Source organism: Brucella anthropi, from assembly GCF_046630315.1.
Classification (GTDB): domain Bacteria; phylum Pseudomonadota; class Alphaproteobacteria; order Rhizobiales; family Rhizobiaceae; genus Brucella; species Brucella anthropi_A.
Window position 1 is genome coordinate 230,687 of the sequence record NZ_LQBD01000013.1, and the last position, 49,327, is coordinate 280,013.

Sequence of the window (49,327 nt, forward strand, 5' to 3'; positions counted from 1 at the left end):
GATCCCGAAGATTGGGAACCGATTTTCGGTAAGGTCATGCTCCGGCAAAGATACAGAGCAGGTAATTCGATATGGCCAAGGCTACGACGATCAAGATCAAGCTTTTGTCGACCGCTGACACCGGCTTCTTCTACGTAACGAAGAAGAACAGCCGCACGATGACGGAAAAGATGACAAAGACCAAGTACGACCCGATTGCGCGCAAGCACGTCGAGTTCAAGGAAACGAAGATCAAGTAATTCGTTTCCGGTCGTCATCGACAAGACGATCGAAATCAAAGCCGTCTCGAAAGAGACGGCTTTTTGCTTTCTATGCATCATCCCTGCGGTCAGGCGGCAGATGAGACGATGCGGTTGCGGCCAGCTTTCTTGGCCTGATGCAGTGCGCTATCCATTCTCGCGAAAAGAGCATCGGCGCTGTCTCCGGCGAGCCGCAGCCCGGCGATCCCCATGCTCATGGTCAGAGCGACCTTGTGCCTGCCGTTGGCGATCGAAAAAGGGACATCCGACACGGCAGCCCGGATGCGCTCGGCAACAGCCCGCGCAACGTCCAGATCGCTGTCCGGAAGGACGACGACGAATTCCCCTCCCCCATGACGGCAGATGAGGTCCATCCCGCGAATGTTCCGGCGCAGGCGTGTCGCAAATTCGCGCAGCACCTCGTCACCTGCATCGTGCCCGTATTGATCGTTGATCCGCTTGAAGTGGTCGAAATCGAGCATGATGACGGACAAAGGCCGTCCACGCCCCACGGCCCGTTCCAGAAGCACGGCTATGTGGGTATCGAGATAGCGGCGGTTATGCAGTCCCGTGAGACTGTCCGTCACGGTCATGGTGATTGTGCGGTTCAGGCTCTGCCGCAGCAGATCATTATAGCACTTCCGCTTGATCTGGGTGCGCAGACGCGCAAAAAGCTCCAGCTTCTCAAGCGGGCGCATCAGATAATCATTCACGCCAAGCTCAAGCGCGCGCACCACCAGCCCCCCCTCATCCTCTCGCACGACGAGGATGATCGGCACCAGCCGCGTGCGTTCGATCGTACGCAGCTGCGAACAAAGACGAAGCGGATCATAATAGGTAAAATTGGCTGATACGACGATGCTGTCATAATCCGTCTCAATCGCCCGGATCAAGGCCGTATTGGCGTCACTGGCCACATCGACGCGATAGGTCTCTCCCAGAACAAGGCGCAGGCGTGCTGCCGCCAGTTCATCCTCATCGACAATCAGAATGCGGGCGACCTCATCCTCATTGGCATAAGTCCCGCCCATCTTGCTCGCCAGCAGCGTTTCCACCTCCGTATCGGCAACGGTGCCGGTTCGCTGAAAAAGCTCGTCAGACACCAGTTTCAGCCGTGCGAGGCTCTTCACACGCGACATAAGCTGAAGATCACTGACGGGCTTCGACAGGAAATCGTCGGCCCCGGCTTCCAGGCCGCAAATCTTGTCCTGCGGAGCATCAAGCGAAGTAACCATCACAACCGGAATATTGGACGTCCGTGGGTCATCCTTCAACCGGCGGCACACTTCAAAACCGTCCATGTCCGGCATCAATATATCGAGGAGCACGACGTCAATCTGCCCCCCCAGACATATCTCTATCGCGTCGCGGCCATTATAGGCCGTAACGACCTCATAATATTCCGAGAGCAGCCTTGCCTCGAGGAGCTTTACATTGGAATCCACATCGTCAACGACGAGAATTCGTGCAGTCATGATGCTCCTCGTTCCAATTTCCGCTTAAGCGTCGCCCAGATAGGATTTGATTGTCTCTATGAAACGCGGCACCGATATCGGCTTGGAAATATAGGCTTCACAGCCCCCCTGCCGAATACGTTCCTCGTCACCCTTCATGGCAAATGCCGTCACGGCGATTACCGGAATGTGCCTTAACCCATCGTCGTCCTTCAGCCATTTCGTGACTTCCAGCCCCGACACTTCGGGCAGCTGAATGTCCATCAGAATGAGGTCGGGCCGATGTTCACGCGCAAGGTCCAGCGCCTCAAGCCCATTTCTCGTCCGGATGGTCTCATATCCGCTGGCTTCGATAAGATCGCGAAACAGCTTCATATTGAGCTCGTTGTCTTCGACGATCATCACGCTTTTCGGCATCGAAAATTCCTTGCTCTTCCCACCCGCAGCAACCCGGCATTCACGCAATTTTTCTGTTCGCCAGAAAGTCCCCATTTTTTAGACTGCGCGCAGTTTAACCTCATTTCATTGATGAAAGGCAAATAATTCCGTTGTTCCCCGGCAGGGCGACAGTTACACATTCGGTGAAGCAATGAAAAGGCGGAGAAACCACATGAAAACGCTGATGAGCCAGGCGGATGCGGAAGCGATCGCTATCGAGGCGTTGGGGTGGCTGGCGCAGGATAAGGATCTTTTGCCTCGCTTTCTCGCTTTGACGGGCATAGAGGCTGCGTCGATCCGACAGGCCGCGCGTGAACCCGGCTTTCTCGCCGGCGTCCTGCAATTTTTCCTGGCCCATGAACCGACATTGCTGCGCTACTGCGAGGATGCGGGCCGTGATCCGTTCACAATCGAGAAAGCTCTGGCGTATCTGCCGGGCGGGCTGAACCAGCACCTTTAATTCGATATCTGGACCGATGATGGTAAAAAGCCCGGCGTGCCGGGCTTTCTGTTGACTATTCAGCAGCTGGACTTGCCGTTGCGGCCGCCGCTTCATTTGAAACGGACAACACGTTCAGCTCATGCTGCTTGCCGTCGCGCGCCGTCCAGGACATCGACTGGCCGGGCGCAAGGCCGATCAGCGCCGTACCGATAGGCGTCAGAATTGAAATCTTGCCCAGCGCAATATCCGCCTCGCCCGGATATACAAGCGTCACCCGTCGCTCCTGCCCGTCATTGGAGCGAAACTCCACGGTCGAGCCCATGTGAATGACGTTCTGCGGCAAGCGCTTTGCAGGAACGACTTTTGCGCGGTCGAGTTCAACCATCAATTCCTCGGCGATCTCTTCGAGACGTTCCGAAACATTGGTGGCCAGTCCCATCAGGCGTTCATAGTCGATTTCGCTGACAACGATATTGGGCTTCTTGCGATTCTTTCCGCTCATGGCGTGTGCTCACTGCTGTTAAAAGAAATAAGTCTCCGTGCGGTCTGGCACGAAGCTGCTCAGATTGATTTTGGTGAAAGCGCTTGTTTGAAATCCGCTGTTGGACAAGCGGCGTACCGTCCCCCGGAGTTCCCCTGCGCCAGGCAGAACTCGAGGGTAGCTATCCCGTGATCGGATGGACCCGATGAAGTATGGACGCGAAACGGTTGTTCATAATGCTAAACTTGGTGATATTCCCGGTAATGTCAAGTGTAAGACCAACCAGCATTCCATATCCCGGTGGCGCTTCATCCTTTCAATGCTATAAAAGGATGTTCCTTTTATGTTCATCAGACGGTTCGTCCTCATGGCTGACACCACTGCGCCCTACAGTCCTGAAAAAGGTGTATGCCGCGACTGCCTTTCGCCGCAGAAATCCGACACTGTCAGGCGCTGCCATGCGTGCGGCAGTCCTCGCCTTCTTCGCCACAAAGAGCTTTACAGGCTGTCGCTCGCCCATATCGATTGCGATGCTTTTTACGCTTCCGTAGAAAAACGCGACAATCCCGAACTGCGGGACAAGCCGCTCATCATCGGCGGCGGAAAGCGCGGCGTTGTATCGACCGCCTGCTATCTTGCGCGCATTCACGGCGTGCGGTCTGCAATGCCCATGTTCAAAGCGCTTGAAGCCTGTCCTGACGCTGTCGTCATCAAGCCGAATATGGAAAAATATGTTCGCGTCGGTCGGGAAATACGGCAGATGATGCGCGATCTGACGCCGCTCGTCGAGCCGCTGTCCATCGATGAAGCTTTTCTGGATCTAAGCGGCACAGACCGCCTGCACAAGGCGCCTCCTGCCATCGTCCTCGCCCGCTTCGCCAAGCGCGTCGAGGATGAAATCGGCATCTCGGCTTCCATAGGGCTCTCCTATTGCAAATTTCTAGCCAAAGTTGCATCGGATATCGAAAAACCGCGCGGGTTTTCCGTCATTGGCGAAGCGGAGGCACTGACCTTTCTGCGAAACCGCCCCGTAAGCACGATCTGGGGGGTGGGAAAAGCCTTTGCAGCCAGGCTGGAGAGCGACGGCATTCGTTCTATCGGCCAGTTGCAGACGATGGACGAATCCGCGCTGATGAAGGCCTATGGCACGATGGGGCAGCGTCTCTACCGCCTGTCCCGAGGACAGGACAGCCGCAAGGTCGAGCCGGACCACGACATGAAAAGCGTCTCGGCAGAGACAACCTTCAATCATGACCTGTCGGAGGCGGATGATCTCATTCCGATTCTTCGCGCGCTGGCTGAAAAGGTCTCGCGACGACTGAAAGCGGGAGAAATCGCCGGACGCACAGTCGTCCTGAAGCTTAAAACACATGATTTCAAATCGCGAACGCGCAATCGTCAGCTTTCGGACCCGACCCAGCTTGCCGACAGAATCTTTCGCCACGGCTTGCAGCTGCTTGAAAAGGAACTGGATGGAACCCGGTTTCGGTTGCTTGGAATTGGAGTTAGCGAACTTTCTTCAGGTGATCGGGCTGATCAGCCCGACCTCGTGGATACGCAAGCGACAAAACGCGCCGTCGCCGAAAATGCCATCGACCGGCTCCGAAACAAGTTTGGATCAAGCGTGGTCGAAACGGGCTATACTTTCTCCAAAGGCCACCTCGCACGCCCTCAAATGCCGCCGGACCGGGATGACCAGCCTTGAATCTGGAAGATATGAATAAACCTCTGTAGAAATTTTCTACATTTGCCTCTAACAGCTTGACGAGTCCGGTCTGTATCAATATTGGAACGACCCAAGGCGCTGCCAACTGATTTGGCAAGGGCTTTACGGAAGGCCTCGTGGCGGAGTGGTTACGCAGAGGACTGCAAATCCTTGCACCCCGGTTCGATTCCGGGCGAGGCCTCCAAATTTTCCTCCCTGATAACAATAGCTTGCAGACCCTCGCGATAGGTTACACGTGGCGTTTCCTGATACGTCTCGCTGCAAACTGATTTCAATCATTTGCAACTGGTCGCAGCAACGTCGGACGCCCGCTTTTCTCCAGAACTGGCATAGCTTGCAACGAAACAGTTCCACATTGTTATCGGTACAAACAAGCGCAACAACCTATCAGATCATTTGAATAAGTACGTGTACGCCGGCGGCCAGCACAAAGGCTGCTGCGAATCCGGATTCGAGACGAAAATACCAAGGCATTGCTCAGTCTCCGCTTATGGTTAACAGATAGCTAACCAACGCGTGACGAACGATTTGGTTCGAAATCTATCAGCCGGAATCGAATCCGTCTGGAGCACTTGCAATGGCGTGACAAACATATGGGCCGCCGCTCCATCGCTTCACTTTTGAAGCTCAGCCACAATATTGGGCAGGAAGGCGTTCAAATCACCGACACCGACCATCACTTTACACAGAGCTATGCTCCGTGGACATCGGACACAAACTATATTGGAAGAAAGCAAACTTCAGAAAATGAAGTGGCTCCCCGGGCCGGATTCGAACCAGCGACCAACCGGTTAACAGCCGGTTGCTCTACCGCTGAGCTACCGGGGAACAGGTGCTCGCTGCGTCAGCGAGGTGGCGTATAGCAAAAGGATTTCCCGTTTGCAAAGGGCTAAATCCATTTTTTTTCATCTTTTTGCATTATGCCCTCGAAACCCTATATTCTCTGGGAGGTTTTCCTCCTGTGAAATGTAACATATCAGCCTGAGAGTTGCCCCTTTGAGCGATCAATATACCGAAACACCCCGAAAAAAAGGCATCCTGATTCTCGGTCGGCGAATCCCGATGCCGCAATCGGTCATGATGCGTCGCATGTTGGGCGGCGGCCTGGTTGTCGGTGGCTCGCTGGGCTTTCTTCCGATTCTCGGTTTCTGGATGCTTCCACTCGGTTTCATTGTTCTGTCTCACGATTCGCATCGCGTTCGCCGCTGGCGTCGCAGGAGCGAAATTCACATCTGGCGGAAATGGCTTAAGCGTGGTTCGACATCAGACAGTGACTGAAAGCCGCGTGATTATGATGGGCGCCCACTGCGGCGGCGAATCTCTTTCGGTGTAAGGCCCCGATATTTTCTAAATGCCGTTGTAAGATGGCTCTGGCTTGAAAAGCCCAACCGGGCAGCAATTTCCCCGATTGGTATCTGCGTATCGCGCAGGCACGCTTCCGCCTCATCCAAACGGAGTTTGATGACATATTGATGCGGGGTCAGCCCAAAGCTCGCTTTAAAGCAGGTCGTGAAATGTCCCGATGAAATGCCGAGCAAGGCAGCCATGTCCGGCACGGATATCTGCCCCTGGAAATTCTCTTTCAGGTAAGCTTCAATTTGTCGACTGGCCTGGCTGCTTAGTCCTTCTTCGGCGTTTGCCCGCGCGCGCAGATCATCGCCGCCGCGTGCAAGTCGAAGCACAAGGGCCTGATAAAGCGCAGCCAGATAAACATCGTCGGCATGCGCCTCTTCCCGAAATTCGCTCCAGATCAACTGGCCGATTTGCAGACAATGCCTGCAAACGAAACTTGCCAAATTCGCAGATGGGCCAGCATTTCCCGTCAACACGCTATAGAAATCATGTCGATCAAGGTCGTGTTCTCCCATATGAACAATCAAAATATCGACCGGCTCCGGCCAGTTTATGGATAAATCCGTCAGTTTCGACGCGAGAAATACTGTGCCAGCCGGGCAGTCATAGCCCGCAATATCGTCCGAAAAGGATGACCGCCCTAGATTGTATACCTTCTTCAAAAGTATGATCGCGACATAATCCTTGGACGCGTAACCTGTCCACCCGATCTCAGTTATCCCTCCTCCCTGTTGCAGCCCGGAGCGGGCGGCCAAACTGAAACTATTGGTCGGGCTCAATCGATAACGGCCTGCGAAACTTATATCATTCAATAGAATTGCGCTCATTTTCACTCCGTCCATCACAGCTGGCGATCGCGTCAGAAAAGGGTGCGAAAAGGTAGCGCCCCACACCCAAATTCCCCTTATGGTTGTATATATGAACGTGAATCAACCGAACGCAAGATTGCATAGCTTTTATACAATTGCAATTTTTACGTGTATATATACACACCAACAAACTGCGTGGCCGGCGACATTTGCAAATGACTTGCAATAGCGCTTGTACTGCTCCCGCTTTTCAACTATGCAATTGCGAATTATTAGCAACAAGGAGTTGGGTATGCTGCTGCGTCATCTTCTGCATGTCACGAATGCGGGCCTGCTGTGTGGTTCGCTTTTATGGGCAATGACGGGAACCGCCCTCGCGGAGAAGTTCAAGGCCGTCACGACATTCACCGTTATCGCCGATATTGCGCAGAATGTTGCAGGCGATGCGGCGACCGTTGAGTCGATCACGAAACCGGGTGCCGAAATTCATAATTATCAGCCAACGCCAGGAGACCTGATCAAGGCGCAGGATGCGAAACTGGTTCTCTGGAATGGTCTTGGACTGGAACTCTGGTTTGAAAAATTCTTTTCGCGCCTCAAGAATGTCCCGAGTGCTGTGGTTTCCAACGGCGTTGAACCGATCGATATCAGCGAGGGCCCCTATAGCGGCAAGCCCAATCCACATGCCTGGATGTCCCCAGACGCGGCGCTGATCTATGTCGATAATATTCGCGATGCCTTTGTCAAAAACGACCCGGAAAATGCCGAGATCTACAAGGCCAATGCCGAGGCATACAAGGCCAGGATCGAGGCGGCGATCGAACCTATTCGAACCGCGTTGGCGGCGATTCCGGAAGACCGACGCTGGCTCGTTTCAAGTGAAGGCGCGTTTTCATATCTCGCACGCGACTTCGGTTTGCGGGAACTTTATCTCTGGCCGATCAATGCGGACCAGCAGGGCACCCCTCAACAGGTGCGTAAAGTGATTGATGCCGTGCGTAAGAACGGTATTACGGCCGTTTTCTCCGAAAGCACGATCTCCCCTGCCCCAGCCCAGCAGGTAGCCCGAGAAACCGGCGCAAAATATGGCGGGGTTCTCTACGTCGATTCGCTTTCCGAACCCGATGGTCCGGTGCCGACATATATCGATCTCCTCAAAGTCACCTCCGGCACGATCGCTGAAGGGCTCAAGCAATGAATGCCCCCGTGGACTTTCACGACAACATACATCTTACACCGGACAAGAGGGCGAGCGAAGGTATCCGCGTCGAGAACGCAACCGTTACCTATCGAAACGGCCACACGGCTTTGCATCATGCAAATTTTGCCCTCCCGACCGGAACGATCACGGCACTTGTCGGCGTCAACGGGTCCGGCAAGTCGACGCTGTTCAAGGCAATTATGGGATTCGTGAAACTCGCCAAGGGCGAAATATCCATCCTTGGTATGCCGGTCGAAACCGCATTGAAGAACAATCTCGTAGCTTATGTGCCGCAAAGCGAGGATGTGGATTGGAATTTCCCCGTTCTCGTCGAAGATGTTGTCATGATGGGCCGCTACGGCCACATGGGCATGATGCGTATTCCGCGCCGCGCCGACAAGGACGCCGTAGACAAAGCGCTTGCCCGTGTGAATATGCTCGAGTTTCGCCACCGTCAGATCGGTGAACTTTCGGGAGGGCAGAAGAAACGGGTATTTCTCGCCCGAGCGCTCGCACAGGATGGCCGCGTCATTCTTCTTGACGAGCCCTTCACCGGCGTAGATGTAAAAACCGAGGAAGCAATCATCATTCTCCTTCGAAGCTTGCGCGATGAGGGGCGCGTCATGCTGGTTTCCACACACAATCTCGGCAGCGTCCCGGAGTTTTGCGACCGAACGGTGCTGTTGAAACGAACGGTGCTGGGATATGGGCTGACCGCCGAAGTCTTCACCCAGGCAAATCTTGAAAGAACTTTTGGCGGCGCGCTGCGTCATCTTGCGCTTGGCGAGGCTGACGGTTCGGGACGGGCTGCGGTCAGCGTCATAACGGACGACGAACGGCCATTCGTCGTTTATGAGAACGGCAACTCCCCGGCCAGAAAAGGGAGCCAACGACAATGACGGTACTGCTTGAGCCGTTCAGCTATAATTACATGCTGAATGCGATGTGGGTTTCGGCATTGGTCGGCGGTGTCTGCGCCTTCCTGTCGGCATATCTCATGCTGAAAGGCTGGTCGCTCATCGGCGACGCGCTTTCCCATTCCATCGTACCGGGCGTGGCGGGTGCTTATATGCTAGGCCTGCCCTTTTCCATCGGTGCATTCTTTTCAGGCGGGCTCGCGGCCGCAGCGATGCTCTTTTTCAACCAGCGCACGAAATTGAAGGAAGATGCGATCATAGGCCTGATCTTCTCGTCGTTCTTCGGACTTGGCCTGTTTATGATCTCGCTCAGGCCGACGGCGGTGAGCATTCAAACCATTGTTCTGGGAAATATTCTCGCCATCACGCCGGGAGATACCTTACAGCTGTTGATTATTGGCGTCGTATCCCTGTCACTGCTTCTCTTGAAGTGGAAAGACCTGATGGTCGTGTTTTTCGATGAAAACCACGCGCGTTCGATCGGTCTCAAGCCCAACCGGCTGAAGATCATGTTCTTCACGCTCTTGTCGGCATCGACTGTCGCCGCCATGCAAACCGTCGGGGCATTTCTGGTCATCTGTATGGTGGTGACGCCCGGCGCAACCGCCTATCTGCTAACCGACCGCTTTGCGCGGCTGCTCTGGATTGCCGTGGCCATCGGCTCCATCACAAGCTTCACCGGCGCCTATATAAGCTATTTTCTTGACGGCGCGACCGGAGGCATCATCGTCGTGCTCCAGACACTGGTTTTCCTGGGTGTATTTTTGCTTGCTCCAAAACATGGCATGCTGGCCGCACGCCGCAAAGCGGCTTTAGCTCTCACGGAGACGCCGCAATGAGTCTTTTTGAAATGCTGGCGTCGCCCTTTCAATTCGAATTCATGCGATATGCACTGGCCATTTCCGTGCTTATCGCGGTTCCGACGGCATTGCTATCGTGTTTTCTGGTGCTCAAAGGCTGGTCACTGATGGGCGATGCGATCAGCCATGCCGTTCTTCCCGGCGTGGTTGTCGCTTATATCATAGGGATACCTTTCGGCATCGGAGCCTTCGTTGCAGGCATGGCCTGCGCTCTTGCGACCGGCTATCTCACCGAAAACAGCCGCATCAAGCAGGATACGGTGATGGGCATCGTCTTTTCCGGCATGTTCGGGCTCGGCCTCGTTCTCTATGTCGCCATCCGCTCCACAGTGCATCTCGATCATATCCTGTTCGGAGACATGCTCGGCATAACAGTATCTGATCTGATCGAGACGGCCATTATCGCTGCGTTGACCGCCGGTATTCTGATCGTCAAGTGGCGCGACTTCATGCTGCACGCTTTCGACCCTGCACAGGCGAGAGCGGTCGGCCTGCCGGTTCGTCTGCTGCACTATGGCCTGCTTTGTCTGATATCGCTCACAATCGTGGGGGTCTTGAAAGCCGTCGGCATCATTCTGGCCATAGCCATGCTGATCGCGCCGGGCGTTATTGCTTTTTTGCTTACGCGCAAGTTCGGCACCATGATGCTGCTTGCGGTGGCAATCGCCGTGACGGCATCCTTCTTGGGCGTTTATCTGTCATTCTTCATCGATAGCGCCCCTGCGCCAACCATCGTTCTGTTGATGACAGTGATGTTCCTCATCGCCTTTATCAACGCCTCGCGGTGCAACGCACGGTTGGAAGAACCTTTGGAGGACGTCTGACCTCACCCAATGACACGCCACGCTTCCATGCTCCCCTCTGGAGCCGCCCGTGTTGCCGTGGACAGCTTTGCGAAGCTGTCCACGTTACCCAATCGATTGGAAAACCCAATTAATTCATAAAATTATTAGAGAGGGCGCGGATACTGCCGATAGACCTTCTCAATATCAGCCAGAACATCGTCCGTAAGCTTGACCTGATGCGCCGCAATATCGACCTTCAATTGATCCACGGATGTCGCGCCGATGATAGCCGAAGTCATGAACGGACGTGTCAACGCAAAGGCAATCGCCATCTGGGCAATGTCCAGACCGTGCTTCTTCGCGACATCGATATAGGCGCGAATTGCGGGCTCCGCGTGAACATTGTTGCGCCAGATGCCGCCTTCCGAAATCGCCGCCCGAGACCCCGCGGGCAGCTTTCCGTCCAGATATTTCCCCGTCAGCACACCGGCTGCGAGCGTCGAATAGGCAAGCAGTCCAACATCTTCGCAGAGCGCCAGTTCCGCCATGTCGAAATCGAACTGGCGTTGCAGAAGACCATATTCGTTCTGGATCGAGGCGACCCGCGGCAGGCCATGCTGCTCGGCCAGACGAAGCCATTGCATGGTTCCCCAGGCCGTTTCATTCGAAAGCCCGATATGTCTGATCTTGCCGTCCCGAACCATATCCCCCAACCCCAGCAGAACGTCATGCATCTGTCGGGTTTCCGCCGGTCCTTCTGTCTTTGAGGGATCGAAACTCCAGCTTTGGCCGAAATGGTAATGGGCGCGCATCGGCCAATGGACCTGATAGAGATCGATATAGTCCGTCTGAAGCCGTTTCAGGCTATTTTCCACCGCCTCGCGAACGCTGGCACGGCTTGGTCTGGCGCCATCCCTGATCCACTTCTGTCTGCCGCCGCCGGCGATCTTGCTTGCCAGGATGATCTTGTCGCGTTTCCCGGACCTTCTGAGCCAGCTTCCGATGTAAGTCTCTGTCTTGCCGTAGCTTTCCGGGCTCATTGGAATGGCGTAGCCCTCAGCCGTATCGACGAAGTTGATACCTGCATCCAACGCGATGTCGAGCTGTTCGTGCGCGTCGGACTCGGTATTCTGCACGCCCCAGGTCATGGTGCCGAGGCAGATTTCAGTGACAGTAAGGCCGGTACGGCCTAGAGGCTTCATTTTCACGAGGATTTTCCGGATCAATTGTTCGCGATAGCGCGATAGGAGAATGGGGCCAATTGATAACCCTGCTTCCCTACGGCTGACAAGTCTGTCACGATTTTTTAGAACAACCGAGAGCATTTCCAGCAAAAGCGTGAAACGGTTTTGCGTAGAATAATGTGATAAAATAAATAGTTAGATTGATTCCGGCGATTCCATTTAAACCGGAACCGCTCTAAAGAAATCGTTCTGCCGAATAGGGCTTCGGATCGACAAAGGGCTCATCTCCGACGAGCATCTCGGCAAGCAGGCGCCCCGTCGCAGGCCCAAGCGTCAAGCCATGATGAGCATGGCCGAAATTGAACCATAGGCCTTTATGTTTCGGCGCAGCGCCAATGACCGGGCGCATATCCGGCAGGCAGGGACGCAGCCCAAGCCAGGGCGTCGTTTCAATCGCTTTTCCCAATTGAGGCACCAGCTTGCGCGCGATTTTCTCGTCTTTCGTGAGCTGAATACGATTGGCGGGTGCATCTGGCGAAGCGAATTCTATGCCCGTCGACAGCCGTACCCCCTGCACCATGGGGGCAAGAACATAACCGGCCTCTTCATCCACCACCGTATGACCGAGCCGTGAGCCGTCCTTCATCTCGAAATGAAGGTGATGGCCGCGCTTGATGCCAAGCGGGATTGGGTATCCGAATTTCCTGAAAACAAGGCCGGATTGCGGACCTAGCGCCACGACGATATCGCGCGCATGGACAATCCCCTCCTCCGTCGTCACCTGCCAGCCGCTTTCATTCGGAGTGAGGCTTGCAGCATCGCCGTGAACGAAGATGCCGCCGTTCCTGATAAACAAATCAGCGTAGGCTTTGACCAGCCCACCGGGATTCACAACGGTCTTGGGGTCGAGCCAGTGAATGCCGCCTGCCACATCGCCAAGCGACGTCTCACGCTGGCGCAAGGCTGCGGCATCCAGAATGTCATAGGACAATTGGAAACGCTGTAGATCTGGCAAGCGGCGAACCGCGGCATCGAATGCCGAAGATGACCGGAAGACTTCGATCCACCCTTGCGAGCGGATCAATCGTTCACTGCCGGATTGGACGACGAACGCATCATGCTCGCGGACGCTCGCTTCGATCAAAGGCAACATCGCATTCGTGGCAATTTTCAATCGTTCCGGCGATGATTCCCGCCAATATTGAAACAGCCATCGCGCCATTTTAGGGATATAAAACGGGCTATAGCGAACGTCTGAACGACGATTCATGCCGTAGCGCAAGAGCGTCCACAGTCCTTGCGGGAAGGAATAGGGAATGACGCTTGATCGCTCGATCAGACCAGCATTGCCGAAACTGGTGCCATTGCCGGGCTCATTCCTGTCCATGAGGCAGACCGAGCGGCCGCGCGCCTGGAGATGCAGTGCGGTCGATACACCGACAATACCCGCACCCAGAACGATGACATCTTGTTGCTGAACCGGCATTTCGGGCATCCACAAAAGCAGAGAAATAAACGCGCCGATTGCAGCCAGCGCGTTATGGCTTACAGCAAAGAGCCGTATCTTTTACAAGCAATCAATAGATGTCGAAGTCGAAATATTTCTTCACGATCGTGGCATAGGTCCCGTCGTCGCGAATTTTCTTGATTGCCGCGTTGAATTGTTCGCGCAGATCGTCATCACCCTGACGCAGCGCAATCCCCGTATCGGTCCGGGTGCCGGGAATATCACCGATAAGCTTGCAGCAATCCGCGCCGTCGCCCTTGATCCAGTCAGAGATCGGGAATTTGTCGGAAACGACAGCGTCAAGCCGCCCATTTTTCAGGTCTGCATTGGCTTCATCGGCGGTCGGATAGAGCTTAACATCAGCACCCGCCTTGCCATAGACATCCTCCGCATAATTACCCTGCGTCGTTGATCCTTGAGCGCCAACCGATTTTCCCTTGAAAGCTTCGGCATCGAGGGATGTGATCGGACTGTCTTTCGGCACGGCAACGGAAAGCGGCGTGGAATAATATTTGTCGGTGAAGGCAACTTCCTTCTTGCGCTCTTCCGTGATGCTCATGGATGCGATCACTGCATCGAACTTGTTCGACTTGAGGCCCGGAATCATTCCGTCCCAATCGTTGGCGACGATCGTGCATTTGGCTTCCATCGCCTTGCAGAGGGCATTGGCGATATCGACATCAAGCCCCTGCAACGAGCCATCCGCCGCCACGAAATTGAAAGGCGGATAAGCACCTTCGGTTGCGATGCGGATTTCCTTCCATTCCCTGGCCTGCGCCGGCATGGCCGCGATTACGGATGCAAGGCTGGCAAATAGGATCGCTTTCAACATGGTTATTCCCCTTATTGCTTTGTTATCGTTGTCATTGGCAGGAAATTTCCCTGCGCATGGCAGCACCTCATCTTTATGCGCCTGCCATGACTGAAGCACCGGGCGCCCTTCACTGCAAGCAGGTTTTGCAGGCGCCCGGAGCATACTGCGCCACATCAATAGATGTCGAAATCGAAGTACTTCTTGCGGATCGTTTCGTAAGTGCCGTTGTCACGGATTTTCTTGATGGCAGCGTTGAACTGTTCACGCAGATCGTCGTCACCCTTGCGCAGGGCTACTGCGATCTTGGTTTCAGAGCCGGGAATATCGCCAAGGAACTTGCAGCACTCAGCGCCCTGCTTCTTCAGCCAGTCGGCGGCGAGAAACTTGTCGGCAGCAATCGCGTCCAGACGTCCGCTCTCAAGATCGGCATTGGCTTCATCGGCGGTCGGATAGAGCTTCACCTCGGCACCGGCCTTGCCGTAGACATCATCGGCATAGTTGCCCTGCGTGGTGCCGGCCTGCGCGCCGACCGTCTTGCCATCGAAGGCCGACGGATCGAGCGAGGTGATATCCGTGTCCTTCGGTACGACGACCGCAAGCGGGGTCGTGTAATAGCGATCGGTGAAAGCGACCTGCTTTTCGCGCTCCTCGGTGATCGCCATCGATGCAATGACCGCATCGAACTTGTTGGCCTGAAGGCCTGGAATCATACCGTCCCAATCATTGGCGACAATCGTGCACTTGGCTTCCATGGCTTCGCAAAGCGCGTTTGCAATATCGAGATCAAAACCTTCGAGCTTGCCGTCGGGAGACATATAGTTGAATGGAGGATAGGCGCCTTCGCTGGCGATGCGAATTTCCTTCCATTCCTTGGCCTGGACAGGCAAGGCGAGGAAGACAGAGGCCAGACCGGCCAGCAAAACGGATTTCAACATGACATTCCTACTTCTTCAAAGCGCATCCTGAAAATGTGAAGCGATTTTTCGGACGCGCGGATAGAGACATATCGAGCGGACGGATATCCACCCGCCAGTTTGGATCGGCAATGCGCTTAAATCCGATCCTGTTCAATTGCAACTTTGGTCGGACTGACTTGCCGGAAACCAAAATGCAGAAAAGGGCCTGTTGCGCGCAAACGCAACAGGCCCCACAGTCATGCGGCAGGCACTATCAAGCAACCATACGTGCGCAATGGTCTTCCTGTGCGTAGGCCTTGCCAAAGCGGTTCGCGAGGAACGCTTCCAGCGTGATGTCTTCCTGACGGATGAAGCCCTGCTGCGGCAGATCGCCCTTGGCAAGCATGTCGAGCACAGCGCAGATCGCGGAAGCCGTCGTGATCTGAATGCCCGAGCGAACGATCTTGCCAACTTGAGCGGCATAAACCTTGTTCGCATAGGTTTCCTGCACCAGACGGCCGTTCTTCGTGCCGGAAACGGTGACGAAGATCACAACCACGTCCTGAAGCGTTGTCGGAAGCGCGTTTTCGAAAATGTCTTTCAGCACTTCGCGGCGATGACGCAGGCCAAGATCGTTGAGGAGGGCCTTCATCAGCGCGACATGACCCGGATAGCGGATGGTGCGGTAGTTGAGCGTGCGTACCTTGCCTTCCAGCGTTTCGCAAAGCGTGCCGAGACCGCCGGAGGTGTTAAAGGCTTCGTAGGTCACGCCATCGAGCGAAAACTCTTCACGTTCCTCAAGTGCCGGAACCTCGGTCAGTTCGCCATTCACGATGGCTTCGCACGGCTCGATATACTCGTTGATGACGCCGTCGGTGCTCCAGGTCAGATTGTAGTTCAAGGCATTCGAGGGGTACTGCGGCAAGGCGCCCACGCGCATACGCACGCTGTCCAGCTTGTCGAAACGCTTCGCCAGATCATAGGCAACGATGGAGATGAAGCCCGGAGCAAGGCCGCACTGCGGAATGAAAGCCGTTTTGGCTTCCTTTGCCAGTTCCTTGACGCGGCGAGTGCTGGCGACGTCTTCGGTCAGGTCGAGATAGTGAACGCCTGCCTTGGCGGCAGCTTCGGCAATGCGGGTCGTCAGATGGAACGGAGCGGCGCTCAACACGGCAAACTTACCCGCAAGCGCGGCTTCCAGCGCCTTCGCATCTTCAATATCGAGTGCCTGTGTCTTGACCTCGGCACCCGATTCCAGCGCATCGAGCTGCGCCTGGGAGCGATCGACAACGGTGACGGCATATTCGCCCGTCGAAGCGAGAAGATCGGCAATGGTGGCGCCAATTTTGCCTGCGCCGACAACAACGATCTCTTTCATGTAATTTCCCCTTGGAATGCAATTCGGATATGCAAGAATCGCATAGTTCCATGCAAAAAGAAGCATACAAACCGACGATATGACGTTGTTTGTTTATGCATATTGACGTATTCAATATGCATTATGACGACAGAAGCCGATCTCACACTCATCGCCCTCCTTCGCGAAAATGCCCGCGCCTCGACCGCCGACCTTGCAAGGCGTCTCGGGGTGTCCCGAACGACTGTCCAAAGCCGCATTGAAAAGCTTGAAAAGCGCGGGGTTATCGAGGGTTACACAGTGCGAATCGCACCGGAATTCGAGCGCGATCTCGTTCGCGCCCATGTGTTGGTGACTGCCCTGCCCAAACTGGCCCCGAAGGTCGAAACGGCGCTGCGCGGCATGATGGCGGTTCGTTCACTTCATTCCGTCAGCGGGCATTTCGACATGATCGTCGTTGTGGAAGCGCCCTCCATACAGGAACTTGACGCTATTTTGGACCGCATCGGCGCGCTGGAAGGTGTTGAGCGCACAATGTCATCCATCATCCTATCGACACGGATCGATCGTTGATATGACCTTCACAACAGGAAGAGTGCAAGGCGATAAACGATAAAGGATGAAATATAGGCCAGCGCCAGCATATAGAAGAAGGTGAGCCACATCCATCGCGCGCCACCGGCTTCGCGTTTTATGACCGCGAGCGTCGACATGCACTGCGGCGCAAACACGTACCAGGCCAGAAACGACAGTGCCGTCGGAAGCGTCCAGTTGTGCGCCAAAGCCTGCCCGACCTGCAAGGCGGCATCGCCTCCTCCCTGAATGGAGTAAACCGTGCCCAGCGCCGCGACGACCACTTCGCGCGCCGCCATGCCAGGCACCAGCGCGACACTCATTTGCCAGCTGAAGCCGATGGGTGCCAGTAGCGGCTCCAGCAGCCGTCCCAAGGCGGCAGCGGAACTGTAGAAAATGGCCGGTTCGGTCGCATTTACGGGTGCTTCAGGAAAAGACGCCAGAAACCAGATCAAGATTGCCATGAAGAAGATCGTCGTACCGGCGCGATGGAGAAACATCTTGGCGCGCGTCATCAATTCGATCAGCACGCTGCGCAGCCTTGGCAATTTGTAGTCGGGCAATTCGAGCATGAAAGGCGGAGCAGCTTCGTGCCGCCAGAAGAATATCTTCGCGAGAAACGAAACAAGAAGCGCGCTGAGAATTCCGGTCGCATAAAGGCCGAACATGACCAGCCCTTGCAGGCTGAACAGACCCGCCACCCTCTTCGCCGGAATGAAAGCCGCGATAATAAGCGTATAGACGGGAATCCTCGCCGAGCACGTCATCAGCGGCGCAACCAGAATAGTCGTGAGGCGATCCCGCCTGTTATCGATGACGCGCGCGGCCATGATGCCGGGGATGGCGCAGGCAAAACTGGAAAGCAGCGGAATGAAGGCCCGCCCGTGAAGCCCCACGCCGCCCATCAGCCGGTCCATCAGAAACGCCGCCCGCGCCATATAGCCCAGATCCTCCAGCAGGAGAATGAAAAGGAACATGATCAATATCTGCGGCAGGAAAACGATCACGCTGCCGACACCGGCAATGACGCCGTCGACAAGAAAACTTTCGAGCAGCCCCGGCGGCAGATTGTGCTGGATAAGACCAGCCAGCGCATCGAAGCCGCTCGATATCAGATCCATGACAGGCTGGGCCCAGCTGAAGACGGCCTGAAACATGAAAAAGAGCAACAGGAGAAGAGCGGCAATTCCTGCGACCGGATGCAGTAAAACAGCGTCAATTCGATTGGTCATCGTGGACGGTCTGGCGGGGAAACGCACGGCCTGCGCTATCAATCCATCCGCTTGTCGTTGCATGGCGCGCAAATCCGAGGCTGAAGGTTCCCGCCACTTATTGTCACGCGCAGCAAGCCCCCCGTTTTCGGAAAGCTCATCAAGCATTGTCCATAAATCATGCATCTGCGAGCGCCGGACGGCACTGGTACAGACAACAGCTATACCGCCCAGCAAATCCGATAATTTGCCTGCATCGATTTCGATACCACGATGGCGCGCGATATCGATCATATTCAATATCAACGCCAGCGGTTGCCCGGTCTGCTGCAATTCGATGACGAGACGAAGCGCTGCGCGCAGATTGGTGGCATCCGCAATGACCAGAAACATGTCGCAGCGCGCATTCTCCCCCTTGCGGCCGAGGATAACATCGCGCGTGATTTCTTCATCGGGACTGCGGGCCCTGAGAGAATAGGTCCCGGGCAGATCCATAATTTCCAGCGAATGTCCGGCAGGTGTATGCGCAACGCCCGTCTTTCGTTCGACAGTCACCCCCGCATAGTTGCCGACTTTCTGGCGGCTACCCGTCAGTGCGTTGAACAGAGCTGTCTTGCCACAATTCGGCGCGCCAACCAGAGCGAGCCGTCGTATCTTCGGACGACTGGTATTGAGCATCATCGCGACTTTCGTGAACTAAAATGGCCATGGCCTCTTTTCGACGCAGCGCCACGGTCGCCCCGTTTATGCGCACCGCTATCGGGTCGCGGCGGATGGGTCCCTCGTGAAGGATGAAAACGTCCGCCCCCTCGATGAAACCCAACTCAAGCAAACGCCGTTCGATTTCCTCTGGCGGCAGACCAGACGAACCGGCATCGGACTCAATGTGGTGAATAAAGCCTCTGTAGCCGCGTGGAGCAGCACCCAACCGCACAAGCTTCGCTTCATCGACAGGCAAAATATTCCAACTCACGGAAAAAGAATCATTTCATATAGAGGCGCTATTAACTTAACTCAAACAATCAGCATTTAAAATGGCAACAATGCGGGAAGGCCTTGATGCCAGCCTTGTTCAGAAAATCGTTATAAAAATGCATTTTGCGTCTGCCCGTTAGCAATGGCGCAGCCGCCCAGCGATCCAAAACCAGTGCCTGCCTTTTCAGACAGGAACCGATCCGGGCGAAAATGCCCGGATCTGGCCTTCGTTTATTTCAAGCACGTTCCAACGCGATGGCAACCCCCTGCCCGACACCGATACACATCGTGGCAAGCGCATATTTGCCGCCATTGAGTGAAAGTTCGAGCGCGGCCGAGCCTGCAATGCGCGCACCCGACATGCCAAGCGGATGCCCGAGCGCAATCGCGCCGCCGTTCGGATTGACGCGCCTGTCATCGTCGGCAATTCCAAGATCGCGCAGCACCGCAAGCCCCTGCGATGCGAATGCTTCGTTCAGTTCGATCACATCGAAAGCATCCGTTGCGATGCCGGTGCGTGCAGAAAGTTTTTTGGTTGCAGGCGCCGGGCCAAAACCCATGATGCGTGGAGGAACGCCAGCCGTGGCACCGGCAACGATGCGGGCGATTGGCGAAAGACCGTATTTCTTGACGGCTGCTTCGGACGCAATGATAAGCGCTGCCGCACCGTCATTGACGCCGGACGCATTGCCCGCCGTCACGGTGCCGCCCGCGCGGAAGGGCGTAGCCAGCTTCGCCAGCGCTTCCAGGCTGGTAGCGCGCGGATGTTCATCCCTGTCCACGACGACCGGATCACCCTTGCGCTGTGGGATCACAACGGGGACAATTTCCTTTGCCAGACGTCCGTTCGCCTGCGCCGCGGCCGCCTTTTCCTGGCTTCGCAGAGCAAAAGCATCCTGATCCTGCCGCGAGATGTTGAAATCCTCGGCGACATTTTCCCCTGTCTCCGGCATGGAATCCACGCCATATTGCTTTTTCATGAGGGGATTGATGAAACGCCAGCCGATCGTCGTATCGAAGATTTCCGCCTTGCGGGAAAATGCGCTGTCAGCCTTCGGCATGACGAAGGGAGCGCGGCTCATGCTTTCCACACCGCCCGCTATGACGAGGTCCGCCTCACCCGCCTTGATGGCGCGAGCAGCGGTTATGACTGCATCCATACCCGAACCGCAGAGACGGTTGATCGTCGTTCCCGACACTCCAACCGGCAAACCGGCCAGGAGCAGCGACATGCGCGCAACGTTGCGGTTGTCCTCGCCAGCCTGATTGGCCGAACCGAAGATAACGTCGTCAACGGCTTCCCAGTCGACGGAACCGTTACGCTCCATGAGTGCTTTCAGCGGAACGGCGCCGAGATCATCCGCACGAACGGATGAAAGCGCGCCGCCATAGCGACCGATGGGGGTGCGGATGTAATCGCAGATATAGGCTTCATTCATGGCAGGGTCTCACAATTCAGGGACAATAAGATCAGCAACCGGGCCGTCAATGTGGAGCTTCGCGCCGGTCATGGCCTGAAGGTCTTCCAGCGTCATCGCGGCCAATTTTTCGCGCAAGACGAAGCGCCCCTTGTCGACGTCGATGACGGCATGGCTGGTGTAGATGCGGGTGATGCAGGCGACGCCGGTTAGCGGGAAAGTGCACTTTTCAACCAGTTTTGGCTCACCCTTCTTGGTCATGTGCTCCGTGATGACGACAACCTGCTTGGCGCCATGCACGAGGTCCATCGCGCCGCCGACCGCCGGCACGCCCTTGGCCCCCACCCGCCAGTTTGCGAGATCGCCATTCTGGGCGACCTGATAGGCGCCGAGGATCGCGACATCGAGATGCCCGCCACGGACCATTGCGAAGCTGTCGGCATGGTGGAAAAAGGCAGCGCCCGGCTTCAGCGTGACGGCCTTCTTGCCGGCATTGATCAGATCCCAGTCTTCCTCACCTTCGGGCGGCGCCTCGCCGAAATCCAGAATGCCATTCTCCGTATGGAAGATCGCTTCACGACCTTGCGGCTGGTAGCGAGCCACCATTTCGGGAAAGCCGATACCGAGATTAACATAGGCGCCGTCCTGAATATCCTGTGCGGCGCGCCATGCGATCTGGGCGTTGGACAGTTTGATGTCCTCATGAGTGTCGATCATCATGCGTAGGTCACTCCCGCCCGAATGAGCTCTTCTTCCTGCTGTGGATTTGCGACTTCAACGACACTGTCCACGAAGATGCCCGGTGTGATGACGTTTTCCGGCTCGATGCTGCCGAGCGGAACGATTTCAGATACCTGCACGATTGTTCTGGTCGCGGCCATGCACATGAGAGGATTGAAATTGCGCGCAGCCATGCGGTAGGTCAGATTGCCGTGGGCATCGCCAAGATGCGCCTTGATAAGCGCAAAATCCGCTTTGAGCCAGCGCTCCTGCACATAAGGCCGCCCATCGAACTCGGCTATGACCTTGCCTTCCGCAAGCTCGGTCCCGTAAGCCGTCGGTGTGTAGAAGGCCGGAATGCCTGCCCCCCCTGCCCGGATACGTTCAGCCAGCGTTCCCTGCGGCACGAGCTCAAGATCGATTTCACCGGCGAGATATTTGTCCGTAAAGGCGCGCGGATCGGAAGATCGCGGAAACGAGCAAATCATCTTGCGGACCATCCCGGCATCGATCATGGCCGCAATACCGATGCGCCCATTGCCTGCATTGTTGTTGATGACCGTCAGGTTCTTGGGCCCCTTGTCAATCAGGGCATGGATGAGTTCGATTGGCGCTCCAGAGCCGCCAAATCCACCGATCATAACGGTTGCACCATCCCCGATCCCGGCAACGGCCTCCGCCAGACTTGTAATTGTCTTGTCCATTTCACCTCCATACCGGAACGGGCAAGCATCTCGCTCCACGTTTCCGGTCTCAATCGCGCTGGAGTTAGCCATCACATCGGAAACGGGTCAAACAATTTGTGCGTTATTTGACATTTGTTCATATATCGCACAAACTGCCAGCTAGTATTGAGGGAACGGCATGCGTGAAACAGATTTCGTTGGAGGCTTTGCCAAGGGCCTCAAGGTCATCGAGACGTTCGGGGAAGACCAGCCGCGTCTTTCAATAGCCGATGTTTCAAAGATTACCGGCCTGGATCGCGCAACGGCGCGGCGCTGCCTGCTGACACTCGCAGAACTCGGATTCGCGGAATATGACGGCAAGTTTTTCATGCTTCTGCCGAAGATTCTTCGTCTCGGACATGCCTATCTCTCATCAACGCCACTGCCGACGATTATCCAGCCCCATCTGGATCGTCTGTCCAACACGGTTGGAGAAAGTGCGTCCGCATCGGTGCTCGACGGGACGGAGATTGTTTATATCGCTCGCGCCTCGCAGATGCGTGTGATGTCCATCAATCTGATGGCGGGAAGCAGGCTTCCAGCCTATTGCGCTTCAATGGGCCGGGTCCTTCTGGCGTCACTTCACGAATCCGAGGCACAAACCCTGCTCGGGCGCACCGAAAGGAAAAGCCTCACGCCATTCACGAAGACGGAAATCGGATCGCTGATGACCGAACTCGCCCTTATTCGCGATCAAGGCTATGCAATCAACGATCAGGAACTGGAGCTTGGATTACGCTCCATCGCTGTTCCTGTTTTCAATCACCGGGGCATTGTGGTGGCGGCCCTCAATATCGGAGCGCCGGTCGCCCATGTGGATGCCAGCAATCTGGTTGAACGTTTTCTGCCTGCGATGCTGAAGGTCCAGTCGGAATTGCGCAATCTGCTTCGATAGGCTGTCGTGGATGAATAGTCCAATTCAGCCTTGTGACGATGAAGCGTGATCCGCCAGATTTTCACGCTCCCTGAGACGAAACGCCCGTGGCGTTTCCCCCGTCTTCCGCAGGAAGAAACGTGAAAAATATGCAGGATCTGAAAACCCCAGCCTGTAGGCGATATGCTGCACCGACGATGGCATGGCAATCAGGTCGCGCCGGGCCGCTTCAATTACCCTGTTTGCAATCATATCCTGTGTCGTTCCCCCGGTCAGCTGCCTGACCGTCCGGTTAAGATGCGTCGGCGAAATCCCCAGCATCGCCGCATAAAACGAAACAGGCTTATGTTCCCGATAGTAGCGGTCAATCAGTTCCAACAATCGTTCAAGACGGGGATGACCGTATAGGGACCTCTCTTCCTGGATTGACGGTTCTGAAGACAATGCATGGCGTAAAACATGAATCAGCACGGTTTTAACCAGACAATCCAACAAGCTGTTTTTATATGGTTTTCTGGCCTGAAACTCGTCCTGTACCTGTCTTAGAAGAACAGCAAGCAGCGCCAGGTTGTCATCGCCCGCCCCCTTCATCGATATGAGCTGCGGCTGTCTCAACCACTGCGACATGACGCCCCCGACGCCATCTGCGATGAATGGAATATGAGGATTCAAGATCGTTACAATATGTCCGACTATGTCTCGGGAAAACGCAAACCCATGATTGAAGCCAGGCGGCACCAGTACTGCGCATGGCGTCTGGAAAGGGCGAATGGCGCCGTCGAAATTGACATGTCCCGCACCGCCTTCAATGTAAAGGAGTTGAAAGAAGCTTTCATGGCGATGCAGCGCAATCTCGAAATTATGCAGGCTTGAGCGCGCAAAAAGCGTCTCGCAATGCAACCAGAAATCCGGCTTTTGCTCTGTTTCTTCTCCGTACAACTCATAGGTTGGAATAAAATTTTCAGCCACATCCCCTCCATTCGTGTTCGATTTGTACAATAAATTGCCGGAATTATCCATTGTCAGTTGGGAGGTTCCCTCAAGAATAAAAGCCGATTTGCATGGGAGGAATATATGCGTACTCAGGTCGCAATCATCGGATCGGGCCCTTCCGGCCTGCTTCTCGGCCAGCTTCTGACGAAAGCCGGCATTGACAATATCGTCCTGGATCGCGTGAGCGCGGATTATATTCTGGGACGTGTGCGGGCTGGCGTCCTGGAAGAAGGCACGGTCAATCTGATGGACGAAGCTGGCGCGTCCGCGCGCCTTCATGCGGAAGGACAGCCGCATGACGGGTTCTCACTGGCTTTTGACGGGCGCGATCACCGCATCGATCTGCACCGAATGACCGGCAAACGTGTCACGGTCTATGGTCAAACCGAACTCACCCATGATCTTATGGATGAACGGCTGAAGTCGAACGCAGGCAGCATTTACGAGGCTGCCAACGTAACCCCACATGATTTTGATACAGCCTCGCCCTATGTCACCTACGAAAAAGACGGCAAACCCCATCGCATTGACTGCGACTTCATCGCCGGGTGCGACGGTTATCATGGCGTAAGCCGAAAATCCGTGCCCGAACGGGCGATCAATATTTTTGAAAAGACCTATCCCTTCGGCTGGCTTGGCGTACTGGCAGACATTCCACCGGTTGCTCATGAACTGATCTATGCAAATCACCAACGCGGTTTTGCATTGTGTTCCATGCGCTCTCCCACTCGCAGCCGCTATTATATTCAATGCTCGCTTGACGAGAAGATTGAAGATTGGAGCGATCAGCGATTTTACGATGAATTGCGCCGGCGCCTTCCGGCCCATCATGCGCAAGCCATGGTGATCGGGCCGTCTTTCGAGAAATCCATCGCCCCTCTCCGCTCCTTCGTGGCCGAACCGATGCGCTTCGGGCGGCTGTTTCTCGTTGGAGATGCGGCCCATATCGTTCCGCCGACAGGCGCAAAAGGGCTCAATCTCGCCGCCAGCGACGTGCATTATCTTTACCAGGGGTTGAGAGAGTTTTACCTGGAAAAGTCTGACGCCGGCATCGACGCCTATTCCGCCAATGCACTTGCCCGCATCTGGAAGGCCGAGCGCTTTTCATGGTCCATGACCAAGATGCTGCACCGATTTCCGGATATGGAACCGTTCGATCAAAAAGTACAGGAAGCCGAACTCGACTATTTCTGCACATCCAAAGCAGCCTCAACCGCACTGGCTGAAAATTATGTCGGGTTGCCATTCTAGCATGTCATCAATCGTAATTCAGACATACCTAATGTATAGTCACTATATGACGGACAATATTTTTTACCAATTATAACAAAAATGATGCTTTATTTTAGGAATAATGTATCATCATAATAACGAATGGCACCCCCGGGCGAGAAGTTTCGGCCAAACTTCTCGCTTCAAGCACGGTCAGCCATTCTTGTTGAATGGCTGACCGTGTTTATTCCCGGTACACTGAGATCATGACTTCAAACCTGCTGCCTCGCGTACTGTCTGCACCAGTATTTGCAAGGGCCCGGTCTGCACCATATCGGTGCGCATCGTCAGCCCCACCGGGCCTGTGGTTTCGCTCGTATCGATGGGAAGGGCGACAAGTTTGCCTTCGGCGACATCACGCGCCGCCACCCCTTCGGAGATGATCCACACCGCATCGCTGTCGCGCACGAAAGCCCGCCCGAATGCATCCGACACGGTTTCGATCTGCGTTGGAAGGGAGCCGACACCGTTGGTAATCAGCAGACGCTCCACGAAAGGGCGGATGATTGAATTGCGGGTGGGCATGAGCACCGGATAACGGGCCAGATGATCGAATATAGCATCATCCCCCAGAAGGGGATGCCCTGCCCGCACCAGAAACCGCACCTGCTCCGAATAGAGGTGCTCAAAGGAAAAGCCTGTCATCTTTTCCGGCGCGGCCAATCTGCCGACCACCAGATCGAGATCGCCGACGCGCAACTGCTCCAGCAATACAGCGTTTTCTCCGGTTACGATTTTCACCTTGCTGCCGGTCTTCTCCGCCAGAAACAGGCTCATGGCCTTCGGCATGATACGTGTGGAAACCGTCGGCAATGCGCCGATACGGATCGGCGGACCGGAGCCGTCCAACTCCTGCGATACGGAATCGAGCCCCTGCCGCAAGGCCGTCAGCGCCGTCCCGGCGTGGCGCAGAAATACTTCGCCATAGCGGGTGATGCGAATGCCGCGCCCATCGCGCTCCAGCACCGGCACGCCCAAAATCTCTTCCAGCTCCCGCATTGTCTTGGTGACGGCGGGCTGACTGATGTTCAGAATCTCGGAGGCTTTCACCACGCTTTTCTGGCGAGCCACTTCAACAAATGTATGCAGATGGCGAAACTTGATCCGGTTTCCGATCACTTTTCTATAACCTGTAAGTTATGGTTCCCGTCCTGAATATCATTTTACTTAACCGGATTAAAGCGCAACACTGAACTTCAAGAGGAGAAAATCGTGCAATTTGCCAAGGTCAACGATATCGTCGTTCACTATGATTTACAGTGGAACGGCAACGACAAGCCGGTTCTGGTTTTCATCAATTCGCTCGGAACCGACTTTCGGATATGGGACGAGGTGCGCGCGCGGCTCGGCAATGATGTCTCCACTCTCGTGTACGACAAGCGCGGCCACGGCCTTTCCGGTATCGGCACGACACCTTACACGATCGCGCTGCTGGCGCAGGACCTGATCGCGCTTCTCGACACTCTTTCGATCCACAAAACGGTCATCTGTGGTCTTTCGGTGGGCGGACTGATCGCGCAGGGCGTCTGCGCCGCGCGTCCCGATCTGGTGGCAGGTCTTGTCCTTTCCAACACGGCGCACAAGATCGGCACGGCCGAAATGTGGAATGCCCGCATCGATGCAATCGCGCAGAACGGGCTTGCCGGCATTCTGGATGCAACCATGCCCCGCTGGTTTACAGCCGCCTATCGCACACCGGACAATGCCGCCTACCAGGCCTATTGCAACATGTTCACCCGCCAGCCGCTGGAAGGCTATGCCGCCACCTGTGCGGCCCTTCGCGGTGCGGACTTCACGGCTGCGGCTTGCGAAATTTCCGTGCCGGTCCGGTGCGTCGTCGGGGATCAGGACGGTTCGACACCACCCGCTCTCGTAAAAGAGTTGGCGAGCCTCATCCCCGGCGCAACCTTTTCCCAAATCGCCAATAGCGGCCACATCCCCTGCGTCGAGCAGCCGGATGCCTATACTGCTCTGCTGCGGGATTTTCTGTCACACAATCTATTGCATGGAGAATGAATGATGGCTGAAAATGCCACCAAGACCGTGCCGTCCGAGCGTTACAAGCTTGGCATGAGCGTGCGCCGCTCCGTTCTGGGCGATACGCATGTGGATCGCGCATCGAATGGAGCGACCGATCTTGATGCGCCGTTTCAGGCGCTTATAACCGAAGCGGCATGGGGCACGGTTTGGGCGCGTCCCGGCTGGAGCAAGCGCGAGCGGTCTATCGTCACCATCGCACTGCTCGCGGCATTGGGGCAGGACGACGAAGTTGCCATGCATATTCGCGCCACGCGAAACACGGGCGCGACAAAGGAGGACATCTGCGAAGCGTTGATGCATGTCGCGATCTATGCGGGGGTTCCGGCGTCGAACCACGCTTTCAAGATCGCCAAGCAGACCTACGCGCAGATGGAAGCGGAGGAAGCTGAAAAATGAAGAACAGTCTGCCGGAAACGAGCCCGTTTTTCGCTCGTGATCTTTCCATGCATCCCCCGGCCTATACGCCGTGGTACAAGACCTCCGTTCTGCGTTCGCCCACCCGCGCGCTCATTTCGCTGGAAGGCACCAAAAGCGAGATCACCGGCCCGGTTTTCGGCCATAACATGCTGAACGAACTGGATAATGACCTGATCCTGAATTATGCGCGCCCCGGCGAAATGCCGGTCGGCCCGCGCATTCTGGTGCATGGCCGTGTGCTCGATGAAGGCAACCGGCCGGTTCCAGGCGCATTGCTGGAATTCTGGCAGGCCAATGCCGGTGGCCGCTATCGTCACAAGAAGGAAACCTATCTCGCCGCAATCGATCCCAATTTCGGCGGGGTGGGACGCACCATCACCGATGAAAACGGCTATTACTGGTTCAAGACCATCCAGCCAGGCGCCTATCCGTGGCCGAATGGCGTCAACGACTGGAGACCGGCGCATATCCATTTTTCCGTCTTCGGCCACGGCTTTGCGCAGCGCCTCATCACGCAGATGTATTTCGAGGGCGATCCGCTCATCTGGCGCTGCCCCATTGTGAAGACCATACCCGACAAATTGGCCATTGAGCGCCTTATCGCGCCGCTCGACATGAACGCCACCCTGCCCATGGACATGCGCGCCTTCAAGTTCGACATCGTGTTGCGCGGACGCCGCTCGACCTTCTTTGAAAACCGCGCGGAGGGCAACTGACATGGTACAGCCGCTCGGTTATCTCAAGGAAACCGTTTCCCAGACCGCGGGACCTTATGTCCATATCGGCCTCACGCCCAATTTCGTCGGCATTCATGGGGTTTTCGCGGAAGATCTGGGTGCTGGCCCGCTTTATAACGACAAGGCATCCGGCGAACGCATCACCATCAAGGGTCGCGTCATCGATGGCATGGGCGCGCCATTGCGCGATGCGCTGGTGGAAATCTGGCAGGCCGATGCCGGCGGGCTCTATAACAGTCCGACCGAAACCCGCGGCAAGGCCGACCCGAATTTTCGGGGATGGGGCCGCTGCCCCAGCAATATGGAAACGGGCGAATTCATCTTCGAGACGATCAAGCCCGGCCGCGTTCCCTTCCGGGACGGGCGGCTCATGGCGCCGCATGTTACCTTGTGGATCGTGGCGCGCGGCATTAACCTCGGGCTGCAAACGCGGATGTATTTTTCCGATGAGGAAGCCGCCAACGCGGAAGATCCGGTATTGGCGCGCATTGAGCATCGCATGCGCGTGCCAACCTTGATCGGCCAGCGCGAGGGCGACGTCTATCATTTCGATATCCACCTTCAGGGCGAAAAAGAAACGGTTTTTTTCGATATTTAAAAGATGAGCATATCGGTTTTCGAGCACTCATTCCTGACCGGCCTCTTTGGCGATGACGAGGACATTTCCAGCCTTTTCGCCGCCTGTGCCGATATTGCCGCCATGCTGAAATTCGAGGCGGCACTGGCGGACGCGGAAGCTGATCTCGGCATCATTCCTGCCGCTGCTGCGGAACGGATCGTGAGCGCCACGGAAACGATGGAGCCCGATCTGGCGCGACTGGAGCGCGGCACGGCGCGCGATGGCGTGGTGGTTCCAGCCCTTGTGCACGATCTGCGAAAAGCCGTCGGCGAGGATTTCGCGCGCCATGTGCATTTTGGCGCAACCAGCCAAGATGTGATCGACACCAGCCTCATGCTGCGGCTTGGCCGCGTGCGCGATATTTTGGCGCTTCGTATCGAACAGCTTTCGCAAAAGTTCAACTGGCTGGAAAACACCTTCGGCCAGAACGAGCTGACCGCCTATACGCGCATGCAGGCAGCTATCCCCGTAACCGTCGCGGACCGGGTTGAAAGCTGGCGCGCCCCCTTCACCGATTATGCTCAGCGCCTCACCGCACTGCGATTTCCGCTCCAGTTCGGCGGCGCAGCCGGAACGCTTGAAAAATTCGGCGATAAAGCTGCAATCCTGCGGGCGGAACTGGCAAGGCGGCTTGATCTCGAAGACAGGCCCCAATGGCATAGCCAGCGCGCTTTTATTGCCGATTTCGGCCATCTTCTTTTGCTTATCACCGGCTCACTCGGCAAGTTCGGGCAGGATATCGCATTGATGGCGGAACTGCGGGACGAGCTTTCGCTGTCAGGCGGCGGTGGATCGTCAGCCATGCCGCACAAGCAGAACCCCGTGCGGGCCGAGCTTCTGGTGAGCCTTGCCCGCTTCAATGCTGTTCAGGTTTCGGGGCTGCATCAGGCCATGGTGCACGAACAGGAGCGGTCGGGAGCAGCCTGGATGCTGGAATGGATGATTTTGCCGCAGATCGTTGCCGCCACCGGCGCAGCGCTGAAAGCGGCATTGGCATTGAGCGACAATATCGTTCGTATCGGCAAGGATTGATCATCGCAAACATAACTGTTCGGATATCGATTACGAGGATTTTTTCATTTTACATGACCAATCAGATAGGCATTGTAAAAATGGGCTTAGGTCGTTCCGAATTGCGCTGAGACGGTCACGCGCAGGAATGATGGAACCGGGAGGAGAACATGAAGAAAATCGCGCTCACCGCGCTTGCGGTCTTTTCGCTTGCGGCTTCGGCAGCCTATGCCGATGTCGTGAAAGTTGGCGTCATCGGTCCGTTTTCGGGACCTTTCGCCCTGCAAGGCAAGAACTTTAAGGCTGGCATTGATGCCTATATGGCCGAGCACGGCAACAAGGTAGGCGACGACACGGTCGAGATCGTCTATCGCGACGTGCCGCAGGCCGACCCCGCGCAGTCCAAGGCTCTGGCGCAGGAGTTGGTGGTGAAGGAAGGCGTGCAATATCTCGCCGGTTTTTATTTCACCCCTGATGCCATGGCCGTGACGCCCATCCTGAAGCAGGGCAATGTGCCGATGGTGGTGATGAATGCGGCGACCTCGTCGATCGTGACGAAGAGCCCCTATGTGGTGCGCACGTCCTTCACCACCTGGCAGACCTCCACCCCCATCGCCAAGGTCGCGCTCGACAAAGGCGTGAAAAAGGTCATTTCGGTCGTAAGCGATTACGGTCCCGGCGTGGACGCCGAAAACGCTTTCAAGGCAGCTTTCACGGAAGCAGGCGGCGAGGTGGTGGAAGCCATTCGTATGCCGCTTGCGACCAATGATTTCAGCCCCATCATGCAGCGCATCAAGGATTCCGGTGCGCAGGGCGTATTCGCCTTCCTGCCTTCCGGCCCGACCACGCTCGGCTTCATGAAGGCCTATGTCGATAACGGCCTGAAAAGCTCCGGCATCCAGCTTTTCGCACCGGGTGATCTGACGCAGGAATCCGACCTGCCCGCCCTTGGCGAAAATGCGCTCGGCGTGCTGACCACGTTCCACTATGCGGTTTCGCACGATTCACCTGAAAACAAGAAATTCGTCGAGGATGCCCGGAAAGCCATTGGCAATCCGGCTGAACTTTCCTTCCCATCGGTCGGCGCCTATGACGGTATGCATGTCATCTACAAGATGATCGCAGCAACCGGCGGCGAGAAAAACGCCGAAAAGGCTGTCGAAGCAGTCAAGGGCCTGGAATGGATGAGCCCGCGCGGTCCGGTGTCTATCGACCCCGAAAGCCGCCACATGACGCAGAATATCTATCTGCGCGAAGTGGCCAAGGCGGGTGACGGCACCTACTACAACAAGGAAATCCAGACCTTCGAGAAGCAGGGCGATCCGGGCCTGAAGGCGCAGTAAAAAAACGGCTCTCGATAACCAGCCCGCGCAGCCCCTTCTTGGGGTTTGAAGCGCCAGAACAGATGCTTGGAGCGGTTCAGGTAACGAACCGGAAGCGCTCCGACACTTCCGGTTCTTGGCCGGAGCAGCGTTTCCCGCAATGCATCTGCCGCGGGAACTTATGAACAGGACCATTCAATGCAGACCGTGCTCAGCATTGCTGTCGATGCCCTTGCCTATGGCATGGTGCTTTTCGTCATTTCCATCGGCCTTTCCGTTACCATGGGCCTGATGCGCGTTGTCAATCTGGCCCATGGCGCATTTGCAATGATCGGCGGCTATTTCGCATCCTATGCCGCGCAACAGCTTGGCCTCAATTACGGCTTTGCGATCATCATTGCGGTTATCGGCACGATGATTATCGCCGTGCCGGTGGAAAGGCTGCTCTATCGCCGCATCTATGGCGCGCCGGAATTGACACAGGTGTTGATGACCATCGGCATCACCTTCTGCATCATCGGCATCACCAACTATATTTTCGGCCCGACGCTGAAAACCATTCCCTTGCCGGAAATGCTGCGCGGCTCGATCGATCTCGGTTTTCGCGCTATTGCGAAGCACCGCATTTTCGCCATTGGCTGTGGTCTCGCCGTGGCAATCGGTCTCTGGTACGTCATTGAACGCACCGCTTTCGGCGTGAAGCTGCGCGCTGCCGTCGATAATGCCAATATGGCCGCAGCCCTCGGCGTTCGCACCGAGATCGTCTATGCAGTGAGCTTCGCGCTCGCCATCGGGCTTGCGGCCTTTGGCGGTGTGGTCGGCGCGGAGCTTCTGCCCGTCGAACCCTATTATGCGCTACGCTACATGGTGACATTTCTCGTGGTGGTTTCGGTCGGCGGTGCGGGCTCTATCCCCGGCGCATTGGCCGCCTGCCTGCTGCTCGGCGCAATCGACACGACCGGGCGCTATCTTGCCCCTGAATATGGCGAATTCTTCTTTTATCTGGCGGTGATCGTGATCGTTACCCTTTTCCCGCGCGGCCTTGCAGGAAGGCTGGCCCGCAAATGAGCGAATTGACGCAATCCCTCCCCCAAAGCCGTCACTCCTATGCCGGGCTGATCGGCATTGTGGCGATCATCGCAGCAAGCGTCATCGGATGGTTTCTCTTCCCGGACAATCTGGCGCTGCTCACCCGCATCATCGCCATCGCGCTCTTGGTGCTGTCGCTTGACCTCGTGACCGGCTATTGCGGCATAGCAACGCTTGGCCATGCCGCCCTTTTCGGCGCAGGCGCTTATGGCGCGGGCATTGCGGCTGCGCATTTCGGCGTGACAGACCCAATCCTCATGACTGTAATCGGGCTTCTTGCCGGTGCCGTCACCGGGCTGGTTTCTGGCGCGGTGATCCTGCGCGCGCATGGGTTGGCCCAGCTTGTTCTGTCGATTGCGGTCGTGCATCTCTTTCACGAAGCCGCCAACAAGGCTTCGAACTGGACTGGCGGCAGCGATGGCCTGAGCGGCATTTCACCCGACCCGATCTTCGGTATTTTCGAGTTCGATCTCTATGGGCACACCGTCTATATCTATGCGGTCATCCTGCTCCTCATCTCCTTCATCTTCCTGCGCTATGTCGTGCGCTCGCCCTTCGGCATGTTGTGCCGGGGCGTGAAGGAGGACCCGATCCGCATCCATGCCATGGGCGCTTCGGTGCAGGGTGCGCAGCTTCGCATGTATGTGATTTCCGGCGCGATTGCCGGTGTCGGCGGCGCACTCAATGCAATTTCCACCCAGGTCGTGGGCCTCGACAGCCTCAGCTTCACCATGTCGGCGGAAGCCCTTGTCATGCTGGTTCTGGGCGGCACGGGATCACTTTTCGGCGGGCTGATCGGCACGGTCGTCTTCATGTGGTTCGAAGATCTGGTGTCCGCGGCCAATCCATTCCATTGGCTCACCATGGTCGGCGCGCTTCTGATCGCCGTGGTCCTGTTCGCCCCGCGCGGCCTCTATGGAACCGTCGCCCATTACTTTGAAAAAAAGGCGCGCAGCAAATGAGCACCATGTTTGAAGTATCGAAGCTGCGCAAGAATTTCGGCGGACTTGCCGTTACCAACGATGTCTCGCTCAGCATGGCCAGGGGTGACCGCGTTGCCCTGATCGGTCCCAATGGCGCGGGCAAGACCACTTTCGTCAATCTGGTGACTGGCAATCTCGCCGCCACCTCCGGCACGGTGACGCTCGGCGGCGAAAACATCTCAAAACTCAATGCCATGCAGCGCGTGCGCCGTGGCCTTGTGCGCTCGTTTCAGGTCACGCGCCTCTTTTTCGACATGACGCCGGAAGAGCATGTGGCGCTTGCCATCCTCCAGCGCGAGGGGAAAACGGGCCGCATTCTGGGCAATTATCGCAAGATGCCGGATGTTCTGGACGAGACGCGTGATATTCTCGGCACGCTGGGCCTGCTGCCGCTTGCACAATTGCGCGTGAGCGAGATCGCCTATGGGCAACAGCGCCTTCTGGAAATCGCACTGGCGCTGGCGCTGCGCCCGAAAGTGCTTCTGCTGGATGAACCCGCCGCCGGCGTGCCGCAAAGCGATACGGGCCGCATTGAAGAGGCTCTCGACCAGCTGCCGCCGGACCTTGCCGTCCTTATGATCGAACATGACATGGACCTCGTCTTCCGTTTTGCAAAACGCGTCGTGGTGCTTGCCGCCGGAACTGTGATTTTCGACGGCCTGCCGCAGGATGTGGTGCAGGATGCCCGTGTCCGCGAAGCTTATCTGGGGAGTTATGCGCAATGAGTGCTGCCTCGCTTGAAATCCGCAACCTCTCCTCCGGCTACGGTCCCACGCGCGTCATCGAGGATGTATCCTTCAAGGCCGAACCCGGCTCGCGCCTCGCCATCCTTGGCCGCAACGGCGTCGGCAAGACCAGCCTTTTTGCCACGATCGCAGGCCAAACCCGCCGCTATGGCGGTGAAATCCTGCTGGATGGGCGGAACATCGCCACGCTTCCCTCCGCCGCGCGCGCCCTTGCGGGCCTTGGCTATGTGCCCCAGACCCGCGATATTTTTCCCACGCTCACCGTTGAGGAAAACCTTTTCGTCGGCCTGAAAAACCGGCCAAAGGATGCATTGGAGGAAGCCTACACCATGTTTCCGCGCCTGAAGGAACGCAGGCGCAATCTCGGATCGCAGCTTTCAGGCGGGGAACAGCAGATGTTGTCGACCGCGCGCAGCATTCTCGGCCAGCCGACCGTGCTTTTGCTGGATGAGCCGCTGGAAGGGCTTGCGCCCGTCATCTGCGAGGAACTCATGGCCGCGTTTTCAGCCCTTGCACAGAAAGGCGACATGACGATCCTGCTGGTCGAACAACGCATCCAGAGCGCGCTCGACTTTGCCGATCACGTCATCATTCTGGAACGTGGGTGCATCGCGTGGTCAGGCACCGCGGCGGACCTTGCTGACAACCAGCAGACCGTCGAGGAACTGCTGGGGGTCGGCGGCCTGCACTGATCAGTTGCCAACAAACTCGAACTTGTCGACATCCACCAGCCCGCGGTCGGTGATCTTGAGATGCGGGATCACCGGCAGGGCAATGAAGGCAAGCTGAAGAAAGGGTTCTTCCAGAACCGAGCCCAGTTCTTCGGCGGCATGGCGCAGCTTGCGCAATTCGTCGCGCACCGTTTCGTAAGGCTCCGTGCTCATCAGCCCGGCAATGGGAAGCGGCAGCTCCGCCAGGACCTTGCCGTCACGCACCACGACAAAACCGCCCTCGATTTCGCCAAGCCGGTTGGCGGCGGCGGCAATATCTTCATCCGACGTGCCGACGACGCAGATATTGTGGCTATCATGGCTGACCGTGGAGGCTATCGCGCCCGCTTTCAGGCCAAAACCATGCACGAATCCGGTGGCGATATTGCCGTTCTTGCCGTGGCGCTCAACGACGGCAACCTTCACCACGTCGCGCTCAAGATCGGGCTCGACGCCGTTTGGTCCCACTTTCAGATCGAATTCGAGGTTCTGGGTGATGATCTTGCCCGGAACAATGCCGATGGCGCGCGTCCTGCCGCTGTTGGAGTGCGAGCGGAAATTGGAGGCGGTGACGCGCGGGGCCTTGACGCTGTTGCGCCCCACTTCGGCGACCGGCTTGCGCGTAGCGAACAAATCTTCCGACACGACCCGCCCTGCTGACAGCACGGTTTCGGCATGGCAGCCTTCGAGGCTGTCCACCACAACGAGATCGGCACGCTGGCCGGGTGCCACCAGCCCCCGGTCAAAGAGGCCGAAAGCGCGCGCTGCCGAAACGCTCGCCGCGCGATAGATGGCAAGAGGTTCGACACCGCCAGCAATTGCCGTGCGGATCAGATAATCGAGATGCCCCTGATCCGCGATATCAAGCGGATTGCGGTCATCGGTGCAGAGCGCCAGAAACTGTGCGTGGCGCTCGGTGATGATCGGCATCAACGCCTTCAAATCCTTGGAAACCGAGCCCTCCCGCACCAGCACATACATGCCCTTGCGCAGCTTTTCGAGCGCCTCCTCCGCACTCGTCGCCTCATGTTCGGTGCGAATGCCTGCGGAAATATAACCATTGAGATCAAGCCCGCGCAGGAGCGGTGCGTGGCCGTCGATATGCCTGCCCTGAAACGCCCGGAGCTTTGCCATGCATTGCGGATCTTTTGCCAGGACGCCCGGAAAATTCATGAATTCGGCAAGGCCGATCACCTTGGGATGACCAGCGAAGGGAAGCAGATCGTCGATCAGAAGCTCCGCGCCGGATGTTTCCATATGGGTGGCCGGGACACAGCTTGAAAGCTGCACACGAATGTCCATGATCGTTTCAAGCGCGCTGTCGAGAAAGAACTCGATGCCTTCCATACCCAGCACATTGGCGATCTCATGGGGATCGCAAATGGCAGTCGTCACACCCTGCGGCAGCACGCAGCGGTCGAATTCATGCGGCGTGACATGCGAGGATTCGATATGAAGATGCGTATCGATGAAGCCCGGAACCACGATGCGGCCCGAAACATCGATTTCGTGTTTTCCATGATAGGTGCCGAAAGTGCCGACGATCCGGCTCCCGCAGATCGCGATATCACTCTCCACCAGCTCGCCGGTCACGAGATCGAAGAAGCGACCGCCCTTGAGCACGAGGTCGGCAGGCTCGCGGCCCGCACCCTGATCGATCATCTGTTCCAGCATCGCTTCACCTCTTCATCGGAATCAATTGGCAGAAGCTATCACAATGCAAGACGCGGCGGTAAGATCGCGCTTCCGCCGCCTATGATGGTATCCGGATCGTTCGCTTTAACGAACGTATTCGATCATCCTGGCTCGACTGAGAACCAGTTCGACACGATTGCCATCTAGCCTGTGCAGGCAGACGCGCTTGGTCCACGGGCCATCATGCAGCGTGAAGAGAGCGCGCCCCTGGCCAAGATCTTCCAGCGGCATGGCGCGTCGCGTCGGGCCTATACCCATGATAAGATGGCCATCCTTGATATCGAAACAGGCTCCATAGGATGGCGCTTGCCAATGGCCATCGAGTTCGCGGCATATCGGTTTCGTCGTCACCGGCTTCAACCGGCGGGGCACATAGCCGATTTCGCCTTCCAGTTCTGTGCCTGTCCAGCGAAGTTTGACCGGAGAAGACGGCGACAAAGACGAGAACCAGCCATCACCAATATCGTAAAGCGTATCTTCTGAATCGAGCCAGTTGGCTATGCCATTGCGCATTTCCAGCCAGAACGGTCCGCTCTCCGCCACATATAGCCCATCCGAGATGGTGCAATTCGTCTCTGGCAAAGGTAGACCGTGAAGAGCAGCCATACAGTCTCGCGCCATCTTGTAGCTATTGGTGTCTTCGCGGTTTGAGACAACAATCATGCCGGTCTTCGTGGCTGGATCGAGCAGGAAGTAACTCTTGTAGCCCGGATGCGAGCCACCATGTCCGACAAGATGCTTACCGCCGACATCATTCCACCGCAACCCAAGACCGTACCCGGTTACACGTCCGTCGGAGAGATGGCGGTCAGCCGACAGCCTGTCGAGCAAGCCTTTGAATGCGCCCTCCCCGTTGACAAGCGCCTGTGCCCATTTGGTCAGCGCCATAGCACTGCCCGTCAGGCTGCCGGACGCCGAAATGTGCAAACCGGCGGAACTCAGCTGCCATTTATCGCCCGATTTCCAGTAACCGGGAGCAAGCCCCGCAACCGGATCATTCCAGACATCCGGTGCTTCCATGAAAATATCCAGAGGTTCCGCAATCTCCGACTTTACGAAATCATTGAAGCGAAACCCCTTGCGCTCAAGGGCTGCTTCCACCAGCCGATAACCGGTATTGGAATAGGAAATCTGCGAACCCGCATCGAAATTGAGACGATTGAGAGAGGCAAGATAGTCCAGAAGCTGATCGGCCTGTGTTTCCGTATAAACAGACAGTCCCAATAGCGTGAGACATTCGCGTGTATCCGGCAACCCGCCCGTCATGTCGAGCGCACGACCGACCGTAACATCTGCAAGCGGGCTTTGCAGTTCCGGCAGATGATCCCCCAGCCGGTCATCGAGGCTGATGATATCGCCATGCTTGAGAACCATCGCACAGAATGCATGCTTGGTGACTGACGCATAGCGAACGACCGTATTGGCCGTGAACGGCACTTTGGTAGCCAGGCTTTCGAGCCCACCCGCATAAGCAAATTTCACGCCATCAGGGGCGAAACCGATAATGACGCCGCCCGGTTCGTTTTTATCCCAGGTTCTTGAAAAGACCTTGGCGGCGAGCGACGCCGCGCTCCAGTCTGCGTGCGTTGACATGAAAACTCCGTCAGGCAGGTTCTTCCAGATTGACGCTCAGAGCGCGCAATTCCGTGGTATGCGGATGTGTGGTTCGTCCGGCACGCAAATCCTCGGCACCAAGCTGTTCCACCATCTCGCCATGCTGCATAACCCCAACCCGCGGGCAAAGATGCGCAATCACCGCCAGATTGTGGCTCACGAGTACATAAGTGAGATTCTTTTCCGCACGCAAGTCCGCGAGAAGATTGAGAATTTCAGCTTGCACCGATACATCGAGCGCGGATGTCGGTTCGTCCAGCAGCAGCACTTCCGGTTCTGCGATCAGGGCACGAGCAATCGCCACGCGCTGGCGCTGGCCACCCGAAAGCTGATGCGGAAAACGAAACCGCGCGGCTTTGGGCAATGCGACTTCGTCAAGGACCTTTTCGATACGCTTGTCTATATTCCCGATGCCATGGACCAGCAGAAGCTCGCTCAGGATGCGATCTATGGTCTGGCGTGGGTGCAACGACCCAAAAGGGTCCTGAAACACCATCTGAACCTGACGGAAAAAGGCTGGCGTCCGCTTGCGTGCGACATCCTTGCCATCGAACGCAATGCGGCCGCTCCATTGTTCGTTAAGACCGGCCATTGCGCGCAAAATAGTGGATTTGCCGGAGCCGCTTTCGCCAACAATGCCAAAACTGCCGCCCTTCTCGACATGGAAGGACACGCCCTTGACGACTTCGCGCTCGCTGAAACTGATACGGAGTTGGTTGATATCGATCATGAGTTCAGCCAGCTTTCTTCCCGATTGAGCACCGGCAACCGATCACGGGGATGCGTGAGCGACGGAATGCAATTGAGAAGCCCCTTGGTGTATGGATGTTCTGCATGCACCAGTTCGGAGGCTTTCAACTCTTCCATGACACGGCCCATATACATGACCATCACACGATCGCAGAAATGCGACACGAGCGGGAGGTCGTGGCTGATAAGGAGAAGCCCCATGCCCCGCTTGGAAACCAGATCATCGATCAAGCGCAGAATTTCCGCCTGGACAGTGGCATCCAAGGCCGATGTCGGCTCATCCGCGATGAGGAGTTCCGGATCGGGCGCCAGCATCATGGCGATCATGACACGTTGCCCCATGCCGCCGGAAACCTCGTGCGGATAAAGCTTCGCCACTTCACGCGGATTGCGGATCATGACCTGATCGAGCAGATCGACAGCAGCATCCATTGCCTGACGTTTGCTGCCGCCTTTGTGGGTGCGCCACGCCTCGGCCACCTGCACGCCTATGGTCTTCACCGGATTCAGCGAATATTTGGGATCTTGAAGGATGAAGCCTGCCCGCTTGCCGCGTATCTGACGCATACCGCGTTCTGTGGCCGACAGAATGTCGATGCCATCGAATGAAAGCTTGTCGGCCTTAACGTCTGCGATTGGCGGCAGCAGTTTCATGAGGGCTCGCGCGGTCAAAGACTTGCCCGAACCGCTTTCGCCCACGATGCCCAGTTTTTCGCGACCGAGCTGAAGGGAGACCCCGCGCACGGCGTCGAAACGGCTGGTGCGCGTTTCAAAGCTGATCTGCAGATTCTTGATATCAACCAGCATCTGTTCTCTCAATTCTGCTTCGGGTCGAGCACGTCGCGCAGACCGTCGCCGAGGAAATTGAACGCAAGCGATACGAGAAAGATCGCAATGCCGGGGATGGTGGCAACCCACCATTGTTCGAAGATAAAGCGCTTGGCGGTGGCGATCATCGCCCCCCATTCGGGCGAAGGGGGCTGCGCACCCATTCCGAGGAAGCCGAGGCTTGCCGCAGTAATGATGATCGAGCTCATGTCGAGCGTGATGCGCACAATGACACTTGGCACGCAAAGCGGCATGATATGGCGCAGAATGATACGGAACGGCATGGCGCCGGTCAGCTTGGCGGCTGCAATGAAATCGCTCTTGCGCAAGGTCATGGTTTCAGCCCTTGCAAGACGGGCATAAGGCGGCCATGCGGTCAAGGCGATTGCAAGCACGGCGCTTTCGACACCGGGCTTCAAAGCCGCAACGAAGGCGAGCGCCAGGATCAAGCGTGGAAACGCCAGAAAGACATCCGTGACGCGCATCAGAGCGGTATCGACAATGCCGCCGAAATACCCGGCTATACAACCGATGAAAAGGCCGATCGGCGCCACCAGAACAACGACGGCGATGACCATTCCAAGCGTCACGCGGCCGCCATATAGAATGCGGGAAAGAATATCGCGGCCGAGTTCATCCGTACCGAACCAATGCTCCGCAGTTGGAGCAGACAGGCGATTGCCAAGGTCCTGCACACTTGGATCATGGGGCGCCAATAGTGGTGCTGCCAGCGACAAAACGACGAAAGCGATGATGATGAAGAGCCCCATCATCGCGAGCGGATTGGCCCTGAGGTTCACCCAAATGCGATAGCGCCTGCCCCAATTGGCCTGAGAGCGCGAGGTGGGCGATTCATCCAGCGCCCAATTATGAAAATCAGCAAAAATCATCGGACACGCGGATCCAGAACTTTATAGAGGATGTCAGCGAGCAGATTGAGCCCGACATAGATAACACCGATGAGCAGCGTCGCCCCCACGACCGGATTCATATCCGCATTCATCAGCGACACGGTGAGATACTGTCCGAGGCCCGGCCAGCTGAAGACGGTCTCCGTCACGACAGCCCCTTCCAGCAGGCCCGCATAGGTCAGGGCCAGAACCGTCACAAGCTGCACGGCAACGGTCGGGAAAGCGTGTTTCCAGATAACAGAGGTCAGCGACAAGCCTTTCGCACGCGCCGTAATCACGAATTCACCCTTGAGCGCATCCAGCATGAAGGCGCGGGTCATGCGTGTGATATAGGCCATGCTGAAATATGCGAGGATCAGGACCGGCTGCACCATATGGTAGATGGCATCCCGGAAAGCATCCCAGTCGCCGGCAACGAGACTGTCGATCGTGAGCAGACCGGTAACGTGCGGGATCATGCCCTCATAGATGATGTCCTGACGTCCGGGTCCCGGCGCGATGTCGAGCGTTGCATAGAAGACCAGAAGCGATATCAGGGCCAGCATGAAGACCGGGACCGAATGACCGGCAAGACATATCACGCGGATCGTCTGGTCAACGACGGAACCCTGCCGGACAGCGGCCCACACCCCCAGCGGAATGCCGATCAGCGCGGCAACGAGAAGTGCCGCCGTTGCCAGTTCCAGCGTCGCCGGGAAATAACGGGCAATATCCTGCGTGACCGGATTGCGGGTGAGAATAGAATTGCCGAAATCGCCGTGTAGTACTTGGCCGACATAATGCACAAACTGGACCACAAGCGGTTGGTCGAGCCCCATCTCCGCGCGAACGCGCTGGATAACGGCCTCCGGCGCATTATCACCGACCGCAGCAATAACCGGATCGACCGGCATGACGCGGCCGATCATGAAGGTAATGACCATGAGCCCGAACAGCGTGATCAACACGCTGCTCAGGACACCGGTCAGGTTCTTGAGGCTTTTCTTCACGCCTTGGCGATCCCTGCATAGGAATGAGAATCGGACAGGACGCCAAGACGCATTCCGGTAACGTTCTTGCGGCAAGCCGCTGTTGTAACGGTCTGAAGCATCACGATAAACGGGCTGTCATTCATGAATTCGCGTTGCAAATTCTCATAGAGCTCGATGCGCTTTGCTGAATCGCGCTCATCACGGGCTGCAATCGACTTCTTCGCGAATTCCGCGTTCTGATAGGATGAGCGCCAGGCAAAAGGCTTGGTAGCCGCATTATCCGAATTGTCAGGATTGTTGCAGAAGACATCGGCATTGGTGTTCGGGTCAAAATAGTCGGAACCCCAGGAGGTCAGCGCGATTTCATGCTCGCGAGCGCGCATCTTGGTGAGAACCTGACGGTTCTCTGCGGCCAGAAGCTCGACCTTGATTCCGATTTCGGCAAGGTTCGCCTGAATGGCTTGCGCGATATCCGGCCAGGGCTGGGCGGAATAATGATCCATCTTGATCGCAAAGCCATCGGCAAGGCCGGCTTCCTGCATCAAGCCTTTCGCCTTTTCCAGATCCTTCTGGAACGGCGTGTCATTAACCGCACCAGGAAAACCTTCTGGAATGATGGTCTGATGAACCTTGTGCGTCAGCGGAACGATATTCTTCTGGATACCCTGATAATCTATGGCCCACTTGATGGCCTGCCAAAGCTTCGGATTGGTGAGTTTTTCAACCTTCTGATTGAGGGACATCAGGCCAATACCGGCGATTGCCTTGGTGACAAGTTCGAAATCGCCATTGCCTTGCAGAACACGCAACTGCTCGGACGTCAGATTGCGGGCAATATCGACGTCGCCCTTCTGGAGCATCAGAAGCTGCGAAGAAGGGTCCGCGACGTGGCGCAGAAGGATGCGATTCACATTGCCCTTGTAAGCACCGTGCGGATTGACGTTCAGAATGATGCTTTCGCTCGGCTTCCAGGAAACGAGAACCCATTCACCTGAACCGGCGCTGTTCTTCTGAAGCCAGCCATTGCCGAGATCGTCACCGGCAGCATTTTCCAGAACCGCTTTCTTTTCCACGATGCTGGCAACGCTTGCCGACAGGCAATACAGCAGGAAAGGCAGCGAGGTCGATTGTTCGACAGTCAGCGTCAGTGTCGAGGGATCGGTTGCGACGATGTTCTTTTCCGCATTTTCAGGCGTGAAGCCGAACTGGCCGATAATGAAAGCTGGCCCCTTGTTCATCTTGACGGCGCGTTGCAGCGAAAATGCAGCATCTTCGGCGGTGATCTGCGCGCCGCTTGCAAATTTCGCGCTCGGATCGATCTTGAATGTGAAAATCTTGCCGTCTGCATCGGCTTCCCAGGAAACCGCTACGCCGCCTTCCACCTGATCCGGATTGGAAAGGCTCGGATGCACCAGACGCTGATACATGTTGTTGCAGATTTCGCTGCCAACAGCTTCGAAGCTCTCATGCGGATCGAGACTGGTCATATTGTCCAGCTGCTGGGCCACGACCAGAATGTCCTGACGTCCGGCTCCAATGGCTGGCAAAATGCCGGCATAGGACAGAAAGGGAACGGCAGCCGTGCCTGCCAGAAAACCGCGTCTAGAAATCATTGAGAGCTCCTCTTGCAACGCTGCCATAAAGCCCCTTTTGAAATCGGGAGCCATGCCGACAACGTTCTATCTCCTGATATATTTTTCCAGCTTTCCGCTAACACGTGAGCGGAGCGAGGGGCCAATGCAGAATTTTGCACTCCCTATGCAGAGTTTGCATGAGACAAATGAAACGAGGCCTTTTGCGCAATGGAATCGCTCGTCATGCAGCGCCGTCATAGCGATTGACCGAAATCGCATTTGCAATTTGTCTCATGCGGGTCCATCACCCTGTCGCAGTAGCTAGGTTGATTTGAGAAGGCTTCCCCATGGCGACAGAACAGAAAATCCCGGTTTTTGATGGTCACAACGATGTGCTGTTGCGCCTGTGGTCATCGGATGCCTCCACGCCGGAAAAGCGCTTTCTTGAAGGCGAAAATGTCGGTCATATCGACCTTCCACGCGCACAGAAGGGCGGGCTTGGCGGTGGTCTTTGCGCGGTATATGTACCCTCGCCTTCACGAGAACTCGACGCCAACGGCAATCTGCCGACGCCAAGCCAGACGGACGCGATGAAGGCAACGCTTGCCATGTCGGCGATCCTGCTGAAGATAGAGCGGGCATCGGAAGGCAAGGTCCGCATCTGCCGCACGGCGGCAGATATTCGCGATGCATTCGCCAAGGGAATTTTCGCTTCTGTCTACCATATCGAAGGTGTGGAAGCTTTTGGCGAAGATCTTGATGCGCTCTATGTTCTGCATGAAGCCGGACTGAGAACACTCGGACCCGTCTGGAGCCGTCCGAATATTTTTGCCCATGGCATTCCGTTCCGGTTTCCGGCCTCGCCTGACATCGGCCCCGGCCTCACGGATCATGGCAAGGCACTCATCCGCGCTTGCAACGAACTCAAAGTCATGGTCGACCTTTCCCATATGAATGAGAAAGGATTCTGGGACATAGCGGCGATTTCCGATGCGCCGCTCGTCGCGTCGCATTCCAATGCCCACGCCCTTTGCCAGCAAAGCCGCAATCTGACCGACAAACAACTGGATGCCATTCGTGATACTGGCGGGCTTGTCGGACTCAATTTCGGCGTTTCATTCCTACGTGAGGACGGAAAACGCGATCCCAACACGGATTTGACCGAACTTGTGCGTCATGCCGATTACATCGTCAATCGCATCGGGATCGATCATCTCGCTCTGGGGTCCGATTTTGACGGCACCACGATTTCTTCCACACTTCGCGATGTGGGCGATCTCCAACTCGTCATAGAAGCCTTCCGCAAGCACGGCTATGACGATGCTTCCATCGTCAAGCTGGCCCACGGAAACTGGATCAATGTCCTTGAGCGGACATGGGGCGCTTAAGAGCGAATAGAAACGATCTCACCCCTCAAGGGTGAGATCGAAAACATGATGATGGATATAGCCGTCGAACATCTCCAGAAGACCCTTCGTGGCCTCCCGACTTGCATAGCGGACAGGTGAAGCAAGCGCTTCGGTCAAAGCCTCCCTGCTATCGTATTTGGTCCACAGAACCATCGGATAGGCAGGCGCTCCTTCGTCGCGTTCGACAGCATAAAGAACGCGGACTTCCCTGATGCCTGGAAAGTCGAGCCACATCGGCATGAGGGTTTCTGCCACATAAGCTTTGAACGCATCCTCGCGTCCGGCATGAATAATGCCTTCAAAAAAGGCCTGTCTAACAATCATGGGAATAACTCAGTTTACCTTGGTCGGCGGAATATCGCCGGAAAAATATGCCGCGAGATTGGCAAGCACGAGTCCCCCCATTCCCACACGTGTTTCGACCGTTGCGCTACCCTGATGCGGCATCAGCACGGTATTTGGCGCGGTTAGGAAGTCTTCCCGTATCGTCGGTTCACCGACGAAGACGTCAAGCCCGGCCCCTGCGATAATCCTGTTGTTCAAAGCCGCCAGAAGCGCGTCTTCGTCAACGACACTGCCTCGCGCCACATTGACCAGATATCCGTTGTTCCCGAGAGCGGCCAGCACCTCGGCATCAACAATGTTCGCCGTCGACGGGGTGGCTGCGACACAGACCGCGAGCACGTCACTTTCCCGCGCAAGTTCCACGGGCGTTGCATGCGCAATCCAGTTTGTGCCAGCGACAGGTGAGCGGTTCCAGTAATGCACTTCCATGCCGAATGCTTCCGCCCGCCGTGCAAACGACTTTCCGATCTGGCCAAGCCCCAGAATGCCAACCCGCTTGCCCTTGGGGCTAACCCCAAGAGGAATTGCTTCCCGGCGGGCCCATCTGCCTTGCCGCACAAATTGGTCGCCCGTAACGACATGGCGCATTACCGTGAGCATGAGGGCAATACCAGTATCGGCAACATCATCGGTCAGAATGCCGGGTGTAGTGCTGACATGCACATTGCGGCTCCGCGCGAAGGCGAGATCGACCTTGTCTGTCCCGACGCCATTGATGGCGATCAAACCGAGGGACGGCAGACGTTCCATCCACTCGTTGGAAAGCCCGGTTCCGCCGCCGGTGACAACAGCGCGGATCGTACCTAGGGCTGCGTCAATCGCCGCCTTGTCTTCCGGCTTGTACAGCCGCAGGACCTTGTAGGATGCATCCAATCGATCTTCGATCAACGGCATCATCGGCTCAATGAGCAGGACTTCATTCGCCACTTCAAACTCCATTACTAAGCCACTGGAAACAAATCAGGAGATCTGGCCAATAAACGCCTTCGTGCGTTCATGTTTCGGATTACCGAAGAATTCTTCCGGTTCCGACATTTCCAGAATTTGTCCCTGATCCATGAAGATCACGCGGTCCGCCACCTGTCGTGCAAAGCCCATCTCATGGGTAACGCAAAGCATGGTCATGCCTTCCCTGGCGAGATCGATCATGGTGTCCAGAACTTCCTTGACCATTTCAGGATCGAGAGCGGATGTCGGCTCATCGAAAAGCATGATCTTGGGATTCATGCACAGTGCACGGGCAATCGCCACACGCTGCTGCTGACCGCCGGAAAGCTGGGCCGGATATTTATCGGCCTGTTCGGGGATGCGGACGCGCTCAAGGTATTTGCGCGCCGTCTTTTCGGCTTCCGTCTTCGAAATGCCGCGCACTTTCATCGGAGCCAAAGTGCAGTTTTCAAGAACCGTCATGTGCGGAAAAAGATTGAACTGCTGGAAAACCATGCCAGTTTCCTGCCGCACGATATCCACGTTCTTCCCGCCTGCCGTCAGGTCATGACCATCGACAACAATGCGGCCCTCCTGAATGGTCTCCAGCTGATTGATGCAGCGGATAAGGGTCGATTTCCCGGAACCAGACGGGCCGCAAATCACGATACGCTCACCGCGAGCCACGGTCAGGTTGATATCTCGGAGCGCGTGATACGTACCGTACCACTTGTTCACACCCTGCATCAGCACAGCCGGCCCCGAAGCATCCTGCGCCAACCGGTCCGTTGGTCCCTGAGCCATCTGGTTCATATCGGAAAACTCACTTTCATGGGCTGAAGCGCCATGCCCGCACGATTGCCGGGCATGGCACAATTCAAGAGCTTACTTTGCCTTGGAAACAAAATCCGGCAGCGGCGTACCGAGCCACTTTTCATGAATCTTGTTCAATTCGCCGTCGCTCTTCGCCTTATCGATGAACGTGTTGACGAATTCGAGCATTTCCGTCGACCCCTTGCGGACCGCGATGCCCTGTACCTGCTGGCTGAGCTGGATTTTCTGATCGTAGCGACCGGGAGCGGCCTTTTCGATCTCGGCGGCCACCACATTGGAAAGGCCGATCAACTCAACCTGCCCTGACAACAGCGCCTGCACTGCGCTCGCATCGTCATCGAAACGACGGATATTGGCGTCCTTCGGCGCAACCTTGGTGACGGCTGTGTCCTGCGTGGAAGCGCGGGCGACACCGATTGTCTTGCCGGAAAGGTCTTCGGGCTTTGCAACGGAAACATCTTTCGGTCCGAAAACGCCGATCGAAATGCCCGCATAAGGCTGGGAGAAGTCGACGCTCTTGGCACGCTCCTCAGTGATGCCCAGCGAGGCCACCAGAACATCGACCTGCCCGCTTTGCAGATACGGGATACGGTTCGGGCCCGTGACCGGCACGATCTGGGCTTCAACACCCAGTTCCTTGGCCAGCAACTTCGCCACATCTGCGTCGTAGCCATCCGGTTCATTGCTAGTATTCATGATTCCGAATGGCGGAAAGTCGACTAGCATGCCGATCTTGATTTTTCCGGCTGATTTAATGCCATCAACGGTCTGCGCAAACGCCGTCGGCGCCAGTACCGTTGCAATTGCTCCCGCGCCAATCAGGGCCATTGCCAAACGTCTGGTGATAGTCATGCTCATTCCTTCCCTGTTAAGTGCCCCTCTATTCACCGGCACCGTTTCGTTATGTCTCGGCCTTTTTCCTGACTTCATGCGGTCTCACATCTGGTCAAGAATGCCGATTGTCTTTCCCAAGCCCCCCCCAATTACCGAGCTGTAGCGCGAGAAAACCTCGTTTCCATGCGGCGCGCCAAAATGGACAGCGGCCAGCAGAGGACAAAATAAACAGCCGCCACAGTACCGAACACCATGAAGGGGCTGAATGTTGCATTGTTGATGATCTGACCCTGTCGCGTCAGTTCCGTAAAGCCGATGATCGCAGCAAGCGACGTGCCCTTGATGAGCTGCACGAGAAAGCCCACTGTCGGCGCCACGGAAATACGCGCGGCCTGCGGCAGGATCACATAGCGCATCCGATTATAATAGCGCAGCCCAAGCGCCGTTGCCGCCTCACGCTGGCCAGGCGGTACGGCATCGATGCACCCGCGCCATATCTCGCCCAGAAAGGCACTTGCGTGCAATGTCAACGCAATCGTCGCGGCGATCCATGGGTTAATGCCTAGCCCAAAAATATTGAGGCCAAAGAAAACCAGGAAGAGCTGCATCAGAAGCGGCGTACCCTGAAACAGCCTGATGAAGCCGAGCGCTATGTAACGTGGCACGCGCGCATCCGAAACGCGCATCAACGCGACGAGCAATCCTCCAATACCCCCCCCGACAAAGGCAATGGCGGAGAGTGCGATGGTCCATTGCGCCGCATAGACGATGATGAGAAATTCGTTCCAGCCGAAAGGTCTGATCATGGCCTGCTCCTATCGGCTCAACGGATATTTGAATGCCACCTTCTCGATCAGCGCGAAAATGGCCGAGAAACCGATGGACATGACAAGATACATTAGCGTGATGACGATATAGACCTCGAAACTCGCGAAAGTCGCGGATTGGAGATCGTTACCGGCAGCCGCAAGTTCATTTGCCGAAATGACCGAAACCACGCTCGACGTCAGCATCAAGTAGATGAACTGGCTGGTGAGCGACGGATATACCGTCCGCAAAGCCGGTTTCATGATGACATAGCGAAAGACTTGCAGTTTGGAGAGACCGAGCGCGGTTCCCGCTTCCACCTGACCTTTGTGAATGGATTCAATGCCGGCGCGAATAATTTCCGTGCCATAGGCGCCAAAATTCACCACCAGCGCGAGAAGCGCTGCGCTGTTGGGCGACAATCGCAGACCTGCGGAAGGCAACCCGAAGAAGATGAAGAAAATCTGCACCAGAAACGGCGTGTTTCGGATAATTTCAATATAAACATCGATGAGGAAGCGGATCGGCTTTGGCCCGGAGGTCTTGCCGACAGCGCAGATGATCGAGACGATCAGGCCGAGCACCATGGCAGCGCAGGAAAGCTCAATCGTCTGCCATGCGCCGACGAGCAGCTTGTCCATCGACGCGAATACAGGCGCGAAGTTGAAATTATACAATGCTGACCCTCCCGATGCGCGGATTATGCCGAATTTTCCCTCCGGCGGCAACGAATTTAGATCGATCTAAGTTTGTTTACCCTCACTCGTCAATCAATAATTCGGATTAAAACCTGAATCAAAGAGTGAATAGCCCCGAGTTTCGTGGACGCCCTCGGGTTACATTTCCTGCTGCCGTTCGAACTCGACGGGTGACAGCATCCCGTTCCTGACGTGCTTGCGCTTGGGGTTGTAGAACATCTCGATGTATTCG

General features: G+C 56.3%; 50 protein-coding genes, 2 tRNA genes and 2 pseudogenes. 23 read left to right on the top strand and 31 right to left on the bottom strand.

The window, feature by feature from the left end:
• Positions 1-71 precede the first annotated feature (71 nt).
• The gene (gene rpmG / locus AVM02_RS09530) at positions 72-239 is read left to right on the top strand and encodes a 50S ribosomal protein L33 (RefSeq protein ID WP_002966024.1); all 168 of its coding nucleotides are present in this window, start codon (positions 72-74) and stop codon (positions 237-239) included.
• Positions 240-328: 89 nt separating this feature from the next.
• Here rpmG and AVM02_RS09535 read toward each other — a convergent pair whose 3' ends face one another.
• Positions 329-1,714, bottom strand: coding sequence for a PleD family two-component system response regulator (locus tag AVM02_RS09535; RefSeq protein ID WP_411506725.1), 1,386 nt, complete (start codon positions 1,712-1,714; stop codon positions 329-331).
• A gap of 24 nt (positions 1,715-1,738) precedes the next feature.
• Positions 1,739-2,110, bottom strand: a complete 372-nt coding sequence (locus AVM02_RS09540; RefSeq protein WP_411506726.1) for a response regulator — start codon at positions 2,108-2,110, stop codon at positions 1,739-1,741.
• A 193-nt stretch (positions 2,111-2,303) separates the two neighbouring features.
• Between AVM02_RS09540 and AVM02_RS09545 the strand changes: the two genes are divergently transcribed.
• Positions 2,304-2,591 (top strand): DUF3572 domain-containing protein, encoded by a 288-nt coding sequence (locus tag AVM02_RS09545; RefSeq protein ID WP_411506727.1) that lies wholly within the window; start codon positions 2,304-2,306, stop codon positions 2,589-2,591.
• Positions 2,592-2,646: 55 nt separating this feature from the next.
• Here the strand turns inward: AVM02_RS09545 and rnk are convergent, their stop codons facing one another.
• The gene (gene rnk, locus AVM02_RS09550; protein ID WP_411506728.1) at positions 2,647-3,075 is read right to left on the bottom strand and encodes a nucleoside diphosphate kinase regulator; all 429 of its coding nucleotides are present in this window, start codon (positions 3,073-3,075) and stop codon (positions 2,647-2,649) included.
• Positions 3,076-3,421: 346 nt separating this feature from the next.
• Here rnk and AVM02_RS09555 point away from each other — a divergent pair, with 346 nt between their 5' ends.
• Positions 3,422-4,759, top strand: a complete 1,338-nt coding sequence (locus AVM02_RS09555; protein WP_411506729.1) for a DNA polymerase IV — start codon at positions 3,422-3,424, stop codon at positions 4,757-4,759.
• Positions 4,760-4,890: 131 nt separating this feature from the next.
• Positions 4,891-4,964: transfer RNA gene (locus AVM02_RS09560), tRNA-Cys, on the top strand.
• A 569-nt stretch (positions 4,965-5,533) separates the two neighbouring features.
• On the opposite strand, the gene AVM02_RS09565 is transcribed toward AVM02_RS09560, so the two are convergent.
• Positions 5,534-5,608 (bottom strand) — tRNA-Asn (locus tag AVM02_RS09565).
• Between the two features lie 234 nt (positions 5,609-5,842).
• Here AVM02_RS09565 and AVM02_RS09570 point away from each other — a divergent pair.
• Entirely contained in the window at positions 5,843-6,058 is a 216-nt protein-coding gene (locus tag AVM02_RS09570; RefSeq protein WP_411506780.1) for a hypothetical protein, read from the top strand.
• Positions 6,059-6,069: 11 nt separating this feature from the next.
• On the opposite strand, the gene AVM02_RS09575 is transcribed toward AVM02_RS09570, so the two are convergent.
• Positions 6,070-6,960, bottom strand: coding sequence for a helix-turn-helix domain-containing protein (locus AVM02_RS09575; protein ID WP_411506730.1), 891 nt, complete (start codon positions 6,958-6,960; stop codon positions 6,070-6,072).
• Between the two features lie 274 nt (positions 6,961-7,234).
• Between AVM02_RS09575 and AVM02_RS09580 the strand changes: the two genes are divergently transcribed.
• The 4 genes from AVM02_RS09580 to AVM02_RS09595 are packed head-to-tail and all read left to right on the top strand — an operon-like array spanning position 7,235 to position 10,744.
• Positions 7,235-8,140 carry a metal ABC transporter substrate-binding protein gene (locus AVM02_RS09580; protein ID WP_411506731.1) on the top strand — a complete coding sequence of 302 codons (906 nt, stop codon included), beginning with the start codon at positions 7,235-7,237 and terminating at the stop codon, positions 8,138-8,140.
• Positions 8,137-9,042, top strand: a complete 906-nt coding sequence (locus tag AVM02_RS09585) for a manganese/iron ABC transporter ATP-binding protein (RefSeq protein ID WP_411506732.1) — start codon at positions 8,137-8,139, stop codon at positions 9,040-9,042. Before AVM02_RS09580 ends, AVM02_RS09585 begins: the two co-directional genes overlap by 4 nt.
• On the top strand, positions 9,039-9,899 hold the full coding sequence (locus AVM02_RS09590; RefSeq protein ID WP_411506733.1) for a metal ABC transporter permease: 861 nt from the start codon (positions 9,039-9,041) through the stop codon (positions 9,897-9,899). Before AVM02_RS09585 ends, AVM02_RS09590 begins: the two co-directional genes overlap by 4 nt.
• Entirely contained in the window at positions 9,896-10,744 is an 849-nt protein-coding gene (locus AVM02_RS09595; RefSeq protein ID WP_411506734.1) for a metal ABC transporter permease, read from the top strand. The genes AVM02_RS09590 and AVM02_RS09595 overlap by 4 nt, the downstream gene beginning before the upstream one ends.
• A gap of 125 nt (positions 10,745-10,869) precedes the next feature.
• On the opposite strand, the gene AVM02_RS09600 is transcribed toward AVM02_RS09595, so the two are convergent.
• The 5 genes from AVM02_RS09600 to AVM02_RS09620 all read right to left on the bottom strand — a co-directional run bounded on the left by AVM02_RS09600 (position 10,870) and on the right by AVM02_RS09620 (position 16,484).
• A complete protein-coding gene (locus AVM02_RS09600) occupies positions 10,870-11,907 on the bottom strand; it encodes an aldo/keto reductase (RefSeq protein ID WP_411506781.1) in 1,038 nt (345 codons plus the stop codon).
• 217 nt (positions 11,908-12,124) lie between these two features.
• Positions 12,125-13,375: an NAD(P)/FAD-dependent oxidoreductase gene (locus AVM02_RS09605; RefSeq protein ID WP_411506735.1), complete on the bottom strand. Its 1,251-nt coding sequence runs from the start codon at positions 13,373-13,375 to the stop codon at positions 12,125-12,127.
• Between the two features lie 91 nt (positions 13,376-13,466).
• Positions 13,467-14,228 (bottom strand): ABC transporter substrate-binding protein, encoded by a 762-nt coding sequence (locus AVM02_RS09610; RefSeq protein WP_411506736.1) that lies wholly within the window; start codon positions 14,226-14,228, stop codon positions 13,467-13,469.
• A 155-nt stretch (positions 14,229-14,383) separates the two neighbouring features.
• Complete coding sequence (locus AVM02_RS09615; protein WP_411506737.1) at positions 14,384-15,145, bottom strand: ABC transporter substrate-binding protein; 762 nt, start codon at positions 15,143-15,145, stop codon at positions 14,384-14,386.
• A 235-nt stretch (positions 15,146-15,380) separates the two neighbouring features.
• On the bottom strand, positions 15,381-16,484 hold the full coding sequence (locus tag AVM02_RS09620; RefSeq protein WP_411506738.1) for a saccharopine dehydrogenase C-terminal domain-containing protein: 1,104 nt from the start codon (positions 16,482-16,484) through the stop codon (positions 15,381-15,383).
• 123 nt (positions 16,485-16,607) lie between these two features.
• Here AVM02_RS09620 and AVM02_RS09625 point away from each other — a divergent pair, with 123 nt between their 5' ends.
• A complete protein-coding gene (locus AVM02_RS09625) occupies positions 16,608-17,036 on the top strand; it encodes an Lrp/AsnC family transcriptional regulator (protein WP_162997329.1) in 429 nt (142 codons plus the stop codon).
• Positions 17,037-17,044: 8 nt separating this feature from the next.
• Here the strand turns inward: AVM02_RS09625 and feoB are convergent, their stop codons facing one another.
• The 5 genes and pseudogenes from feoB to AVM02_RS09650 form a co-directional block, all read right to left on the bottom strand.
• Complete coding sequence (gene feoB, locus AVM02_RS09630; RefSeq protein WP_411506782.1) at positions 17,045-18,925, bottom strand: ferrous iron transport protein B; 1,881 nt, start codon at positions 18,923-18,925, stop codon at positions 17,045-17,047.
• Positions 18,926-18,941: 16 nt separating this feature from the next.
• Positions 18,942-19,208 (bottom strand): annotated as a pseudogene (locus AVM02_RS09635) (FeoA family protein); the annotation flags it as partial.
• A gap of 250 nt (positions 19,209-19,458) precedes the next feature.
• Positions 19,459-20,661, bottom strand: a complete 1,203-nt coding sequence (pcaF, locus tag AVM02_RS09640) for a 3-oxoadipyl-CoA thiolase (RefSeq protein ID WP_411506739.1) — start codon at positions 20,659-20,661, stop codon at positions 19,459-19,461.
• 9 nt (positions 20,662-20,670) lie between these two features.
• Positions 20,671-21,360, bottom strand: coding sequence for a CoA transferase subunit B (locus tag AVM02_RS09645; RefSeq protein WP_411506740.1), 690 nt, complete (start codon positions 21,358-21,360; stop codon positions 20,671-20,673).
• Positions 21,357-22,064, bottom strand: coding sequence for a 3-oxoacid CoA-transferase subunit A (locus tag AVM02_RS09650; protein WP_411506741.1), 708 nt, complete (start codon positions 22,062-22,064; stop codon positions 21,357-21,359). The genes AVM02_RS09645 and AVM02_RS09650 overlap by 4 nt, the downstream gene beginning before the upstream one ends.
• Positions 22,065-22,224: 160 nt before the next feature.
• Here AVM02_RS09650 and AVM02_RS09655 point away from each other — a divergent pair, with 160 nt between their 5' ends.
• Complete coding sequence (locus AVM02_RS09655) at positions 22,225-22,980, top strand: IclR family transcriptional regulator (protein ID WP_411506742.1); 756 nt, start codon at positions 22,225-22,227, stop codon at positions 22,978-22,980.
• A gap of 24 nt (positions 22,981-23,004) precedes the next feature.
• Here the strand turns inward: AVM02_RS09655 and AVM02_RS09660 are convergent, their stop codons facing one another.
• Complete coding sequence (locus AVM02_RS09660; RefSeq protein ID WP_411506743.1) at positions 23,005-23,928, bottom strand: helix-turn-helix domain-containing protein; 924 nt, start codon at positions 23,926-23,928, stop codon at positions 23,005-23,007.
• A 105-nt stretch (positions 23,929-24,033) separates the two neighbouring features.
• Between AVM02_RS09660 and pobA the strand changes: the two genes are divergently transcribed.
• Positions 24,034-25,203 carry a 4-hydroxybenzoate 3-monooxygenase gene (gene pobA / locus AVM02_RS09665; RefSeq protein ID WP_411506744.1) on the top strand — a complete coding sequence of 390 codons (1,170 nt, stop codon included), beginning with the start codon at positions 24,034-24,036 and terminating at the stop codon, positions 25,201-25,203.
• A gap of 225 nt (positions 25,204-25,428) precedes the next feature.
• On the opposite strand, the gene pcaQ is transcribed toward pobA, so the two are convergent.
• Complete coding sequence (gene pcaQ / locus AVM02_RS09670; RefSeq protein ID WP_411506745.1) at positions 25,429-26,343, bottom strand: pca operon transcription factor PcaQ; 915 nt, start codon at positions 26,341-26,343, stop codon at positions 25,429-25,431.
• A 93-nt stretch (positions 26,344-26,436) separates the two neighbouring features.
• Between pcaQ and pcaD the strand changes: the two genes are divergently transcribed.
• The 10 genes from pcaD (at position 26,437) to AVM02_RS09720 (ending at position 34,880) form a co-directional block, all read left to right on the top strand.
• Entirely contained in the window at positions 26,437-27,240 is an 804-nt protein-coding gene (pcaD, locus tag AVM02_RS09675; protein ID WP_411506746.1) for a 3-oxoadipate enol-lactonase, read from the top strand.
• On the top strand, positions 27,241-27,660 hold the full coding sequence (gene pcaC, locus AVM02_RS09680; protein WP_411506747.1) for a 4-carboxymuconolactone decarboxylase: 420 nt from the start codon (positions 27,241-27,243) through the stop codon (positions 27,658-27,660). It abuts the gene before it with no gap.
• Positions 27,657-28,397 carry a protocatechuate 3,4-dioxygenase subunit beta gene (gene pcaH, locus AVM02_RS09685; RefSeq protein ID WP_411506748.1) on the top strand — a complete coding sequence of 247 codons (741 nt, stop codon included), beginning with the start codon at positions 27,657-27,659 and terminating at the stop codon, positions 28,395-28,397. The genes pcaC and pcaH overlap by 4 nt, the downstream gene beginning before the upstream one ends.
• Before the next feature lies 1 nt (position 28,398).
• Positions 28,399-29,016: a protocatechuate 3,4-dioxygenase subunit alpha gene (pcaG, locus tag AVM02_RS09690; RefSeq protein ID WP_411506749.1), complete on the top strand. Its 618-nt coding sequence runs from the start codon at positions 28,399-28,401 to the stop codon at positions 29,014-29,016.
• A 3-nt stretch (positions 29,017-29,019) separates the two neighbouring features.
• Positions 29,020-30,069 (top strand): 3-carboxy-cis,cis-muconate cycloisomerase, encoded by a 1,050-nt coding sequence (locus AVM02_RS09695; RefSeq protein WP_411506750.1) that lies wholly within the window; start codon positions 29,020-29,022, stop codon positions 30,067-30,069.
• 149 nt (positions 30,070-30,218) lie between these two features.
• Positions 30,219-31,391, top strand: coding sequence for an ABC transporter substrate-binding protein (locus AVM02_RS09700; RefSeq protein ID WP_411506751.1), 1,173 nt, complete (start codon positions 30,219-30,221; stop codon positions 31,389-31,391).
• Positions 31,392-31,568: 177 nt separating this feature from the next.
• Positions 31,569-32,438, top strand: coding sequence for a branched-chain amino acid ABC transporter permease (locus tag AVM02_RS09705; protein ID WP_411506752.1), 870 nt, complete (start codon positions 31,569-31,571; stop codon positions 32,436-32,438).
• Positions 32,435-33,421, top strand: a complete 987-nt coding sequence (locus AVM02_RS09710; RefSeq protein WP_411506753.1) for a branched-chain amino acid ABC transporter permease — start codon at positions 32,435-32,437, stop codon at positions 33,419-33,421. The genes AVM02_RS09705 and AVM02_RS09710 overlap by 4 nt, the downstream gene beginning before the upstream one ends.
• Positions 33,418-34,167: an ABC transporter ATP-binding protein gene (locus tag AVM02_RS09715; RefSeq protein ID WP_411506754.1), complete on the top strand. Its 750-nt coding sequence runs from the start codon at positions 33,418-33,420 to the stop codon at positions 34,165-34,167. The genes AVM02_RS09710 and AVM02_RS09715 overlap by 4 nt, the downstream gene beginning before the upstream one ends.
• Positions 34,164-34,880 carry an ABC transporter ATP-binding protein gene (locus tag AVM02_RS09720; protein WP_411506755.1) on the top strand — a complete coding sequence of 239 codons (717 nt, stop codon included), beginning with the start codon at positions 34,164-34,166 and terminating at the stop codon, positions 34,878-34,880. Before AVM02_RS09715 ends, AVM02_RS09720 begins: the two co-directional genes overlap by 4 nt.
• On the opposite strand, the pseudogene ade reads toward AVM02_RS09720, so the two are convergent.
• The 7 genes and pseudogenes from ade to AVM02_RS09755 all read right to left on the bottom strand — a co-directional run bounded on the left by ade (position 34,881) and on the right by AVM02_RS09755 (position 43,280).
• Positions 34,881-36,588 (bottom strand): annotated as a pseudogene (gene ade / locus AVM02_RS09725) (adenine deaminase).
• A gap of 89 nt (positions 36,589-36,677) precedes the next feature.
• Entirely contained in the window at positions 36,678-38,186 is a 1,509-nt protein-coding gene (locus AVM02_RS09730; protein ID WP_411506756.1) for a serine hydrolase domain-containing protein, read from the bottom strand.
• A gap of 10 nt (positions 38,187-38,196) precedes the next feature.
• Positions 38,197-38,937, bottom strand: coding sequence for an ABC transporter ATP-binding protein (locus tag AVM02_RS09735; RefSeq protein WP_411506757.1), 741 nt, complete (start codon positions 38,935-38,937; stop codon positions 38,197-38,199).
• Positions 38,934-39,764 (bottom strand): ABC transporter ATP-binding protein, encoded by an 831-nt coding sequence (locus tag AVM02_RS09740; protein WP_411506758.1) that lies wholly within the window; start codon positions 39,762-39,764, stop codon positions 38,934-38,936. The genes AVM02_RS09735 and AVM02_RS09740 overlap by 4 nt, the downstream gene beginning before the upstream one ends.
• Positions 39,765-39,772: 8 nt before the next feature.
• Positions 39,773-40,675 carry a nickel transporter permease gene (gene nikC / locus AVM02_RS09745; protein WP_411506759.1) on the bottom strand — a complete coding sequence of 301 codons (903 nt, stop codon included), beginning with the start codon at positions 40,673-40,675 and terminating at the stop codon, positions 39,773-39,775.
• On the bottom strand, positions 40,672-41,685 hold the full coding sequence (locus AVM02_RS09750) for an ABC transporter permease (RefSeq protein ID WP_411506760.1): 1,014 nt from the start codon (positions 41,683-41,685) through the stop codon (positions 40,672-40,674). The genes nikC and AVM02_RS09750 overlap by 4 nt, the downstream gene beginning before the upstream one ends.
• Positions 41,682-43,280 (bottom strand): ABC transporter substrate-binding protein, encoded by a 1,599-nt coding sequence (locus AVM02_RS09755; protein WP_411506761.1) that lies wholly within the window; start codon positions 43,278-43,280, stop codon positions 41,682-41,684. Before AVM02_RS09755 ends, AVM02_RS09750 begins: the two co-directional genes overlap by 4 nt.
• Before the next feature lie 308 nt (positions 43,281-43,588).
• Between AVM02_RS09755 and AVM02_RS09760 the strand changes: the two genes are divergently transcribed.
• The gene (locus AVM02_RS09760; RefSeq protein WP_411506762.1) at positions 43,589-44,629 is read left to right on the top strand and encodes a dipeptidase; all 1,041 of its coding nucleotides are present in this window, start codon (positions 43,589-43,591) and stop codon (positions 44,627-44,629) included.
• An 18-nt stretch (positions 44,630-44,647) separates the two neighbouring features.
• Here the strand turns inward: AVM02_RS09760 and AVM02_RS09765 are convergent, their stop codons facing one another.
• The 7 genes from AVM02_RS09765 to AVM02_RS09795 form a co-directional block, all read right to left on the bottom strand.
• Complete coding sequence (locus AVM02_RS09765) at positions 44,648-44,974, bottom strand: hypothetical protein (RefSeq protein ID WP_411506763.1); 327 nt, start codon at positions 44,972-44,974, stop codon at positions 44,648-44,650.
• A gap of 9 nt (positions 44,975-44,983) precedes the next feature.
• Positions 44,984-45,934: a 2-hydroxyacid dehydrogenase gene (locus tag AVM02_RS09770; protein WP_411506764.1), complete on the bottom strand. Its 951-nt coding sequence runs from the start codon at positions 45,932-45,934 to the stop codon at positions 44,984-44,986.
• A 21-nt stretch (positions 45,935-45,955) separates the two neighbouring features.
• Positions 45,956-46,735, bottom strand: a complete 780-nt coding sequence (locus AVM02_RS09775) for an amino acid ABC transporter ATP-binding protein (protein ID WP_411506765.1) — start codon at positions 46,733-46,735, stop codon at positions 45,956-45,958.
• Positions 46,736-46,807: 72 nt separating this feature from the next.
• Positions 46,808-47,608, bottom strand: coding sequence for a transporter substrate-binding domain-containing protein (locus AVM02_RS09780; protein WP_411506766.1), 801 nt, complete (start codon positions 47,606-47,608; stop codon positions 46,808-46,810).
• A gap of 131 nt (positions 47,609-47,739) precedes the next feature.
• A complete protein-coding gene (locus AVM02_RS09785) occupies positions 47,740-48,396 on the bottom strand; it encodes an amino acid ABC transporter permease (RefSeq protein ID WP_411506767.1) in 657 nt (218 codons plus the stop codon).
• Positions 48,397-48,405: 9 nt separating this feature from the next.
• Complete coding sequence (locus tag AVM02_RS09790; RefSeq protein ID WP_411506768.1) at positions 48,406-49,074, bottom strand: amino acid ABC transporter permease; 669 nt, start codon at positions 49,072-49,074, stop codon at positions 48,406-48,408.
• Between the two features lie 159 nt (positions 49,075-49,233).
• A partial coding sequence (locus tag AVM02_RS09795) for an IS3 family transposase (RefSeq protein ID WP_411506783.1) occupies positions 49,234-49,327 on the bottom strand: 94 nt, incomplete at its 5' end.

Excerpts from the sequence above, each read along its gene's own strand:
- AVM02_RS09715 (WP_411506754.1), top strand. The coding sequence starts at position 33,418 with ATGAGCACCATGTTTGAAGTATCGAAGCTGCGCAAGAATTTCGGCGGA.
- AVM02_RS09540 (WP_411506726.1), bottom strand. The coding sequence starts at position 2,110 with ATGCCGAAAAGCGTGATGATCGTCGAAGACAACGAGCTCAATATGAAG.
- AVM02_RS09580 (WP_411506731.1), top strand. The coding sequence starts at position 7,235 with ATGCTGCTGCGTCATCTTCTGCATGTCACGAATGCGGGCCTGCTGTGT.
- AVM02_RS09780 (WP_411506766.1), bottom strand. The coding sequence starts at position 47,608 with ATGACTATCACCAGACGTTTGGCAATGGCCCTGATTGGCGCGGGAGCA.
- AVM02_RS09655 (WP_411506742.1), top strand. The coding sequence starts at position 22,225 with ATGCGTGAAACAGATTTCGTTGGAGGCTTTGCCAAGGGCCTCAAGGTC.
- AVM02_RS09695 (WP_411506750.1), top strand. The coding sequence starts at position 29,020 with ATGAGCATATCGGTTTTCGAGCACTCATTCCTGACCGGCCTCTTTGGC.
- AVM02_RS09590 (WP_411506733.1), top strand. The coding sequence starts at position 9,039 with ATGACGGTACTGCTTGAGCCGTTCAGCTATAATTACATGCTGAATGCG.
- AVM02_RS09555 (WP_411506729.1), top strand. The coding sequence starts at position 3,422 with ATGGCTGACACCACTGCGCCCTACAGTCCTGAAAAAGGTGTATGCCGC.
- AVM02_RS09570 (WP_411506780.1), top strand. The coding sequence starts at position 5,843 with ATGCCGCAATCGGTCATGATGCGTCGCATGTTGGGCGGCGGCCTGGTT.
- AVM02_RS09760 (WP_411506762.1), top strand. The coding sequence starts at position 43,589 with ATGGCGACAGAACAGAAAATCCCGGTTTTTGATGGTCACAACGATGTG.
- pcaG (WP_411506749.1), top strand. The coding sequence starts at position 28,399 with ATGGTACAGCCGCTCGGTTATCTCAAGGAAACCGTTTCCCAGACCGCG.
- AVM02_RS09730 (WP_411506756.1), bottom strand. The coding sequence starts at position 38,186 with ATGTCAACGCACGCAGACTGGAGCGCGGCGTCGCTCGCCGCCAAGGTC.
- AVM02_RS09625 (WP_162997329.1), top strand. The coding sequence starts at position 16,608 with ATGACGACAGAAGCCGATCTCACACTCATCGCCCTCCTTCGCGAAAAT.
- AVM02_RS09535 (WP_411506725.1), bottom strand. The coding sequence starts at position 1,714 with ATGACTGCACGAATTCTCGTCGTTGACGATGTGGATTCCAATGTAAAG.
- pobA (WP_411506744.1), top strand. The coding sequence starts at position 24,034 with ATGCGTACTCAGGTCGCAATCATCGGATCGGGCCCTTCCGGCCTGCTT.
- rpmG (WP_002966024.1), top strand. The coding sequence starts at position 72 with ATGGCCAAGGCTACGACGATCAAGATCAAGCTTTTGTCGACCGCTGAC.
- pcaC (WP_411506747.1), top strand. The coding sequence starts at position 27,241 with ATGATGGCTGAAAATGCCACCAAGACCGTGCCGTCCGAGCGTTACAAG.
- AVM02_RS09710 (WP_411506753.1), top strand. The coding sequence starts at position 32,435 with ATGAGCGAATTGACGCAATCCCTCCCCCAAAGCCGTCACTCCTATGCC.
- AVM02_RS09605 (WP_411506735.1), bottom strand. The coding sequence starts at position 13,375 with ATGCCGGTTCAGCAACAAGATGTCATCGTTCTGGGTGCGGGTATTGTC.
- AVM02_RS09785 (WP_411506767.1), bottom strand. The coding sequence starts at position 48,396 with ATGATCAGACCTTTCGGCTGGAACGAATTTCTCATCATCGTCTATGCG.
- pcaF (WP_411506739.1), bottom strand. The coding sequence starts at position 20,661 with ATGAATGAAGCCTATATCTGCGATTACATCCGCACCCCCATCGGTCGC.
- pcaH (WP_411506748.1), top strand. The coding sequence starts at position 27,657 with ATGAAGAACAGTCTGCCGGAAACGAGCCCGTTTTTCGCTCGTGATCTT.
- AVM02_RS09645 (WP_411506740.1), bottom strand. The coding sequence starts at position 21,360 with ATGATGATCGACACTCATGAGGACATCAAACTGTCCAACGCCCAGATC.
- nikC (WP_411506759.1), bottom strand. The coding sequence starts at position 40,675 with ATGATTTTTGCTGATTTTCATAATTGGGCGCTGGATGAATCGCCCACC.
- AVM02_RS09575 (WP_411506730.1), bottom strand. The coding sequence starts at position 6,960 with ATGAGCGCAATTCTATTGAATGATATAAGTTTCGCAGGCCGTTATCGA.
- AVM02_RS09770 (WP_411506764.1), bottom strand. The coding sequence starts at position 45,934 with ATGGAGTTTGAAGTGGCGAATGAAGTCCTGCTCATTGAGCCGATGATG.
- AVM02_RS09585 (WP_411506732.1), top strand. The coding sequence starts at position 8,137 with ATGAATGCCCCCGTGGACTTTCACGACAACATACATCTTACACCGGAC.
- rnk (WP_411506728.1), bottom strand. The coding sequence starts at position 3,075 with ATGAGCGGAAAGAATCGCAAGAAGCCCAATATCGTTGTCAGCGAAATC.
- AVM02_RS09705 (WP_411506752.1), top strand. The coding sequence starts at position 31,569 with ATGCAGACCGTGCTCAGCATTGCTGTCGATGCCCTTGCCTATGGCATG.
- feoB (WP_411506782.1), bottom strand. The coding sequence starts at position 18,925 with ATGCTCAATACCAGTCGTCCGAAGATACGACGGCTCGCTCTGGTTGGC.
- AVM02_RS09595 (WP_411506734.1), top strand. The coding sequence starts at position 9,896 with ATGAGTCTTTTTGAAATGCTGGCGTCGCCCTTTCAATTCGAATTCATG.
- AVM02_RS09615 (WP_411506737.1), bottom strand. The coding sequence starts at position 15,145 with ATGTTGAAATCCGTTTTGCTGGCCGGTCTGGCCTCTGTCTTCCTCGCC.
- AVM02_RS09610 (WP_411506736.1), bottom strand. The coding sequence starts at position 14,228 with ATGTTGAAAGCGATCCTATTTGCCAGCCTTGCATCCGTAATCGCGGCC.
- AVM02_RS09755 (WP_411506761.1), bottom strand. The coding sequence starts at position 43,280 with ATGATTTCTAGACGCGGTTTTCTGGCAGGCACGGCTGCCGTTCCCTTT.
- AVM02_RS09620 (WP_411506738.1), bottom strand. The coding sequence starts at position 16,484 with ATGAAAGAGATCGTTGTTGTCGGCGCAGGCAAAATTGGCGCCACCATT.
- AVM02_RS09700 (WP_411506751.1), top strand. The coding sequence starts at position 30,219 with ATGAAGAAAATCGCGCTCACCGCGCTTGCGGTCTTTTCGCTTGCGGCT.
- AVM02_RS09765 (WP_411506763.1), bottom strand. The coding sequence starts at position 44,974 with ATGATTGTTAGACAGGCCTTTTTTGAAGGCATTATTCATGCCGGACGC.
- AVM02_RS09650 (WP_411506741.1), bottom strand. The coding sequence starts at position 22,064 with ATGGACAAGACAATTACAAGTCTGGCGGAGGCCGTTGCCGGGATCGGG.
- AVM02_RS09775 (WP_411506765.1), bottom strand. The coding sequence starts at position 46,735 with ATGAACCAGATGGCTCAGGGACCAACGGACCGGTTGGCGCAGGATGCT.
- AVM02_RS09600 (WP_411506781.1), bottom strand. The coding sequence starts at position 11,907 with ATGAAGCCTCTAGGCCGTACCGGCCTTACTGTCACTGAAATCTGCCTC.
- AVM02_RS09740 (WP_411506758.1), bottom strand. The coding sequence starts at position 39,764 with ATGCTGGTTGATATCAAGAATCTGCAGATCAGCTTTGAAACGCGCACC.
- AVM02_RS09545 (WP_411506727.1), top strand. The coding sequence starts at position 2,304 with ATGAAAACGCTGATGAGCCAGGCGGATGCGGAAGCGATCGCTATCGAG.
- AVM02_RS09735 (WP_411506757.1), bottom strand. The coding sequence starts at position 38,937 with ATGATCGATATCAACCAACTCCGTATCAGTTTCAGCGAGCGCGAAGTC.
- AVM02_RS09720 (WP_411506755.1), top strand. The coding sequence starts at position 34,164 with ATGAGTGCTGCCTCGCTTGAAATCCGCAACCTCTCCTCCGGCTACGGT.